Source organism: Colwellia sp. KS18-150 (genome assembly GCF_057551365.1).
The window spans coordinates 1-44748 of record NZ_BAAJMC010000028.1 but is presented as its reverse complement, the minus strand read 5'-3'; the positions used below and the strand labels follow the sequence as shown (position 1 = coordinate 44748).

General features: G+C 39.0%; 30 protein-coding genes. 19 read left to right on the top strand and 11 right to left on the bottom strand.

Features of this window, described 5'->3' with window-relative positions; genetic code table 11:
• Nucleotides 1-155: 155 nt before the first annotated feature.
• The 5 genes from AC27IF_RS18965 (at nt 156) to AC27IF_RS18945 (ending at nt 6666) form a co-directional block, all read left to right on the top strand.
• On the top strand, nt 156-1487 hold the full coding sequence (locus AC27IF_RS18965) for a GH1 family beta-glucosidase (RefSeq protein ID WP_487055922.1): 1332 nt from the start codon (nt 156-158) through the stop codon (nt 1485-1487).
• A 44-nt stretch (nt 1488-1531) separates the two neighbouring features.
• Entirely contained in the window at nt 1532-3067 is a 1536-nt protein-coding gene (locus AC27IF_RS18960; RefSeq protein ID WP_487055921.1) for an MFS transporter, read from the top strand.
• A 121-nt stretch (nt 3068-3188) separates the two neighbouring features.
• Nucleotides 3189-4193, top strand: coding sequence for a LacI family DNA-binding transcriptional regulator (locus AC27IF_RS18955; RefSeq protein WP_487055920.1), 1005 nt, complete (start codon nt 3189-3191; stop codon nt 4191-4193).
• A 183-nt stretch (nt 4194-4376) separates the two neighbouring features.
• Nucleotides 4377-5747: a molecular chaperone gene (gene yegD / locus AC27IF_RS18950; RefSeq protein WP_487055919.1), complete on the top strand. Its 1371-nt coding sequence runs from the start codon at nt 4377-4379 to the stop codon at nt 5745-5747.
• Between the two features lie 52 nt (nt 5748-5799).
• Nucleotides 5800-6666, top strand: coding sequence for a hypothetical protein (locus tag AC27IF_RS18945; RefSeq protein ID WP_487055918.1), 867 nt, complete (start codon nt 5800-5802; stop codon nt 6664-6666).
• A gap of 78 nt (nt 6667-6744) precedes the next feature.
• Here the strand turns inward: AC27IF_RS18945 and ppnP are convergent, their stop codons facing one another.
• Nucleotides 6745-7059, bottom strand: a complete 315-nt coding sequence (ppnP, locus tag AC27IF_RS18940) for a pyrimidine/purine nucleoside phosphorylase (RefSeq protein WP_487055917.1) — start codon at nt 7057-7059, stop codon at nt 6745-6747.
• 95 nt (nt 7060-7154) lie between these two features.
• On the bottom strand, nt 7155-8636 hold the full coding sequence (ilvC, locus tag AC27IF_RS18935; RefSeq protein WP_487055916.1) for a ketol-acid reductoisomerase: 1482 nt from the start codon (nt 8634-8636) through the stop codon (nt 7155-7157).
• A 159-nt stretch (nt 8637-8795) separates the two neighbouring features.
• Here ilvC and ilvY point away from each other — a divergent pair, with 159 nt between their 5' ends.
• Nucleotides 8796-9674 carry an HTH-type transcriptional activator IlvY gene (gene ilvY, locus AC27IF_RS18930; protein ID WP_487055915.1) on the top strand — a complete coding sequence of 293 codons (879 nt, stop codon included), beginning with the start codon at nt 8796-8798 and terminating at the stop codon, nt 9672-9674.
• A 41-nt stretch (nt 9675-9715) separates the two neighbouring features.
• Here ilvY and AC27IF_RS18925 read toward each other — a convergent pair whose 3' ends face one another.
• Nucleotides 9716-11239, bottom strand: a complete 1524-nt coding sequence (locus AC27IF_RS18925) for a YifB family Mg chelatase-like AAA ATPase (protein ID WP_487055914.1) — start codon at nt 11237-11239, stop codon at nt 9716-9718.
• A gap of 457 nt (nt 11240-11696) precedes the next feature.
• On the opposite strand from AC27IF_RS18925, the gene ilvG reads away from it, so the two are divergent.
• The 10 genes from ilvG (at nt 11697) to nrdD (ending at nt 23048) form a co-directional block, all read left to right on the top strand.
• Nucleotides 11697-13361, top strand: a complete 1665-nt coding sequence (ilvG, locus tag AC27IF_RS18920) for an acetolactate synthase 2 catalytic subunit (protein ID WP_487055913.1) — start codon at nt 11697-11699, stop codon at nt 13359-13361.
• A 1-nt stretch (nt 13362) separates the two neighbouring features.
• Nucleotides 13363-13635 carry an acetolactate synthase 2 small subunit gene (gene ilvM, locus AC27IF_RS18915; RefSeq protein ID WP_487055912.1) on the top strand — a complete coding sequence of 91 codons (273 nt, stop codon included), beginning with the start codon at nt 13363-13365 and terminating at the stop codon, nt 13633-13635.
• Nucleotides 13636-13725: 90 nt separating this feature from the next.
• The gene (locus AC27IF_RS18910; protein ID WP_487055911.1) at nt 13726-14652 is read left to right on the top strand and encodes a branched-chain amino acid transaminase; all 927 of its coding nucleotides are present in this window, start codon (nt 13726-13728) and stop codon (nt 14650-14652) included.
• Between the two features lie 200 nt (nt 14653-14852).
• Nucleotides 14853-16715, top strand: coding sequence for a dihydroxy-acid dehydratase (gene ilvD / locus AC27IF_RS18905; protein ID WP_487055910.1), 1863 nt, complete (start codon nt 14853-14855; stop codon nt 16713-16715).
• A gap of 104 nt (nt 16716-16819) precedes the next feature.
• Complete coding sequence (gene ilvA / locus AC27IF_RS18900) at nt 16820-18367, top strand: threonine ammonia-lyase, biosynthetic (RefSeq protein WP_487055909.1); 1548 nt, start codon at nt 16820-16822, stop codon at nt 18365-18367.
• A gap of 119 nt (nt 18368-18486) precedes the next feature.
• Nucleotides 18487-18843, top strand: a complete 357-nt coding sequence (locus AC27IF_RS18895) for a hypothetical protein (protein WP_487055908.1) — start codon at nt 18487-18489, stop codon at nt 18841-18843.
• Nucleotides 18844-18852: 9 nt separating this feature from the next.
• Nucleotides 18853-19128: a hypothetical protein gene (locus AC27IF_RS18890; RefSeq protein ID WP_487055907.1), complete on the top strand. Its 276-nt coding sequence runs from the start codon at nt 18853-18855 to the stop codon at nt 19126-19128.
• A gap of 148 nt (nt 19129-19276) precedes the next feature.
• The gene (locus tag AC27IF_RS18885) at nt 19277-20563 is read left to right on the top strand and encodes a sensor histidine kinase (protein ID WP_487055906.1); all 1287 of its coding nucleotides are present in this window, start codon (nt 19277-19279) and stop codon (nt 20561-20563) included.
• Nucleotides 20564-20788: 225 nt separating this feature from the next.
• Complete coding sequence (gene nrdG, locus AC27IF_RS18880) at nt 20789-21289, top strand: anaerobic ribonucleoside-triphosphate reductase activating protein (protein WP_487055905.1); 501 nt, start codon at nt 20789-20791, stop codon at nt 21287-21289.
• On the top strand, nt 21276-23048 hold the full coding sequence (nrdD, locus tag AC27IF_RS18875) for an anaerobic ribonucleoside-triphosphate reductase (protein ID WP_487055904.1): 1773 nt from the start codon (nt 21276-21278) through the stop codon (nt 23046-23048). Before nrdG ends, nrdD begins: the two co-directional genes overlap by 14 nt.
• A gap of 57 nt (nt 23049-23105) precedes the next feature.
• On the opposite strand, the gene AC27IF_RS18870 is transcribed toward nrdD, so the two are convergent.
• Both AC27IF_RS18870 and AC27IF_RS18865 read right to left on the bottom strand, forming a co-directional pair.
• On the bottom strand, nt 23106-24668 hold the full coding sequence (locus tag AC27IF_RS18870; protein ID WP_487055903.1) for an FG-GAP repeat domain-containing protein: 1563 nt from the start codon (nt 24666-24668) through the stop codon (nt 23106-23108).
• Nucleotides 24669-24770: 102 nt separating this feature from the next.
• Nucleotides 24771-25394 (bottom strand): helix-turn-helix transcriptional regulator, encoded by a 624-nt coding sequence (locus AC27IF_RS18865; RefSeq protein WP_487055902.1) that lies wholly within the window; start codon nt 25392-25394, stop codon nt 24771-24773.
• Nucleotides 25395-25559: 165 nt separating this feature from the next.
• On the opposite strand from AC27IF_RS18865, the gene AC27IF_RS18860 reads away from it, so the two are divergent.
• A complete protein-coding gene (locus AC27IF_RS18860) occupies nt 25560-26180 on the top strand; it encodes an NAD(P)H-dependent oxidoreductase (RefSeq protein ID WP_487055901.1) in 621 nt (206 codons plus the stop codon).
• Between the two features lie 27 nt (nt 26181-26207).
• Entirely contained in the window at nt 26208-26627 is a 420-nt protein-coding gene (locus AC27IF_RS18855) for a VOC family protein (RefSeq protein ID WP_487055900.1), read from the top strand.
• A gap of 37 nt (nt 26628-26664) precedes the next feature.
• On the opposite strand, the gene AC27IF_RS18850 is transcribed toward AC27IF_RS18855, so the two are convergent.
• Nucleotides 26665-27210, bottom strand: a complete 546-nt coding sequence (locus AC27IF_RS18850; RefSeq protein WP_487055899.1) for a hypothetical protein — start codon at nt 27208-27210, stop codon at nt 26665-26667.
• A 281-nt stretch (nt 27211-27491) separates the two neighbouring features.
• Here AC27IF_RS18850 and AC27IF_RS18845 point away from each other — a divergent pair, with 281 nt between their 5' ends.
• Nucleotides 27492-29873 (top strand): fatty acid cis/trans isomerase, encoded by a 2382-nt coding sequence (locus tag AC27IF_RS18845; RefSeq protein ID WP_487055898.1) that lies wholly within the window; start codon nt 27492-27494, stop codon nt 29871-29873.
• A gap of 364 nt (nt 29874-30237) precedes the next feature.
• On the opposite strand, the gene AC27IF_RS18840 is transcribed toward AC27IF_RS18845, so the two are convergent.
• The 5 genes from AC27IF_RS18840 to AC27IF_RS18820 all read right to left on the bottom strand — a co-directional run.
• On the bottom strand, nt 30238-30861 hold the full coding sequence (locus AC27IF_RS18840; protein ID WP_487055897.1) for an OmpA family protein: 624 nt from the start codon (nt 30859-30861) through the stop codon (nt 30238-30240).
• 2 nt (nt 30862-30863) lie between these two features.
• A complete protein-coding gene (locus tag AC27IF_RS18835) occupies nt 30864-32192 on the bottom strand; it encodes a TolC family outer membrane protein (protein ID WP_487055896.1) in 1329 nt (442 codons plus the stop codon).
• Between the two features lie 14 nt (nt 32193-32206).
• Complete coding sequence (locus AC27IF_RS18830; RefSeq protein WP_487055895.1) at nt 32207-33505, bottom strand: HlyD family type I secretion periplasmic adaptor subunit; 1299 nt, start codon at nt 33503-33505, stop codon at nt 32207-32209.
• Nucleotides 33505-35667 carry a type I secretion system permease/ATPase gene (locus AC27IF_RS18825; protein ID WP_487055894.1) on the bottom strand — a complete coding sequence of 721 codons (2163 nt, stop codon included), beginning with the start codon at nt 35665-35667 and terminating at the stop codon, nt 33505-33507. The genes AC27IF_RS18830 and AC27IF_RS18825 overlap by 1 nt, the downstream gene beginning before the upstream one ends.
• The coding region (locus AC27IF_RS18820) for a T1SS-143 repeat domain-containing protein (protein WP_487055893.1) at nt 35661-44748 on the bottom strand (9088 nt) is incomplete at its 5' end. The genes AC27IF_RS18825 and AC27IF_RS18820, both read right to left, overlap by 7 nt.

Here is a 44748-nt window from a genome sequence, read left to right as displayed (position 1 = left end):
CCTTCAGATAAGAAAGCATTAACCTAAATGTAAGCGCTTTCATTTGGATTGTTAAACACAATAGTGTTTATGTAACGATTATTTATTGAGCGTTAAATTATTTAATAATTAGATCATTTTGCATAAGCATATGACTTGCACAGGTACAATTCACAATGACAGTTAAACTTTCTCTGCCGAACAACTCTTCCATGTTATCTAAAGAGTTCATTTATGGCGTAGCTACAGCTTCTTTCCAAATTGAAGGCGGAGCAGATACACGATTACCCTGTATATGGGACACCTTTTGTAATACTCCGGGCAAGGTTATCGATGGTTCAGATGGCTTGGTTGCTTGTGATCATGCTAACCTTTGGCAACAAGATATTGAGTTGATTGACTCTCTAGGTGTCGATGCCTATCGTTTATCGATATCTTGGCCAAGAGTTATTACGGCATCAGGTGGATTGAATCCTGAAGGTGTTCAGTTTTATATCGATATTTTAGATGAATTACAACGTAGAAATATTAAAGCATTTGTCACCCTCTACCATTGGGATTTACCTCAACACTTAGAGGATAATGGTGGCTGGTTAAACAGAGAAACGGCTTATAAATTTCGAGATTATGCCGATCTAATCACAAGAGCATTTGGTGATCGCGTACATTCTTATGCCACCCTTAACGAACCATTTTGTAGCTCATTTCTAGGTTATGAAGTCGGCGTTCATGCGCCAGGCATTGTCGGTAAAGAATTTGGTAGAAAAGCGGCTCATCATTTATTACTCGCCCATGGTTTAGCCATGCAAGTACTTAGCAAAAATAGTCCTAATAGTTTAAATGGTATCGTTCTAAACTTTACTCCTTGTTATGCTGAGTCAAACAGTGATGCTGATAAAAAGGCGACAGCTTTCGCAGATGATTATTTTAATCAGTGGTATATAAAACCCATCTTTGATGCACAATACCCAGAGATCATAGAGCAACTCCCTGTTGAACATAGACCTGATATTCAACCAGGAGATATGGAGATAATTTCACAGCCAACTGACTTTTTAGGTATTAATTTTTATACTCGAGCTATTTATCGTGCCGATAGTGAAGAGCATTTCTTCCAAATTGATCCACCCGAGCCAAGAACTGACATCGGCTGGGAGATATATCCTCAAGCTTTTACCGAGCTGTTACTTTCTCTTAATGAAAAATACACGTTACCACCCATTTACATCACTGAAAATGGCGCAGCTATTGATGACAAAATTATTGATGGTAGCGTACAAGATGTAGATCGCGTAGATTATTATCAAGAACACCTTAATGCAGTGAATAATGCAATAGAACAAGGTGTTAATGTACAAGGGTATTTTGCTTGGAGTTTAATGGATAATTTTGAGTGGGCAGAAGGATACTTAAAACGTTTTGGCATTGTTTATGTTGATTATGAAACACAAGTTAGAACAATAAAATCCAGTGGTTTAGCTTACAAAGCACTTATCAGTAATAGATAAAAAATTAAGCTCAGCCCATTAACAGTAAAGTACTTGGAATAAGCATGACAACATTATCATATTCTGAAAAAATTGGTTACGCCATGGGCGATGCTGCCGCTAATTTAGTTTGGCGTGGTGCATTAGCTTATTTAGCGGTATTTTATACCGATACCTTCGGGTTAACAGCCGCTGCTGCTGCGATGCTATTTTTGGTAGTACGTTTATCCGATGGCGTTACCGATATTATTATGGGTATGATTGGCGATAGAACCAATACAAAATGGGGAAAATTTCGTCCATGGATACTATGGTCTACTCCTTTCCTTGCTCTGTTTATGGTGCTTTGTTTCACCACACCCGATTTGAGTTATACCAATAAACTAATATACGCTTACATCACTTATATTGGCTTAACCTTAGCTTACACAGTAAATAATGTTCCCTACTCTGCCCTGATGGGTGTCATGACGCCAAGCGACACTGAACGTACCAGCTTATCGGGTTTCCGCTTTGCAGGCGCATTTGCCGGTGGCTTACTGGTAATGGGGTTTTTACCAGATTTAGTGGCTTATTTTGGTGATGGCAACGACGCGATTGGCTATCAACATACCATGTACCTTTTTGCCGGATTATTAATTATATTAATGTTAATTACTTTCGGCACCACTAAAGAAAGGATTACTCCTGCAATAGATCAATCAAGTAATTTAAAATCTGAATTAAAAGATTTATTGAAAAATCTACCATTTATCATTTTACCTCTACTTGCCATGACGTTATTTTTCTATTATCGAGATATATACAGCGGCACCTTTTTCGTCATTGTTATGGTTTTGATGTGGAAAATAATAAAGCGCCTTATTGCCAACACATCAGAGGAAATTAGTGGTACACAGCGAGACATGGTTGATTTATTAACCAATAAGCCATGGTTGATATTGCTCGGTATGGGCTTTTTGACCATGATGTTTAATGGCATTAAATATGGTGTTATCGCCTACTACTTTAAATATTATGTTGGTGATGAGCTCTTAGCTGGTAAATATTTTATCGCCTTACTCATCGTTTCCATTTTAGGTGCCCTTTCAACAGGTTATTTATCTAAAATTTTTGGCAAACAAAAGCTATTTATCATTTCACTGACCTTAAGCGGAATTCTCACTGCTGGATTTTATTGGATCCCTCAAGGTGATATCACCACTATTTTTATTCTAGGGTGTAGTGCTGAATTTTTCGCCGCTATTATGCCAACATTATTTTTCACTATGCTAGGTGACTCCGCTGACTACTCAGAATGGAAAAATGGGCGTCGAGCTACCGGGTTAATATATTCTGCGGGTACTTTCGTGCAAAAAACTGGCGGTGGCTTTGCCGGGGCATTAGTTTTAGTTGTACTTGCTAATTATGGTTACGATGGAATGGATAAGAACACTATATCGGCTGCACTACCGGGCATGCAATTGTTAATGAGCTGGATTCCAGCAGCATTTGCTTTTGCTGGTGCAGCATTAATGATGTTTTACCCTCTGACAAGCAAACAAAACCAAGTAATAGGTGAAGAATTAATAGAGCGACGAGATTTATCGGCAACTATTTAGTTATACAAGATTTTATTAAGATAGGTCGCATGTACGGCTAGAGAATTCTTTCCTTAATGTGTTAGAATTTGCCCTTGGTCTGTACGCATTTTAAATAATCTTTACGCAACTTAAGGATAACATGGCGACAATTTACGAAGTATCAAAACTTGCTGGCGTTTCACTAGCAACCGTTTCACGAGTTATCAATAATAATACTCGTGTTAGTGATAAGACTCGCCAAAAAGTTGAGAGCGCCATGAGTGAATTAGGTTATCGACCTAATTCTATTGCCCAATCATTGGCCTCTAATTGTACCAATAGTGTTGGTATCATGGTATCTGAGTTACATGGCCCCTTCTTTGGACAAATGATGGCGGGTATTGAAGCTGAGCTAAGAGCTGCCGGTAAACACGTTATTATTACCACCGGCCATAGTGAAGAAGACAAAGAGAAAGCTGGTATCGAGTTTCTTATTTCTCGTAATTGTGATGCCATTATTGTCCATGTTGAAGCACTATCAGATGAATACCTTATAGAACTAACCAAGGGTAAAACCCCAATTTACTTCATGAGTAGAGTGATTGCTGGCATCGAAGAAAACTGCATTCAACTCAATAATGAACTTGGCGGTTACCTCGCCACTAAAGCAATGATAGAGCAAGGCCACCAGCAAATAGCTTACATTGCTGGACCTGAATTTAAAGCTGATTCTCAAAATAGATTAGCTGGACATCGGCGTGCATTAAAAGAATACAATATCCCCTTTGCTGATGAGTTATTTTTTGTTGGTGACTTCAAAGAAACCGGTGGTAAAGAAGGCATTAAGGCATTAATTAACCGTAAAGTTGATTTTACCGGCCTAGTTTGTGCTAATGATGAAATGGCCTCTGGGGCAATGACTTATGCACGCGAGCATAATTTTATTTTACCAAAAGATCTGTCAATCATTGGCTTTGATAATATTATCTTCTCTCGACATATTTACCCTAAATTAACCACCATAGATAACCCTGTAAATGAAATGGGTCATATGGCTGCGAAATTAGTGCTGAAGAATGTTTATCAAAAACCAAACATCTCCATTAAACACTCTTTTGAACCGACATTAATCTCTAGAGATTCCATTACTAGCATCAACTCTTAATATTTTGAGTGACATAACTACACTTTGTATAAAGATGAATCAATCAGCTCTTCAAAAGTCACCTTTTACTAAAGGCTTGGTGGTAACTAGCTAAAGAGCCTTGGTATAATCAACGCTTTTAAGTGCTATGTTTTGAATTTCAAATTCTGTGCTCAGTGCTAGTATTCTAATGGCGAAATATTAATGATAGGTTTTGATTACGGTACCTCAAATTGTAGTGTTGCTACAATGTCTGACAATCACCCCCGAATTGTCCCTTTAACAACATCGGGCAATCAACAAAGTTATACTATCCCATCAAACCTTTATGCTCCTGACCGTGATGTGATCACACACTGGCTATATCAACAATTAAATACTGAACAACAAGAAATATTCAAGCAACAGCGAGCTCCTCAGCTACAAAAAGCGCAAAGAGCACTTCGTGAGTTAAGTGATGATGGCATAAGCAGTGATTTATTTTTTGGTAAATCAGCTTTAGATAAATACTTAGAAGATCCCGAAGAGGGATATTACATCAAGTCGCCAAAGTCATTTCTAGGTGCGAGTGGCCTTGCCCCTATGCAAATCCAGTTATTTGAAGATATTGTCGCCGCAATGATGAGTAATGTTAAGCAGCTGGCAGAAGCTGAGCTAGAGCGAGAAATAACACAAACTGTGATAGGGCGACCGATAAACTTTCAAGGGCTGAACGGCGATGAAAGTAATCGACAAGCTATCGATGTCTTAACTAACGCTGCTAAAAGAGTGGGCTTTAAAGATGTTGAATTTCAATATGAGCCTGTTGCTGCCGGATTTGAATTTGAGGCAAGTTTAAAGCAAGAAACGAGAGTTTTAGTGGTAGATATTGGCGGTGGTACCAGCGACTGCTCAATGCTACTAATGGGGCCACAGTTCATTAATAGCGATAACCGAAATCAGCAATTACTTTCTCACAGTGGTGTACGCGTAGCAGGCAATGATTTTGATATTCAACTTGCTTTACAAGGAATCATGCCTAATTTTGGCATGAATAGCTTGTTAAAAACTGGCAAGCCAATTCCTACCGCCAGCTTTTATCAAGCACTCGCTATTAATAACATCAATGAGCAAACCGCGTTTTATAGTACTAAAAATAGACGGGAATTAGTGCAGCTGTCACGTGATGCTAAAGATAAACATCTACTCGAACGCTTAATTACCGTTCACGATCACAAACTCAGTTACCAATTAGTGAATGCCGCAGAACAAGCAAAGATAGCATTGTCAGCACAAGATAAAGCAATTATTGCTCTTGATTATATTGATAGTGATTTAGCATCGATAGCGACTAAAAAGACACTATCACAAGCGAATCAAAGAATTTTAGCTAGCATAGGTGAACTAATGCAGTCTGCCGTAGCTCAAGCTCAGTGCCAACCTGATGTTATATTTGTTACTGGCGGGACTGCAAAATCTCCTGTGATAAGCGAATTTATCCAACACACAATGCCAGATATACCAATCACTATTGGTGATCATTTTGGTAGTGTTACTGCTGGATTAGCGCGCTGGGCTGAGAAAATATACAAATAGTTTTGTTAGGCGCTATAATGAAATTAACCCTATTATTTTAGCTATAAATTCAATGACATTTCATTTTCTGCGCCTAATATTGCTATTGGCTAGCGTTACCATAAATATGGCTAATGCTACTGATGTCATTCGGTTTATTGAATCTAAAGAGCACCCTGACCCTAAACAAAGCTATTTCATTGATCTATTAACATTAGCTCTAGAAACCAGCAAAAAGAAATATGGTGATTATCAACTACTGCCTGTCAACATAGAAATGTCTCAGGGCCGAACATCTATGATGTTAGAGCAAAATAAATATATTGATATAACTTGGCGAATGACCTCCAAAAACTTAGAGGATAAACTACACACTATTTATATCCCCTTATTAAAAGGATTAATGGGCTATAGAATATTTATTATTTGCAAAAGCAAACAAGCGCTATTTACACCAAAGACTAGTGTCGAGGATCTAAAAGCAATTCATTTGGGACAAGGAATTAGTTGGCCAGATACAGAAATATTACGCAGTAACGGTTTTGATGTTATTGAAGGCTATGATAATTATCTAATAAGCATGTTAAAAAAAGAGCGGTTTGAATATTTCCCCCGTGCATTACATGAGCCCTGGCTTGAGATTACTGATGAGCCATCTCTCAAGGTTGAAGAACACCTTCTGCTAAAATATCCAGCCCCGATATATTTTTTCGTGAACAAGAAAAATAATAGGCTACAACAAAGGTTAGAATTTGGTTTAACTCAATTAGTAAATTCAGGGGAGTTTGAACAGTTTTATTTAAATCACCCGATCACGTCAGATATATTAGCAAAAGCACAGGTTAGCAGCCGCACTGTATTCCAACTAGACAACCCTTTACTGTCGACACAAACCAAAGCATTACTTGCTGATAAGCGCCTTTGGATTAAAGTAAAATAAAGCCTTTATATAAAAATATAAAGGCTTTAGTAGGCTAGATATAAAAACTAGGATGTTGCTTTTACAACTACCCCTTTATTAGCTTATATAATTACAGCAGTAATCAACCAAAGTTATTGCTTTGATTTCAAACTCGCTATTGGCGGGTACGTAAAAAGACTCTCCACCTTTAATCGTTTGCCATTCACTGCTGCCCGGCAATAAAATTTCACACTCACCTGAGCTAATTTCCATCAACTCTTTTTCTGCAGTGCCAAACTTATATTCACCCGGCATCATAATGCCTAATGTTTTAAATGAACCGTCAGTAAAAGTTATCTTACGGCTAGTTACCTTGCCATCAAAATACACATTTGCTGCTTTTTCTATCGTTACGCCGCTAAAGCTAGACATAGTATTTTCTCCAAAAAAATCGGGAAGTCATTAGTGAATGAAGTCCCGATGAATGTATCAAATCGATAAAGCGTGACCAGAGCCACGCCTATAAATTAAGTAGCGCTAGCTATTCTTTTCATGTCAGTCATGTAGCCACGAAGTTCTTTACCAATAACTTCTACGCCATGACTACGAATAGCTTCATTAACTTCAATTAAACGCGCATTATCTACATTAGTAGATGTATCTTTTAAGCCTTCACCTAACTGCTCTAATGTTAAGTTAGCAGCGTATTCTTCAAGCATAGGTACAGCTGCGTGAGTGAATAAGTAGTTACCGTATTCAGCAGTATCTGAAATTACTACGTTCATTTCGTATAATTTGTTACGTGCAATACAGTTAGCAATTAATGGCGTTTCATGTAACGACTCATAGTAAGCAGACTCTTCAATGATGCCTGAATCAACCATTGCATCAAACGCAAGCTCAACACCGGCTTTAATCATAGCAACAACAAAAATGCCTTTGTCGTAGTATTCTTGCTCAGTAATTTCAGTATCACAATCAGCAGCTAACTCAAATGATGTTTCAGCTGTTTCAGCGCGCCATGTTAATAAGTTAACATCATCATTTTTCCAATCTTCCATCATAGTTGCTGAGAAGCGACCTTCAATGATGTCATCCATATGCTTTTGAAATAAAGGACGTAAAATATCTTTTAATTCAATAGACATATCAAAGGCTTTAATTTTCGCCGGATTTGATAAACGGTCCATCATGTTAGTGATACCACCGTGCTTTAAGCCTTCGGTCGTTGTTTCTAAACCGTATTGTAATAACTTACGAGCGTAAGCAGCATCCATACCTTGAGCCACTAATTGCTTATGACCTAATACAGCAGCCGTTTGCAACATACCACAAAGAATTGTTTGCTCACCCATTAAGTCAGACTTAACTTCAGCAATGAAAGATGACTCAAGTACACCCGCTCTGTCACCACCGGTTGCTGATGCATAAGCTTTAGCAATTGCTAAACCGTTACCTTGAGGATCATTTTCTGGATGAACTGCAATAAGGGTTGGTACACCAAAACCACGTTTATATTCTTCACGAACCTCAGTACCAGGACACTTAGGTGCAACCATAACAACCGTGATATCTTCACGAATTTGCATACCTTCTTCAACAATGTTGAAACCATGTGAATAAGCTAGAGTAGAACCCTGCTTCATGTGAGGCATAACTGCAGTAACTGCAGAGGTATGTTGTTTATCAGGTGTTAAGTTTAATACTAAATCAGCTTGTGGAATTAGTTCTTCGTATGTTCCAACAGTAAAACCATTCTCTGTAGCCCACTGCCAAGATTGACGCTTTGAAGAGATAGCCGCTTCACGAAGTGCATAAGAAATATTTAAACCTGAGTCACGCATGTTTAAACCTTGGTTCAAACCTTGGGCACCACAACCAACAATGACAATGTTCCAATCTTTGATGAAATTACAGCCATCGCTGAATTCTTCACGCTTCATAAAACGACACTTGCCTAATTGGCCAAGTTTTTCACGTAAACTTAAGGTATTGAAATAGTTGCTCATGAGTTTTCCTACTGTAAATTTAAGAAATATCTAAAAAGATAAAATGTCAGCTCTTCTGACGATGAAGCCATCTTATCCTAGCCAGCATGTTGCAAAAAGTGATATATTCGCACCACAGTGTTGCGTTATTTGCAATGCACTTTTGAATTTGGCGGCCTTATGGATCAGAAATCACTTAGTATGTTTGTACACCTCAGCCAAACGCTACACTTTGGCAAAACAGCTCACGCTTTCCACATGAGTCCATCGACGTTGAGCAGAGCAATTCAACGTATTGAGCAAAGTGTCGGTAATGAATTATTGTTACGTGATAATCGCAGTGTGGTGTTAACTGATGCAGGCAAGAAGTTTCAACATTTTGCCCAGCAACAACTAGAACAATGGCAGGTTTTCAAGCAATCACTAGATAATAATCAACAAATACTAACGGGTAAATTAAGTATTTATTGCTCGGTTACGGCGGCTTACAGCCACCTACCCCCCTTGTTGGAGCGCTTTCGTCAACAACATCCTTTGGTAGAAATTATGTTAACCACTGGTGATGCTAGTGATGCCTTAGAGCAAGTACAAAACAAATCTGTAGACTTTGCGATCGCTGCAAACCCAGAGAGTTTACCACGCAGCGTTTATTTTCAACACTTAGCAATCATTCCTTTAGCGGTAATTTCCCCCACTATGGCGTGCAAAGTTCAGCAACAGTTACAGGCTGAAGTATTGAGCTGGTCTGATATTCCCATTATTTTGCCAGAGCATGGCCCAGCCCGTAAACGCTTTGAACTTTGGTATCGAAAAAAACAACAAGGAAAAGCCAATATTTACGCCACGGTTTCAGGTCATGAAGCATTGGTGAGCATGGTAGCGTTAGGCTGTGGCGTCGGTATTGTTCCGCAAGTCGTGGTCGAAAACAGTCCAGTGAGAGATAAAGTTCATTATTTGAATGATGTCGGTGAGATTGAGCCTTTTGAATTAGGGGTGTGCTGCTTAAATCAAAGCAAGGCTCAGCCTTTGATCAAAGCCTTTTTAGCAGCCATCTCTTAATATTCGATACCCGCCAACCTGATTAATTAATCCCTTTGATATTACACCGCCACAGATTGCGTTAAATGACGAAGCAATCTATCCATGGCTCGATATGACAGAGCTTCAACCAAATGGTTATGATGAATATCTTCAATCGCTTCCATATCAGCTAACGTGCGTGCTATTTTTAATATTTTGTGATGAGCTCGTGTAGATAGCCCTAACTTTTCCACGGCTAATTCAAGAAAATCATTGTCATCAATGGATAAACGACAATGATTTTTCAATTCACTGGTACCCAAATGTGCATTGGCTTTACCTTGTCGCTTTAATTGTATTGCTCGACATTGCTGAACACGCAGCTGCACTTGCTCACTATTCTCATTTTTTTCAGTGTTAGATGCCCAAGTTCCACGAGGTAAACGTGCCACCTCAATTTGAATGTCGATTCGATCTAAAAACGGTCCTGATAACCGGTTTAAATATCTCAATACTTGCTCTGGTGTACTGCGATTATCATTGTAGAATCCAGTCGGGCTAGGATTCATCGCGGCAATCAACTGAAATCTTGCAGGAAAACTTTGTTTATGCAAAGCCCGTGAAATAGTTACTTCTCCTGACTCCATAGGCTCTCGAAGTACATCTAGAACCTTACGTTCGAACTCTGGTAATTCATCTAAAAACAGCACGCCGTTATGCGCCAAAGATATTTCTCCTGGCTGTGGCTGACTGCCACCTCCCACCAAAGCGGCAGAAGATGCCGTATGATGAGGCGCTCTAAAAGGTCGGGTTAACCATGAATGGGCATTGATATTTTGATTACTTATTGATTGGATCGCCGCAGTTTCTAAAGCTTCCTTTTCCGTCATTTTTGGTAAAATTCCTGCTAGCCGACTGGCTAACATTGTTTTTCCTGTACCGGGCGGGCCAATGAAAAGTAAATTATGATTGCCACTAGCGGCAATCTCCAAAGCCCGCTTTGCTAATGGCTGTCCGATAACATCGCTAATATCTAAACCATTACTGCTCACAAATTCCTGCCAAGTTTTCTCCGCGACTAGCGGTAACAATGTCTGTCTTGCAAAATGAGGGAAGAGTTGACTTAAATGGCCTATAGCATGAATTTTTGCACTTTTTACCCAGCTCGCTTGTTCACTATTTTGATTCGGTAAAATCAAAGTACGCCCACATTCACTGCAGGCCATTGCCATGGGTATTTCTCCAATTATACTTCGTAACTCTCCCGACAGGGCTAGTTCTCCGGCAAATTCATATTGTGCTAAATCTACTTGAGGTAATTGCTCTGACGCCGCTAATATCCCAACTGCAATCGGTAAATCAAAACGGCCGCCTTCTTTGGGTAAGTCGGCAGGAGCAAGATTGATAGTGATGCGTTTGGCTGGAAATTCATAACCACAATTGATAATGGCACTACGAACTCTGTCTTTAGATTCTTTTACTGAGGTTTCAGGTAAGCCAACAATATTAAAAGCAGGCAAGCCATTTGCCAAATGAACTTCAACAGTGACCAAGGGAGATGCTAAGCCAACACGAGCACGGCTATAAATACAAGCAAGCGACATAATAATTCCATTTATTTTCTTCCATTTTTCCAAGTGTAGGAAAGTATCTATTATTATTCGAGTTTTTCACTGAATTAGTCACGAGTTCTCGTTTGTTATAACTTTTACTTCTTTACCAGCAAAAAAATACTCTAAACAAAAAGCTTGCTCAATACATTAGAGCTATGGTACTAATTAAAAAAGGATAAGTACTGCGCATAAAAATTCAAAAAATAATAATAAACTGTCAGTCTTGATTCGAGTATATTTTTAACAAGTGAACCAAACAACAATGCAAAACTTTAATTCAATTATTATTAACATTCTCGTCGTGGTGGTTATTAAAACATCTCGAGGGTTTTCGTTGAGCTAAAGAAAAGCAAAACAGAAATACAAACCCTCGCTTCGAAAGAACCGAGGGTTTTGTTTTTTTTGGAAAAAAATTAAATACAAGTTACACAACAATTTTGGAATGACCATGACTGACAACAAGCCGTTAACTGGCGGCGGATTATTATTTAAAGTACTTGAACAACATGGTGTTAATCATGTTTTCGGATACCCTGGCGGCGCAATTATGCCCATCTATGACGCCCTTTATGACAGCAATGTTCAACATTTCCTTTGCCGACATGAACAAGGCGCAGCATTTTCAGCCGTTGGCTACGCACGTGCTGCAGGTAAAGTAGGTGTTTGCATGGCAACATCTGGTCCTGGTGCTACCAACTTAATCACTGGACTTGCCGATGCAATGGCCGATTCTATCCCGATTGTTGCGATTACTGGTCAAGTGCCTACAGCTGCCATGGGTAGTGATGCCTTCCAAGAAGTAGATATTTTCGGATTATCGTTAGCCTGTACTAAACATTCTTTTCAAGTTAGTCATGTCGATGAATTAGAAAAAGTATTGCATCAAGCTTTTGAGATTGCACTTGAGGGTCGTCAAGGCCCTGTGTTAGTTGATATTCCGAAAGATGTGCAAATAGCTGCTGTTGAACAAACTTTTAAAGCAGCGCCACCACTTAAAAACAAAGTGAAGTTACCACTTGCAGACATCAGTAAAGCATTAGATTTATTAACCCATGCCAAGCAGCCAATTTTATATGTTGGTGGTGGCGTTGGTATGGCAAATGCTATTGACGAAGTCAGAGCTTTTGCTAAAGAAACAGGAATGCCATCAGTATCCACATTAAAAGGGCTAGGCGCATTAAACGCTGAAGATGAGAACTATTTAGGCATGCTTGGAATGCATGGTACTAAAGCCGCCAATTTAGCAGTTCATGATTGTGATTTACTCATTGCTGTTGGTGCACGTTTTGATGACCGTGTCACAGGTAAATTAGATCAATTTGCGCCTGATGCTAAAGTAATCCATTTTGATATCGATACTGCTGAGATCAATAAACGACGTGAAGCTGATGCGCCAATATTAGGTGACTTAAAAGAGAATTTGCCACTGCTTTCTATGTCTCTAAATATCAGTGACTGGCAAGCAAAAGTTCAACAAATGAGTAGTGATTGGGCTTGGCGTTATGACCACCCAGGAGAAAGTATATATGCTCCTGCTGTGTTGAAAGAAATTAGCGACTTAATGCCTGATAACACTTGTGTTACTACCGATGTAGGTCAACACCAAATGTGGGCTGCTCAACATATGAGTTTTGACGACCCAAGTAACTTTTTAACCAGTGGCAGTATGGGAACCATGGGCTTTGGTTTGCCTGCAGCGATTGGCGCACAAATTAGTCGTCCACATGACACTGTTATCACCGTTTCTGGCGATGGCTCTATCATGATGAATGTACAAGAATTAGCAACGATAAAACGTTATCAAATTCCAGTAAAAGTACTACTAATAGACAATGCTAAGTTAGGCATGGTTCGTCAGTGGCAAGATTTATTCTTTGAAGGACGATTAAGTGAAACTGACTTGGCCGACAATCCAGATTTTTGCATGCTAGCCCAATCATTCGATATAAAAGCAAAGCAAATCACTAAAAAAGGTGAAGTTACCGCCGCGATTAACGAAATGTTAGATCACGATGGTCCATATTTCTTACAAGTGAAGATAGATGCCAAAGATAATGTTTGGCCATTAGTACCGCCTAATAGCGCCAATAATGAAATGATGGAGAGTGCTTAGCATGAACAATTACACATTAATCATCATGACTGATGACAAACAAGTTGTCTTGGAAAGAATTTTACAAGTAACTCGTTATCGTGGCTTTTTGATCAATGGCATCACCGCCAAAGTAAATACCGGTAATAATGTCGCAACGATAGAGTTATTTGTCAGTAGTGATCGCCCTATTACGCTTTTAATCGATCAAATTAACAAACTGGTCGACATCAAGAGTGTCAAAGTAGACAATAGCGCGTCACAGCAATCTAATGCTAACGAGTGTAGTGCTTAATTCAGCATCTACCCGAAACAAATTTAACTATTTCGCTTAAGATTATGTACTAAAATTAATCGATAAGCGGCAACATTTTAGGAAAAGACAATGGCAAAAGTAAATGCAGATTTAATTTGGTTCAACGGTGAACTCATGCCGTGGAAAAATGCCACCGTTCATGTAATGAGCCACGCTTTACATTATGGCTCTTCGGTATTTGAAGGTATTCGTGCCTACAATACCCATAAGGGTACGTGTATTTTTCGCTTAGAAGAACACATTAAGCGCTTATTTGATTCTGCGAAAATCTACCGTATGGATATCCCTTTTTCTCAAGAAGAGGTAATTCAGGCCTGTAAAGATGCAGTAAACGAGAATAATTTAAAGTCAGCTTACTTACGTCCATTAGCCTTTTTAGGTGATATTGGTATGGGTTTACGTCCACCTATCGATGCACAAGCTGACATCATGATTGCCGCTTTTAGTTGGGAAGCTTATTTAGGCGCAGACGCTATCGAAAATGGTGTTGAAGTGGGTGTATCAAGTTGGAATAGATTAGCACCAAACACTATGCCAACTGCGGCCAAAGCGGGGGGTAACTACCTTTCTTCACAACTTATTTCTACTGAAGCGGCACGCCATGGTTATGCCGAAGGTGTTGCACTAGATGTAAATAATATGGTCAGTGAAGGAGCGGGTCAAAACTTGTTCCTTATTCGCAATGGCATTCTTTATACACCGCCAAGCACAGCTTCTATTTTGCAAGGTTTAACCCGTGATACGGTATTTTTCCTTGCTGAGCAATTAGGTTATGAAGTACGTGAAGAGCCTATTTCTCGCGAGTCATTATATCTTGCTGATGAATTCTTTATGTGTGGAACAGCGACTGAAGTTGTGCCAGTAAAATCAGTGGATGGTTTACCGGTAGGTAATGGTTCAAGAGGCCCTATTACCAAAGCTCTTCAAGAAGCGTTTTTTGGTATTTTTGATGGGACCACAAACATACCAGACAACTGGTTAGATCCAGTAAAATAGATAGCCTTTTAACATTAGTGCAGCGTTGGAAGTACTCACTGACTAAAGTCAGCTCCGTGCTTCCGCCTTGCTCTAGTGTCAAAATTCTAACCTATTTAATAACAGCAACTGATATGAAACTATAATTCTATTTTAAAAGCGCCTTAATTAAGGTGTTTTCAAAATAATATTTACCACAGAATTTCAAACGGAACACTACTATGCCTAAATTAAGATCAGCAACTTCTACTCAAGGCCGTAACATGGCTGGCGCTCGCGCTTTATGGCGTGCAACGGGCATGACTGATGGCGACTTCGGTAAGCCAATTGTTGCCGTGGTTAATTCATTCACGCAATTTGTTCCCGGTCATGTTCATTTAAAAGACATGGGCCAATTAGTGGCGGGAGCTATTGAAGAAGCTGGTGGTGTAGCCAAAGAATTTAATACCATTGCGGTTGATGACGGTATTGCTATGGGTCATAGCGGTATGCTTTATAGCTTACCTTCTCGTGACTTAATCGCTGATTCTGTAGAGTACATGGTCAATGCCCATTGTGCTGATGCTATGGTGTGTATTTCAAACTGTGACAAAATTACTCCAGGTATGTTGATGGCGGCTATGCGCCTTAATATCCCTGTAATTTTTGTATCAGGTGGCCCAATGGAAGCGGGCAAGACTAAACTTTCTGAGCAAATTATCAAACTTGATTTGGTTGATGCCATGATACAAGGCGCTGATCCGAAAGTATCTGATGAACAAAGTGACCAAGTAGAGCGCTCAGCCTGTCCTACCTGTGGGTCATGTTCAGGTATGTTTACCGCTAATTCAATGAACTGTTTAGCTGAAGCGTTAGGGTTAGCTTTACCGGGTAACGGTTCAATGTTAGCCACTCATGCTGACCGTGAAGAGCTATTCTTAAAAGCAGGCCGTGAAATTGTAAATTTAACTAAGCGTTACTATCAAGACAACGATGAATCAGCATTGCCGCGCAATATTGCTAGCAAAGAAGCATTCGCCAATGCCATGTGTTTAGATATCGCTATGGGTGGCTCTACTAACACCATATTGCATTTACTCGCCACAGCACAAGAAGCTGAAATAGATTACACCATGACTGATATGGATAAGTTATCACGCATTGTGCCACAGCTATGTAAAGTGGCGCCATCAACGCCAGATTATCATATGGAAGATGTCCATCGCGCCGGTGGTGTTATCGCAATTTTAGGTGAATTAGCCCGCGCCAATCTATTAACCACGGATGTACCTAATGTTCTAGGCACCACCTTAGCCGATGTCATCGCAAAATATGACATCAAGGTAACAGATAATGAAGACGTTAAAAAATTCTACCGTGCTGGCCCTGCAGGCATTCGTACCACTAAAGCGTTCAGTCAAGATTGTCGTTGGGATACACTAGACGATGACAGAGAAAATGGCTGTATCCGTAATATTGACAATGCCTTTTCAACAGAAGGTGGTTTAGCCGTATTAACGGGTAATATTGCTGTTGACGGTTGTGTTGTTAAAACTGCCGGTGTTTCTGACGATAATTTAGTCTTTACCGGTCCTGCCCATATTTTTGAAAGCCAAGATGACGCGGTAGCCGGTATTTTAGACGGTAAAGTCGTTGCTGGTGAAGTAGTCGTTATTCGCTACGAGGGTCCTAAAGGCGGCCCTGGCATGCAAGAAATGCTTTATCCAACAACCTATTTAAAATCAATGGGCTTAGGTAAAGCCTGTGCGCTATTAACCGATGGCCGCTTCTCTGGTGGTACATCTGGGTTATCTATTGGTCATGTGTCTCCTGAGGCGGCAAGTGGTGGTGTTATTGCGCTTGTAGAGCAAGGGGATATTATTCACATTGATATTCCAACTCGTGAAATTACCTTACAAGTTAGTGAAGATGAATTAACAGCACGTAAAGCCGCAATGGATGCAAAAGGTAAAGATGGCTGGCAACCAAAAGATCGTGTTCGCCCAGTTAGTTATGCATTAAAAAATTATGCTATGTTAGCCACCAGTGCAGATAAAGGTGCAGTGCGTAACCGTGACTTACTTGATGGCATAACTGAGAAGTAAATTATTATATTGCAGGGCTTATGTTCATGTGATTTAACCGCACATTGCATAAGCTCACTTAGCAAGTATAAGTATCAATCCTCACCTAGCAAAATAGGTACCCCGTGACCGAAACACAATTACTAACACAACAAGCAGAGCAGCTAGAGTATTTAAGACGTATATTGCTCGCCCCTGTTTACGATATTGCCGTTGAAACAGAGCTCACGCCATTAACTAAATTATCAACACGTTTACAAAATCAAATTTATTTAAAACGTGAAGATCAACAGCCGGTACATTCTTTTAAGCTTCGTGGCGCGTACAATAAGTTAGCTAACTTAAGTGAAGAAGAGTGCATACACGGTGTAATAGCCGCATCTGCTGGCAACCATGCTCAAGGCTTAGCTTTAGCTGCCAATAAGCTTGGTATTCACGCCACGATAGTCATGCCTAAAACCACACCAGATATCAAAGTGGATAATGTTCGTCGCTTCGGTGGTGAAGTACGCTTAGTTGGTAATAGTTTTAATGAAGCTCAGGCAGCTTCCATCGAGTATGCTAACGCTGAAAGTAAAACCTTAATCCACCCTTTTGATGATGACGATGTTATTGTCGGTCAAGGTACTGTAGCTAAAGAACTACTGCAACAGCAACCAAATGCGGATGTGGTTTTTATTCCTGTTGGTGGTGGTGGCTTATTAGCGGGAATGGCAGTTTACTTAAAGCAGCTTAGTCCAAATACCAAAGTGATTGGCGTTGAAGCACAAGATTCTGCTTGTTTAAAAGCCGCTCTAGATGCTGGCAAACCGGTAGATTTATCCCAAGTAGGCTTATTTGCTGACGGTGTTGCAGTAAAACGTATTGGCGAACGCACTTTTAATTTAATACAACGCTATTGTGATGAAGTGATTACCGTATCTACGGATGAAATTTGCGCTTCAATCAAAGATATTTTTGAACAAACTCGTGTTATTGCTGAGCCTGCTGGCGCGTTATCTTTAGCAGGGCTGCAAAAGTATTGTGCAAACAATAACGTACAAGAACAATCACTGGTGGCCATACTCTCTGGCGCGAATATGAATTTTCACTCATTACGCTATGTCTCAGAACGTTGTGAGTTAGGTGAGAAAAAAGAAGCGGTATTAGCGGTAACCATCCCTGAAGAAAAAGGCAGTTTCAAACGCTTTTGCCAAACAATAGGCAATAGAGCAATCACTGAGTTTAACTATCGTTATGTAGGCAAGGAAACGGCTAACATCTTCGTCGGCGTACGATTAAGTGGCAGCATTGAAGAAAGAGAACAGTTACTTATCGAGTTAGCAAGTGCTAACTATCAGGTAAATGATTTTACTGATAATGAACTAGCTAAATTGCATGTCCGTTATATGATTGGCGGTAAGAATAATACTGAAAACAAGCAGGAAAGATTATTTAGTTTTGAGTTTCCTGAACATCCTGGTGCTTTAGAGAAATTTCTTGAAGCCATGGGTGAGCTATTCAATATCACTTTATTTCACTATCGAAACCACGGTGCTGCTTTCGGACAGGTATTAGCAGGATTTGAAATAAGCCCTGATAAAGAAGCTGAATTTTTTACTCACTTAGATGCCCTAGGTTATCAATTTGAAGAGGCAACCGATAACCTCGCTTACCAAGCGTTTTTAAATTAATTATTTCAGTAATTTATATGAATAACCAAAAGCCTTTGACATATTATGTCAAAGGCTTTATTTTTACTAAAGACAAAAAGATATCGCCAACACTTAGCAATATAAAAAAGGACTTTATCATGTGGCACGATCTCACTCGTATTCAAAAGATAGTTTTTACTTTACTGATGGCGGCGCTCGTCCCCTTTATGCCTGAATTAATATTGATGGCAGAAATAGGCGGAATGGAATTTATTTTTGCTTTTTTAGTACTTTACTACAAACCAACGCTCACTTGGCTTGCAAGTAAATGGTTTGTCATTAAAACAAAGTATCGATTAGCGATATACTCGTTTAACGCAAGTGCATTTACTCAACCTAAAGTGTATTTTACCCAAGTTATATTTTATAGTTTTGCAATACTAGTTACGGGCTCAATGGTGTATTCATCAATATTCTTCTTACCGGCATTCTTTATGAATGTATACCCCGTTTAAGGTCTTAAAATGCCACTGAAATTTATAGTTATTATCATATTTTTTATTAATATTTCTGCCTGCTCCTCATCACCCACTTCACAGGTATCTACCGATACCAGGGACTGTAACGCCATCAGCTACGGAGATAAGAATATTGACACTCAATCGATTGATAGCCTTTTCGATAAATGTATGGCGGATAGAAAAAACAAAAGAGATGAAGAGCATGACGATGAAGTAAAACGGCAATGGTTTGAGTTTTTCATTACTTTATTTGATGGTGATAACACTATTAACAATTAAAATTGCTTATTCTTAATTGAAATCTTGTACTTCATAAGCTGAGAATAAGTCAAAAACATAAGTTTAAAGCAGAAAACAACGCAAATATTACATTCTATGCCATAGTTACTAGTTGGAGGGCCAATTATAATGCCAAGTAGCCGCTATCATGAATAATAATATCCGCACAATTATCGAAGCGGTATCAAATAGTTATGGTGATGAATTTTTTAATGCCATCACTCTAGCCCTAGACGATGTAATTGCCGCTGATTATACCTTTATCGCAATACTTGATACTGATAAATTGCTGTCCAAAACTATTGCTCTTGTTTCAAAAGGTAGCATATCAGATAATTTTGAATACTCATTAGAAAATACACCTTGCGCGAATGTTGCCGATAATTCAGTTTGTTATTATCGAGATAATGTTTGTGCCCTATTCCCCAAAGATCAACTGCTCGTTGATATGAAAATAGAAGCTTATCTCGGTACTCCCTTGCTAGATTCAAAACAAAACATCATGGGAATTATTGTCGCCTTATATGAACAACCTTTAGAAGATGATGAAGAGGTAGTGACATTATTTCAAGTGTTTTCAGGGCGTATTGCTGCTGAACTAGAGCGAAGAAATTATGAAGCTTCCCTTGAAGAAAAAGTGTTATCTCGTACGTTAGAACTTTCAGCAACCGTTGAACAATTACAACAAGCACAACAACAATTGGTTGAATCAGAGAAAATGGCGGCTCTAGGAGGTTTAGTCGCTGGCATTTCTCATGAAGTAAATACCCCCTTAGGTATTGCCATTACAACGCACAGTATTATTACTGATGAACATAAGCAGTTAACAAATAAAATAGCTAGCCAGCAATTAAGCATGAAAGATATGGAGCATTATTGTCATGCGGTAGACGAAGCACTATCCATGCAAGGGAGTAATTTAACACGTGCTAAAAAATTAATTGAGGACTTTAAAAAAACTGCCGCCGATCAACACCACTTAGAAATAGAGACTATCAATATAAAAGAGTACTACCTGAGAATTGTATCGACACTGAACTCAGTATTGAAAACTAAAAAAGCTTCACTAGACATAGTCGCAGATGACAATATAAATTTCGCAACATACCCCGGTGTTCATGCACAAATCCTAACCAATTTAATTACTAACAGTGTACGCCATGGCTTTAATAATATTGATGATAATCATATTGTCATAAACATTTCTCAACAAAATGATTTAATTAAAGTAGCCTATCAAGATAATGGCATTGGCTTGTCACCAGAAGTGCAAAAACACATTTTTGACCCCTTTTACACTACGGCTAAAAAAAAGGGTGGTGTTGGTTTAGGGATGTCGATTGTGTGTAACTTAATTACTCAAAAGCTCAATGGTGAAATATCAATTGATACTGATCACGCAGGTGCAAAATTTAATTACCAATTTAAAATCTAGCATTTTAGCAACCATGCCAACTGATTTGATCGGTGACAGAATCAGTACCGATTAAATCATACTCATCAAATGATTTCCTTTGCCGTAAATACATTTGCAAAAATATAAAGTAAATAACACTATTAATTGCAAACTCTATAGAACAAAGTTGATCTTAATCAACTAACAAAAACCAACAAATACTATATATTGTGTCAACAACAAAAATAAACACAACATATAGACATGAAAATTTTCAATACTCTTCCGCCAACGATTGTTTTCCAAGAAGTTCCTAACGAGATCAGTTTGTGCTTTAGCATTACTGGCTGCAAACTCGGCTGCGTAGGCTGTCATAGCACAGAGCTGTGGAATGAAAAATACGGCACTCCTCTAACAAACAAATCCTTTATTGCTTGGCTTAAAAAGTACCACGGTCTTGTCAGCTGCATCTTGTTCTTTGGCGGTGAGTGGCATCAAAGTGAACTTATTGAAAAATTACTTATTGCCCAAAATTCTGGTCTAAAAACATGCTTATATTCTGGGGAAAAACATATAGACATAAACATAACTCAACACCTTAACTTTTTGAAAACAGGTGCATGGCAAGCCAACCTGGGTGGCTTAGAAAGCACAAATACAAACCAAGTATTTCGAAATGTTATTAGCGGTGAAAAACTCAACCACCTCTTTATAAAAAATCAAAACACCAACCCCCCTAAAGGAGTCAACAATGTTACGGCTTAGTGAACAACAAATAGATAATAAAAAGAATTTCATCCATGAATACTTCTTAGCACAAAATGCTGCTGACGGTTCAAAAATGGATGCTAACGCTAATGTTAGTCATAAAAATATAGCCACATTAGAAGCTGAGCTTCTTAAAGATTGTTTTGTTCAAATTAATCGAGGTTTGGTTCAAGATAAAATTCGTGACATTTTTAACAACGATTTAGCCGATGAGTACCTAAGACAAATTGAAGATCATGAAATCTATGTGCATGATGAGACTAGCTTAAAACCTTACTGTACTTCCATTAGTATGTATCCATTCTTACTCGATGGTTTAACCAAGCTGGGTGGCGAGTCTAAAGCACCAAAACATCTAGAGTCTTTTTGTGGCTCTTTTGTTAACCTCATTTTTGCTATTTCTGCACAATTTGCAGGCGCCGTTGCGACCGTAGAGTTTTTAACTTATTTCGATTACTTTGCTCGTCTTGAATATGGCGATGAATACTTAAACTCCCATAAGTTTGCAATAGAGAATCACTTACAGCATGTAGTCTATGCAATTAACCAACCTGCTGCAGCCCGTGGCTATCAAAGTGTCTTTTGGAATATTTCATTATTTGACCAGCACTATTTTGAATCTATGTTTGGTGAGTTTGTTTTCCCAGACTTTACTAAACCAAATTGGAAAACTGTCGAATCTTTACAACAATTTTTCTTAACATGGTTAAACCAAGAGCGTGAGAAATCAGTATTAACATTTCCTGTGGTTACCGCGGCCATGTTAACTGAAAATGGTCAATGTAAAGATCAAGATTTTGCCCTACAGTTAGCCGAGCAAAAATCGGCAGGTAATTCATTTTTCATCTATTTATCCGACAGCGCCGATTCACTCGCTTCATGTTGCCGATTGCGCAATGAGATTTCCGACAACACTTTCTCATACACGCTAGGAGCGGGTGGCGTGGCAACGGGTTCAATTAATGTTATTACCTTAAACATGAATCGCTTGGTGCAAGACGGGCGTGATTTGCAAACAGAGATAGAAAAAATTCAAAAATACCAAGTAGCCTATCGTGAATTAATGGAAGAATATAAACAGCAAGGGGCATTATCTGTTTACGATGCTGGTTTTATTTCCCTCGACAAACAATTTCTGACTATTGGCATTAATGGCATGGCAGAAGCCGCTGAATTCTCAAATATTACGGTTGGTAATAATCAAGCCTATAAAGATTTTGTTAGTAGTAAACTTAAGATAATATACCAAGCAAACCAAGCTGCCAAAAAACGATATGGCTACATGTTTAACACTGAGTTTGTACCTGCTGAAAACTTAGGGATTAAAAACGCCAAATGGGATCGAAAAGATGGCTATCAAGTTAATCGAGACTGTTATAACTCTTACTTTTACTTAGTTGAAGACAATGACACCAATCATTTAGATAAATTTGTATTGCATGGCCAAGAAATAACTCGCTACCTTGATGGTGGCTCAGCCTTACACTTAAACCTTGATGAGGCACTATCAAGCCAAGCCTATTTAAAGTTATTCAATGTCGCTGCAGCCACTGGCTGCAACTATTTTTGCACCAATATTAAAATTACTATTTGCAATGCTTGTGAAGCGATTGATAAACGCACACTTGAGCAGTGTGCACATTGTGGCAGTATTGATATTGATCATGGCACTCGCGTTATCGGTTATTTAAAGCGAGTCACAGCTTTCAGCCAAGGTCGGCAAAAGGAACATGCTTTGCGTCATTACCACAGATAATCAGGATAATGACGGCAGCTAAGTTCCATTCTTAGACTAGGGTCTGTAGATCTTAATTTACTTCACCATAAGTATGGTTACTTTGTTAGCCATACTTTCATCATCTAAGCGACCATAGCGCATAATAAAGTCTTCTTTACCGTCATGATTAATATCATGGTGTTCAAATAAAGCGCCATTTTTAGGTAGTGGAAGTTCATGTTTGCTGGCTTTTCGGTTAAACAGTCTAGCGCTATTTTGACCTAGAAATATGTCAATTTTTTCTTCATCTGCAGATAGGATCAAATCCTCTAATTCATCACCATTAACGTCTGTTAATAATACTATCGGCTGACCACTTTGCCCTGAGGTTAAGCTAAAGCTTAATTCGACTTCTTTGCTAATAAAGGCTTCATCTTCATAAATATCATCTTCATTCAACGAAAATAGCAGCACATTCTGATCAATTCCTCCTGATAATAACGCACCAATAATATTACTAACGCTTAACTCAAAAGAAGAAAGTAGTACTTCAAACTTATTGTCATTATTCACATCAATAATTTTTAACCCCGTTAAAGTACCGTCCGCCTCTATAGTTGTGTCGGCGATTTTCGGGAATTCAAGTTGACCATTTTTGTTGTGAAAACCTAAGTAGAACTCATAATTGTTTGTTCTGTCTAATACCCCTGAGCTTTGCGTGAACCGAACAATAACATCAACTAAACCATCTCCATTGATATCTTTTATTTGTTCCACAACTCTGTGTACTAAATTACTTTGGTCTAAACTTTGGCCATCCGCTTCTCTGATCTGCCACCAATTCAAACCATAAATCTCATTATTTAAGGTAAGTGTTTCTGGCTCTGAAGAGTATTCACCGTGTTTAAGCTGACTGAAAAAGTTAATTGTACCTTGAGATATCCAAGCAATATCTTGTTGGGAGTCGCTATTAAGATCGGCTAGAAATAGCTTTGTCGGTTTAAAGTTAACACTTTCACGACTAAGCTCAGCTTGGCTATTTACTGGAATAGATTGATAGCTAAATGTGGATTTATCCTGAGCCGCTAACCAAATATTAGTTTGCTGAAAGTCAGCTAGAATAATGTCATCTAGGCCATCTTTATTCACATCTTGAATAAAGTCTTTTTTGATAATAAAGCTAGATTCATCAAGTAAAAATATCGAGTTAACTTGTTGTTTATGCTGTATAACAAGGCCGGATTCAACTTCGGTACTTGTATTTAAATGATTGACATAATGAAGAGTAGCCACTTCATTTTTAGCCAGAAAATATAAGCCTTGTTCATTCTCGCTAACATCAAAGGCAAAATATTTTTCTTCTAGTTGCAATTTATCTAATAATAAAAAGCGATTCGTTTTTTCATGAAAAACATACACAGCTAACCAGGTTTGTTGTTGCTCATCTTCACCGATGATCACAAGTTCATCGGCGGGGTACTGCTCAGTTGTTACAACATCAACAATCATAACCGGTAGACTGACCTTAAAAGGCGCAGTAATTTGATAATTTTCAAACGCGACTTTAGTGCCAACTAATTGGCTACTTTTTGCCAAAATTGATGAGCTAAAGATGGTTACTAAACTTAATAGTAAACACCAAGATAATCGATAGAGCATAACATTCCTTTTTATATTTTTAATCTAGCTAACTTTACCTCGATTTCACCAATAACTAACTACTTGAAATTGTAAGTAGATATTTATTATACAAAACAGAAGTTATTCAATAATAGGCGTTACTTTATAAGCACAACGCCTTGCCCCTTCAATAATATGCTCTTCTCTTGTTACTAGCGCATCATCTTGAAGTAAGCTTTGAAATAGCTGTAGTTCACTTCGACAAAAATTTACGCATTTAGTTGCAGCCGCGCAAATAGGACAGTGATTTTCTAACAGCCAAAAATGTTCGCCCTCTTTAGCGACCGTCGCCATATAGCCCTCGCTAGTTCGAACTTTTGCTAACATATTTAGCTTTTCTTCGACACCAAATCTATCTGCTAGCGCTAATCTGTATATACGCATCGACGATTCTTCTCTATTGGCAATAAGCTTATCTAAGCCATCATCACCAAAAACGGCAATAACGGAATCAATTAACTGCACGCTTAACTCATCATGACGATCGGCAAAGTGGCTATTGGTTTTATCTGTGAGTGACCAATAACGAGTCGGTCTACCTCGAGGTGCTTTTTCATCTTTATATATCACTTCACCTGACTCCTCCAAAGCCAGCATATGTTGACGAACGCCCATGGTAGTCAAGCCTAGCTCACTGGCTAGTACTTTGGCCGTCAATGGGCCATGAGTTTTTAGCAACTCAATAATTTTGTCATGAGTTTTCATTACTAATCCTGTTTAGCAGGTATTTAATGCCTCTATTATCGCCCATAACAGCATTAAGTAAACTTTTTAATTTATTTTATATGCTGCTTACTATTGACAATATTAAGTAAAGAGATTACTTTACTTAATATTAAATAAATAAAAATATTTACATAAGGCGAATTTATGAAATTAGTTATTATCAGTGGTAGCCAGCGACAACAATCCCAGAGCGCTAAAGTCGCTCAATTCATTGCTGAAACAGCAAGAGATTATCAAAGCATTGTCCATTTCGAGCTTTGTCAATTTAATCTACCTTTATGGGATGGTGAGCAAGACAGTAAATTACCCGCATCTAGCGACTGGACAATTATCAATGAACATTTACACAGTGCCGACGCCTTAATTATTATCACACCTGAGTGGGGCGGAATGGCTACCCCAATAGTAAAAAACTTTTTACTTATGTGCGCTAGTCAAGATACGGCACATAAACCTGCGCTTCTCATTTCTGTCGTTAACGGTATTAGTGGTGCCTACCCCATCGCGGAATTACGCATGAATGCTTTCAAAAATAATAAATTAGTCGCTATACCCGATCACCTAATCATTAGAAATGTTGAAGATGTTTTAAACCCTTGTGTAGAAACGACTACTTCTCGAAATAAACGTGATGTTCAAATAAGACAGCGGATCAATTACAGCCTTCATACCTTACATAAGTACAGCAAGGCACTAAAAAAATTACGAACAGAATTGATTAACCAACCTTTTGAAAACGAAGAACAATATGCCTATGGCATGTAACCCAAATACTCAATTAAGGAGAGTAAAATGATTACTTTAGAACATGTAAATTTAGTAGTTAGTGATATAGAGAAAACGTTAACTTTTTATCAAGCGGCGTTCCCCCATTGGCAGGTAAGAGGGGGTGGTCAAGGAAAGTGGTATGGTAAACCTCGAAACTGGATACATTTTGGCGATGATTATCAATATTTAGCTTTTAATGATGATGGAGTAGGTGAAAACCGTGATTTAACCGGTCATCAAATTGGTTTAGCGCATTTTGCCTTTGTGACAGCTGATATTAACAGTGTGATAGAACGTTTATTAGCGGCAGGATTCCCAATAGATAAAGCCGGCGCTGAAGATAAGTATCGTTCAAATGTTTACTTTATTGACCCCAATGGTTACGAAGTTGAGTTTGTGCAATACCACAGTGATTTACCGGCCTTAAGAAATCGATATGAGTAAGATGAATAATCAATCCTACTCATATCAAGTTGATATGCTAATTTAGGGCTAACTTTTCCGTTTCTAATGGTGCAGAAACAAAATAGTAGCCCTTTTGCACTTCTGATTTTTTACATTCGTGACTACGCTTTTTAGAGCCTAAAACCTTTGCTTTGCGACAAACTAAGTTTTGCGCTTTAACACCGTATTTGTTGATATACGTATCACCTTCTAAACGAATATTTTCTAAATGCTCAGCAGGTAATTTTTCATCTAACATCTGTAACGGTTTTTTCCATTGGTTATTTTTTTGTTCATTTGCCACTTTCAGCCAAGCATAGCTTTTAGTAAGATCTTGCTCAGTTCCTTGGCCGTTTAAGTACATAGTGCCTACTATATATTGAGCTCTTTTTTCACCATGTTTTGCCATTGCCTCTAATGCAGGCAAAGCTAATTGATAATTTTCTGATTGATAGTGTACAAAAGCATCGCGCAATTGATCTTTATAGTCATTTACTTTTATTAATTGCTCACTCTCTACGGCAAAAGTGTTTAGCGATAATGTCAACATTGCAAAACCTAACAACCCTGTAAATTTTTTCATATGTTACTCTCAGTTATACTTAACCTGCTTTAATTAAGGTAATTGTAAGTAAAAAAGCTGTTTACAGGCTTTTCTAATTGTAAATAGGTATACAAATTGTAAGTAAACTGAAACAACTCCCATTAGATAACAATTAATACACACTACATTCAATAACTTAGTTTGTTTGTTGTTTTTAAAATTATCAGAAATAAATTTACAAACTTTACAGCGCTAATTAACCGCTTTAAAATTTAACAAGTTAACAGCCTACTACTCAGCTATATTGCTAATGGATTACTATGCGCAAAATTTACCTCGTGTTACTCATACTCTTATTTTCTGGTTGTGCCACTTTAGGTGTGATGGAGTATGACAAGCTGTATGGTAAATCAAGTGTTGAAAATCGTATGCAAGCACCTACGATTACCAAACAGCAAGCTATTCACTTTACTGAGCATGTACAGCCAATTATTGAAAACCGCTGTGTTGTTTGTCACGGCTGCTTCGATGCTCCTTGTCAGTTGAAATTAGAAAGTCGTGCCGGTTTAGAGCGAGGGGCGAGCAAAGAAAAAGTATACAATGGTGAGCGATTATTAACTGCGCGTGTAAATACCAGTTTAAGTACCCAGACCAAACTCGATAGCGATGCCTTAACTGAAATGAGACAACAAGGCTTTTTCAGTGTGCTAAACGAGCGCCAACAAGAGCCCTTGGCAAATAAAAATGCCGGCTTAATGCATCAAATGTTACAACTTAAAAAGCAACATCCATTACCTGAAACGCCTTTACTTGACGACAGTTTTGATCTCGCTTTGGACAGAAACCAACAATGCCCCACCATAGAAGAATTTGAAAAATACAAAGCCAACTACCCTCTAGCAGGCATGCCTTACGCACTTCCCGCGTTAAATAATGAACAACACCAAACACTCACAACTTGGATAGAAAATGGTGCATTATTGCCTGAAGCACCAGCAACGAGTCCTGATGATGTAGTGATTATTAACCAATGGGAGGCGTGGTTAAATAGTGCAACAAAGAAACAGCAATTAGTTTCTCGCTACCTTTATGAGCACTTATATCTCGCTAATTTATATTTTCAGCAACCTACCGATAATTATTTTAAATTAGTCAGATCCTCAACTCCACCCGGAGAGCCTATTACCATAATTAATAGCCGACGACCATTTGATGCACCTTATCCTAGAGCTAAAGCAACTAAAGGGTCACCTCGCGTATTTTATCGCTTAGTTAAAAACAACAATACTATTATCGCTAAACGGTATATGCCTTACCGCTTTGATCTAGCTAAGAAAACTTATTTGCATGAATTGTTTATTGAGCCTAATTATCAAGTAACTGAATTACCCGATTACCAATTGCAAACTTCAGCAAATCCATTTATTACTTTTAGCGCAATTCCAGCTAAGTTTCGTTACCGCTTTCTATTAGAGCAAGCACAGTTCTCGATCATGAATTTCATCAAGGGACCAGTATGTCGAGGACAGGTGGCGTTGAATGTTATTGAAGATCACTTCTGGGTACTTTTCACTGATCCTAGTTATATAGATAACTACCACAGTGAAGGCTTTATTGAAGATAACTCTGAATTATTACAATTACCCGCAAGCACCAGTGACAAGACATTATCTTTACTTTATTGGCGTTCATACGCTAGCAGACAGCAGGATTATCTTAAAAACAAGCTTCATTTTATGAAAGAAATAGGCTTTAACCAAAATGATATAGATCTTGATCTAATATGGCCTGGCAACGGTAATCCAAATGCCACCTTAACGGTATTTCGCCATTTTGATAGTGCCACAGTCGAGCAAGGATTTATTGGTCAAACGCCCAAAACCGCATGGCTGATTACTTATCCATTATTAGAGCGCATTCATTATTTACTAGTTGCCGGCTTTGATGTTTATGGCAATGTTGGTCATCAATTGAAAACGCGTTTATATATGGATTTTTTACGAATGGAAGCTGAAAGTAATTTCATTGCTTTTTTACCAAAAAATAAACGTCGTAGTATCCACGAATATTGGTATAGAGATACCAGTGACACAGTCAAAGATTATATTTTTTCAGACGATTATGAACAAATTCCTGAAACAAATATCCAGTATAAAACTGAGCAACCGCAACAAGAGTTACTCAATTTAATCGCTAATCATACCCAAAATGCAGGCATCAATAATTTCAACTTGAGCAATCAAGAAATGAGTATTAATGACTATAAATTACAACGGCTAAATAATATGAAAGGATTAGGCGTTGCTGTGTTACCACAAGTAAGTTATTTGATGGTAACAGGAGATAAAGGTGATGTTGTTTATAGTCTTATCAATAACAGCGCACACAGTAATGTTGCACACTTATTTTCAGAAGATAAGCGACGTATCCCCGAAGAAGACTACTTAACAGTTACTGCAGGAATAGTCGGCACTTACCCTAATGCTTTTTTCATGGTTTCAGAAGCTGAACTTGGTGAATTTGTTAGTGCCGTAGAGTTAACTAAAACAGAAGCAGACTATCGTCAATTAAAAGATAGGTTTGCTATTCGCCGTACCCACCAAGACTTTTGGGCTTTCGCTGATAGGTTACATAGCTGGTATAAAGTAAACCAAGCAGACGCAGCTGGCTTACTGGACTTTAATCGCCTAGAAAACCGCTAGCAAGATAGCATTACATTGATAAACACTGATCCCGATCAAATACCTGAGTTATTCGCTCGGGTATTATTATCTAACCTGAGCTAGGCCTAACACATGTTTCTCTAACAGCTAGAGATTATGGATAATATTTTGTCATTCAAATTGAACGACTTAATAACCTCTTAAACCGAGTTCAGGTTAATCAAATTAATTTTAGTTTATTGGAGATGATTATGGGTTGTTGTGGTGGATGTGGTGGTGAAAACCATCAAGAGAAAAAAGAACAAGAGCAATCAGAAGAGCAAAAAGTTGAAGACAAAGAAAGCTAGCGTCTCTTTGAAAAAGTGGCCTCATTAAATGTGAGACCACTTTTATATTATTGTCACTAATTAAGTAGTTTTTTATTCTTTTCCGTAAAGATAGTCCATTCAACTTCGTAGTCTTTATAATCATCCGGCCACTGTAAAACAGCAATTAAGCGTGTTTGTCTGCCTTTTAAATAGTCCGGTAAATGATTTTTAAACGCATACACTTCTTTTTTTAATCGTGACGATTTTACTTTATGCTCAAGCAGTAAGTTATGCACACTATCGATACGACGCATCGCCAGCTTTTGATTATATTCTTCACTGCCAACATCACTCGTATCACCAATTAAATACAAGCTTGTCTCAGGGTATTTATTTAAAAATGTTGCAATTTCAATCGTACGCTTTGTTTCACTCTCACTTAACGTGCTTTTATCAAAGCCAAAATATATGACACGATATTTTACTTTTGGTCTGCCGGTGAGTTCTGGGCAACCATCGTTATTGATCACTGCATCATTTGGTGTATCTGCACATAAGTCTCGCTCATTAATGACGCCATCTAAATCAATATCGTTTAAATCGCGTGTTTGCTCGGGCTGAGGGTCTTGCTCTGTATAAAGCTCAGGATTAGTAACACAAGCGCTTAAGGAAACGACTAACAACACACCAAAAAACAATTTTTTAAAGGATAAAGTCATGACTATTTCTCCTCTTCTTGCTGGTTATTTGTGTTAATTTTTAACTGCCAAGCTTCGGGGGTATCTACTCGCAACTCTTCAATCAGTTTGCCTGTAGCATTGATTAATCGATAACTGGCAGAGCTTTCTTCAAAAGAGGCATTTAAGAAGTTTTTTCTTGCCGCAAAAAGTTCTATTTTTGAGTCCAGAACATCTAATAAAGAGCGTCTACCTAATACATATTGCTGCATATATCCCTCTTGTGCTTGCGTAGCAAAATCAACATTTTGGCGATAGAATTTCTTTTGCTCGCCAACGAATTTATAAGCATTCCAAGCCAATGTTGTTCCTTCTACGACTTGTTGATACGTATTATCACGAATAGCTTTAGCTTCTTCTTTTCGCCATGCTGCCGCTTCTGTTTTCGCCACTGTTCGACCACCAGAGTACAAGTCGTAACTTACCGACAACATGATACGACCATCATCGTCAGGCCCTTCAAAACCATCGGTATTGTCATCACTGTTGACATCAAGCTGCAAATCTACTTTTGGCCAAAAACTTCCTTCTTCTCGGCTAATTTGTTTGTCTGCAGCGTTAACATCAAAAATCGCGGCTTTAATTTCAGGATGATTTTTCTTAGCCACTTCAATAGCTTGCTCAAGTGAACTTGGCATATAGGTTTTATCTGGTCTAGGCATATGTAACTCTTCAGGATAACTACCCACTAAGTCGTAATACTTTGCTTTTAAATCAAAGTAATTATTCTTTGCTGCCAGTAAACTTGAGTGAGATGTTGCGAGTCTAGATTGAACCTGAGCTACATCAGCAGCACTGCTTAAACCTTTATCCGTTCTATTTTTAATATCAACGAGAATTTTTTTATGATCATCAACATTTTGCTCAGATAACTCGATAATGCCCTTAGTTTTGTATAACTCAATATAAACTTGTGCTATTTCTAAACTTAAATTTTCAGCTTCTGAAGCCAGTGCTTGTTTATCCGCCTTAACTTCAAAATCTAGACGAGCTACGTCTTCTACCGTTTCAAATCCGGAGAACAATGATTGTGTTACCCTCAATCCTAATTCTCGTCGATTTAATTCTGAATCAAAATCACGGCCATTATTCTGCGTGATTTTTTCATAACCTGTTGCGGCGTAGAGTGAAACTTGTGGCAAATAATCACTAAAGACAGCGCGTTTGTCTTTATGCTTGGCCTCAAATCGAGCATATTTTTGCAATAACCTAGGGTTATTTATCATTGCCTGCGCGACTGATTGCTCTAAAGTTAATGCTTCAACTCCTGTGTTACAACCAATCAGTAGTGGAATAATGAGATAATTACGCATTTGTATTTTCCTTGTTACCTTTCTTTCATTGCGTTGGCTTTCGCTCTTAATAGCGGTTTCAGCCAGTAATGTAGTACGGTTTTCTTTCCTGTTAAAATATCAACATTGGCTTGCATACCCGGAATGATCGCTCGGTTAGCTAATGTGTTTTCTTTAGTTTTCACATGCACTTCATAATAGGTAGTACCATCTTCTAGCTGTTGAGCATCAGCACCAACGTAAACAACTTCCCCTATTAATCCACCATAAATGACAAAGTCATAAGCAGTAAATTTGACCATGGCCTTCATACCTTTATGAATAAAGCCTATATCTTGTGGCACCACTTGTGTTTCAACCAGTAACTTATCGTCGAGGGGAACAATTTCCATAATGGCTTGCCCTGGCTCAATCACTTCACCCACAGAGCGAGTGATAATATTTTTAACAGTTCCTGATACTGGCGATATTATTTGCGTTTTATTGACTCTATCTTTTAACGCTTTTGCACTTTCCATCATTTTGGCTTGATTATTTGTGACCTCATCAAGCTCTGCTCTTGCCCGCACTAAATACTCATAGGCGATGGCTTTGCGCTCTTCAAAAATTTGTTGTTTGGCAGAAAGCAATTGCAAGTTAAGGGCTTTAGCTTGCTCAATTTCTCCTTCAATGGTTACTTGCTCTTTTTGTAATTTCAGTAACTCCATTTCGGCAACAGCCCCTTGAGCGACTACTTCCTCGGTCAAGTTTACTTCTCTCGTCAACAGTGCATAGCGCCTAACTAAACTATTAATATGCGCTTTTTGCTCATTAATGGCTTGCTGTTGTTGCTCTTCTGCCTGCCTATTATGAACTAGCTGACCTTTTAACTGAGTTAAACGAGACTCATAGCTATAACCTACTTGCAGCTTTTCTAGCTCTGTTAAATCAGTTTGTTGAAAACTTTGCTGAATAACGATGACCGAGTCTGATTCAATTACTAGGCTTTTAAGCTCTGCTGCCAGCCGTAACTTTTTCAATCTCAGTGATAATTGCTCTTGTGTCGACTCATTTAACGCCGCTGAAAAACGAATATCTTCCAGTAAAATTAATTTCTGACCTTGAGAAACCTGTTCACCTTCAGTCACTAATACCGCTTGTAAAATACCACCGTCTATATTTTCTACACTCTGTACGGCTTGTGCAGGAACGACTTTTCCTTGACCAACAACAGCCTCTTCCAAGGTTGCAAATGTTGCCCAGACTATGGTGATCACTATGGTAAGAAATACCAACCACACCAGCTTTTTCGCTTTATCAGCTGCAGCGACTTGATTGACATATAATTCAGCCATTACTCTTCACCCTGTTTGCTAACAGCTATATTCTTTTCAATATCTTGAGGCTTAACCGTCACAGAGCGTAATTTCTTTCTGGGCATGCCAAATAGCGTTTGCGGAGTTTTTATAGCGACAATTTCTCCTTTTTCAATCACCAGAATTCGGTCACAAATAGCTAATACCGCAGGCTTGTGACTGGCAATCACCATGGTGCTGTTCGAGATGCTCTTTAAACTGTGGATAATCCTACGCTCATTTTTCTCATCCATAGCACTAGTGGGCTCGTCTAAAAACATCAAGCTAGCATTTTTAAGTAAGGCTCTGGCGATCACGACCGCTTGGCGTTGCCCTCCAGATAGGCAACGACCGAATTCCCCCACCTGACTATCCAGTCCAGACTCTAACCTATCAACAAAATCATTAATGCCACTGTGCTTTATCGCTTGTGATAGCGCTTTAGGTGCAATATGTTCACAGCCTTGAACGATATTTTCTAATACCGAGCCATAAGACAAGCTGGGTGTTTGTGCAACCCAAGCCGTATGTTTACGTATCGAGCTGATGGGCCACTGTTTAAGCTCAATATCATCATAAAAGACTTGCCCTTTAGTCGCAGAATACTGGCCCGCCAATATAGATAAAAGTGTCGATTTTCCTGAGCCTGCGCTGCCGTATAAGCCAATTTTTTCACCCGGAATTATTTCTAAATCAATGTTCTTTAATGTTTCTAGCGTCTGATCTGGGTAATTAAATGACAACTTGGCTAAGCGAATATTGCCAGTAACTTCAACAAATTCATCAATGGCCTTTTCATTAATTTCTTGTGGTAATGCTAAGATAGACTTAACCGACTCCATAGCTTGTTCGGTTTGCTTATATTTTAATATAAGTGATGCTATTTGACTGATGGCACTACTTGAGCGACCACTGATCATAACCATGGCAATCAAGGCACCCATGGAAATATTGCCCGCTTGAATTTGATAAACACCCGCGGCAATTAAGCCAATGGTGGTAAATTGCTGCATACTCATGACAATATGCGTTAATGAAGTTGCAATAGTACGTGAACGATTTTGCCAATCAGATAATTGACCTACGGTTTCTTCCCATACTCGCTGACTTTTTCCTTCACTATTACACTGCTTAATTTCTACCATTTGATTAATATACTCAATCAAATACGCTTGCTTTTGAGTGGATAACTTTGAGGCTTCTTCAACACAAACATTGAGTTTATTTTTTAGTAATGCGCCAGCCAATAGAATAACTACCATGGCGGTAATAGGGATCAACACCATAAAACCACCTAGCCAAGCAATTAAAGTTAAAAACAATAACGTGAAGGGTAAATCAATGGCAGAAACCAAGGTTGCAGAAGTTAAAAACTCCCTTACACTATCAAACTCTTGCACTTGTTTAGCATAAGCACCACTGGACTGCGGCCTATTCTCAAGCTTCATGCCGATTACTTTAGAAAACAGTTGAGTTGACACCATAACATCAATTTTTCTGCCAGCAACATCGGCTAGTTGTGTCCGCGCTTGTTTCAGTAAAAAATCAAAAACAACGGCAGCTAAAGCACCAATGGCTAACGCCCACAAAGTATCAATTGCGGCATTAGGTACCACTCGGTCATAAACATTCATAGTAAATAATGGGATTACTAACGCCAAAATATTTACTGCGAATGAGCCTAGTAATAACGCGCCATAATACGGCTTAACTTCTTTGATTAATGGTTTAAGCCAGTGCTGCGCCTTATCGGCAACAAAGTTACCACGAGCTTGCATGAGGTTTTTATTCGACAATAACCAACAGGCTTGTATATTTTTTGCCGCTAATTGCGATAACGTCAATTCAATTTCATTGTTATCTTGTGTTAGGCCTACCACCATAAAACAGTGTGAGTGGTTCTCTTGATTAGATTTTTGTTTTATAAATAGCAATTGCCCATCTTCATCTTGCACAAGTGCAGGTAAAAGTAATTGCGATAAATTGTTTTTTTGTCGGCTAGCATTAATACCTATATTTGCTAAGCCCTGCTCAAGATGTTGTGTGTTTAATTTCCCCTCAGGCAAACCGACACATAACTGTTGCTTCGACATAGGTAAATTATAGAACTTACTAATAACCTGACTTAATTGCACAAAGTTCTGTTGCTCAATAGTTACCATGACTCTGTACCTTGTGTGGCATTGCCCATCTCGGTAAGTATTTCAGCTAAAAATTCATCTTTGACATTACTTGCCCATACATCATCTTGACTTTGACTATCAGCAATTGGCTCATTTGGTTTTGGCTCAGCATTAATACCTGCAACAACATCAACAGTAATAATATGTGTTGCACCATCTTCAGAATCATTATCTAGCGTGGAAAATGGTGTTAGTGTTAAGTCAAAATTATCACCTTCACTAGCGCCAACTACCGATAGGCTAGTAACATCCGCTAAATCCACAATCCAATCACCACCTTGCTGACTACCGTGATTTAAGCTTAACCCCGCCTCTAAACCACTCACTCTTAAATAACCTTCTTCACCAGGCGCAGGGTTTTGTAAGGCGATTTCTAAATTCAATGCAATGTTATCTGACTCTGTTACTGACACATCAGCATAACTTATCCAGCTTGGAGCATCTGCTTCTGGCGATAGTTCGACATCAAAGGCAAATGACTCTAGTGCGCTAAGATCAGAGACAGTACTACCGTTAACTATTGCCGTATCAAGCGTAGCAACATCAACCGAGATATTCAGAGTGCCCCAGGCTAAGTCCCCTAAATGCAAGTCAAAAGAAGAAATATCATTACTGGCAATGGTTAACGTTGCTACATACCCGCCTGAGCCATCAGATAGGAAGCGAGCTTTTTCACCCATCACATCAATACTGGCACGATAAAACAGGTGTACCAAGGCTGAAGCGTCAGAGCTAGCATTAATATTCACCTTGATTTGAATTTGCTCATCACCAAGGGTATCTGTACTTATGGCGCCTAAATCTATGGTAACAATTTCATTTTCATGTCCTGCATAACTCACACTTGGCTCAACAAAAACATTGGCACCATCACCAATCGGGTTCACACCAACAATAAACTCAGCGCTTGTGGTTAAATATTCACCCGGTTCTTCATCTTTAGTAATGGCTTGTAAAGTGAGTGGTATATCACCATTAAAATCTAGAGGTGGAATTAACACTAAGCTAGCCAATTGTGCAGGGGTAACCGTCCAACTGAAGGTAGGTTGACCGGCAAAGCTTCCACCATCGACACCATTATTAGGTACAGGCACGGGTAGTGCACCGCCGTGACCATCCACATCGGTAGCAATAACAGCGCCAGTAGGAACGCCCTGTATGGTAAGAAATAAAGTCTCAGAGCCATCTTGATCGATTAATTGTGCTGATAACGAGGATAAGTCAATGCCAGTATCTTCATCCCCTTCTATAGTTGAGGTCGTTAAATTGGCAGGATCTGTTACCGCATCAACATCGATACTGATGACTTGTGAAAAAGTATCACTAACCGCTAATTCACCACTTAGCATGAGTGCGGTGTCTAAGATACTTCCTGACATTTGTATTCTAAAAACAGCATCACCCGCTAAGTGCTCAATGGGCTGTAAACTCATAAACTCTAATGCTGCCGACATTTGTGTTTGTGTTGTGCCGGTAAATTGCCAGGTATCTGTAGTGCCTGATTTTAAAACAAAGAAGCCGCTTGGATCTATCAGTGTGCCGCCATCTAGTAAAGTAATGGTCAGATTATTATTTACATCCGCATCAATTAAGATACTTTCTTGCCCACCACTTGCAGGTAACACATCTAAATCTAAAAAATTCACCGTTAAATCTAACGACTCAGGCACATCTTCTTGCATTGCGGTATCATTAACCAAAGATATTCCGTCAACAACCGGCGTAATGTCCAACTGTAACAACTGTGAATCATCAATATAGGTATCACCACTTTGGCTATCCGTTGCTATGATGCGGATCGGGATATCAAGTACCCCGGCATAATCTTCGCCAGCTGAACTTAAACTTAAGTTGGCAATAGATGCCTGAGTAAATAGATATTCAAAAACTCTTGTACCACTAGCGTCATGCACAATTTGAACATCACTACCGGTTAATGTTACACCGGTAGGTAAGTCGGCAGCGAGCACTCTAAAACTAATTATGTCATTACCATCACCAGCAATATCGTTATCTAGGTGTCCAGCAAAATTCACCACCTGATCTTCGACACCATCAATAGCGCTCAACTGTAATGTTTGCACTGCGCTGGCAGTTGAATCAGCTGCCCCGACATCAAACTGAACATCAAAATCGGCATAAATAGCATCTTGGTCGGTCTGATCAAGTACATGTCCGGCGACGGTAATTGTGACTGCTCCAGCAGTAGCATCATCACTAATAATAGTAACGCCTGCTAATACATCGACATTTGTTTCCTGCACTGAGTCCGAGGTGAGGTTATTGTCAATTGGAATTAACCAACGACCATCTCCGTCAGGTATAGCGCCGTTTGGATGAGTCACTAACCAACCATCACCATCAGGTAAAATAAGTACCACGTAATCGAGTACTTCAGAGCCATCAATATCCGCATCGGTAAAGCCTACTTGGCCGGTTAGATCAATGGCACTGCCATCAGCACTAACCAAAGGAGTTAGTGGCACAACAAAGCGAGTTAATAAATCCACTTCAGCGTCAATAGTGATATCTATGGTGGTAGAAAAAGTCTCTGGCGCTGAATCCCCTTCATCGGAAGTATCGACAATAGTGTAATCTATGCCTAATTGATAAAAGCCAGAAGCATCTTCGGGTGGAAGCATTGCTAAACGATCACTGTCTAGCAGTTGTGTTAGGGTTAAATTTAGTGAAGCCGCTAAGATGCTAAGGTCCAAACTGCCAAAATATTCTGAACCATCGAGAGTTAAAATAACGCCTGCGGGTATACCAGTAATAACTGCTGCGGTAATCAACTCACTACCATCATCATCGGCGCTAAGTAAGGTTTTAAAATTAATGACTTCTGGCTTATCTTCAAGGCCTTCAGAGCTGGTATTTAATGACGCAGCATTTTCATCAACAACTGGATTTAGTACAACTTCTAATTCGATTGGGAATTCACCGCTATCGCCGTCTGGCTCAGTAGTAATCGCAGTGATTTGTAAATTTATTTTACCGCTAAAATCGGTTTCTGGCTTAACAAATAGCGTTTGCAATTGTGCTGGTGTAACACTATAAACCGGTAAACCTGATTCGATGCCTACTACCTCTAAATTGGCATCATCACCAACACCATCAACTAAGCTAACTCCCTCTGGAAAGCCGGTAATGGTTAAGCTAATAATTTCTGAGTCATCATCATCTGAAGTAATAATTTCAAAGTTTAATGGCACATTATTATCTTCAAAATGAGTAGTTGTGTTAGTAATCGTTAGATTATTCGCGTCAAACGACCAATCAGCACTCGCTGCCATGGTTGGCGCATCAATGACCCCTTGTAAAATAACCGTTAAGGTTTTACTGTCGCTACGATTTTCACCACCTTGCACAGGCACGCCATCGGTAATACTATCAACAGCAACTGCTTGCACATCAATAGTAAAATTGCCGCTGATGGAGCTGATATCCGCTAATGGAATAATCTGTACATTATCGGCAATAATATCGCTAGATAATGCCGACCAAACGCCGCCACCAAGATCCGTAACCACTGCGCCATTTAAACCATTTAATGTCCAGCCTGTAGGCAAGGTTAATTCAAAACTCAAGGTTTCTGAGCCGTCAGTATCACTTAGCTGTCCTGAAATAATCTCATTGGCATTAATAGCAACATCTTCGTCGCTATGAATATTTTTCACAGTCAATTCAGGTTTATCGGCAACGGGTTGTACATTAATTGACACCAACTGCGCGCCATGTTCAATGGTATCGCCATTATCTTGCTCTGTGGCAATGGCAACTACTTCAAATGTCATTAAGCCGGCACTATTTTCAGCGCTAGTAGCCATTAATGTTTCTAATTGCGCTTGAGTGAGAATACTACCTTCCGCTACGGTTTTTGTACCACCATCGGTATAAGTTAAAGTGAGATCTGCATCGATATTTTCAATTCTAAAAGTAAGCAACTCCGAACCGTCACTATCAAATAAGTCTGCTTTTAGCGTTAATGCTACTGAGCCGCCATCTTCTACAATAGAGCCATTAAATGCTGGGTTGTAATCAAAAACCGAGATACCGTTATCCCAAACAGGCATGTCTGCTACCGAATTTATAGAGACATTAATAGTACTAACAACCAGCGGTTTTTGAGTGGTGTCAGCCTCTTCAATTTGTGTACTAATACCAATGGTTACTTGTTGTGAGGCAATAGCATCCGAGGTATTTAGTAATGGTGTAAAGACTAAGTTCCCATTAGGTGTCGCACTACCCTCCGCTAAAATACCCAAGCCATCAGCATGAATTAATAACGCACCAGAAAGAATGTAATCAGTGCCATCATCAGGGACAGGGTTACCATTTAAGGTTAGAGTGCCCCCTTTAAGTGAGGCAATATTGATGCGAATTTCAGTGACGGATTCACCTAAATCAATATCGCCAGGATTAGCCACTAATAATAAAGTGACTGAATCATCTTCATTCATTGTCGGGTCATAGGCAATAATGGTTCCGTCATTATCACGCACATCGATATTTAAAATGTTATTGACACTATCGTTATCTTTATCAACCACCAAATAAGTAAGCTGATCTAGGTAGTGCTCATCAGGATAATCAAATTCATTACTATCAATAACCGTGCTGCCATCGGCGTTAATCGTTATTTCAGCGTATTTTTCTGCGTCTTGGTCATCGATAAGATCGAAAGTAACGCCGTTTAACGCATCAACGATATAATCAACACCTAAATAGGTGACCTGGGTAATGACTGCGCCATCAGCACCCTCATTTTCTTGTGAAAGTAAATCAAGGTTAATGACATCACCTTCTGCGAATGCTGTATCAATAACGGTACCTGTAGGTACATCATCCTGAACGGCAACCGTGACGGTTTGGCTAGCTGATTTATCACCGTCAGCATCCACAGCTTGTACATCAAAATTTAGCCCTAATATATTTTCATCATCGCCATCTGGATGCATTAAGGCCTGTGATTGCTGATAATCATAGGTTCCATCAAGATTAAAACGAATTCTAAACACTTCACTGTTATCATTATCAGCGGTTGCTTTATACCAATTATTAACATCAGGTATGGCAGATAAACTGACATTATCTCCATTGCTAGTAAAGACGCCGCTAAAATTGAAATTATCAGTTAACGTTACGGCAGTGATCTCGTCACTACCCGTCGTTAAGTCATACATACCAATAAAGCCAGTGACACTGGTGTTGTTAACTAAATCCCCTTCATCAAGATAGGCACCAGCATCAGTGAAGTTTAATTCAGGATTTAAACCATCATCAATTTGAACATGCATTTGATCAACAATATGGCTGCCGTCTTGGTCAATTAAAGCGATAGGAATATTGACGATAAGGCTATCTGATTGTGAGGCCAGATGATCAACGGCGCCAAATAAGGTAAATGTGACATTGTTTGTTGCTGGAGGTTGAGCAAAAGTATTAGGTACTTCAACAGTGAAAACTATTGTGCCATCTGCGAGCTTAGCTTCTAACGTGCCGTTGCCAATATTTAGCCAACTAATTACTTGACCATTTTGAGTAAGAGCATCGCCATTACTATCAAGTACTGGTGCGCCATTGACGACATCATAATCAAGGTCAACAATGGTGTCAGTACCTGACTGACTAATAATATCCCCTAAATCAATATTGGTAGCATGACTAAAATCAACAGGGATTTCTGACACTAATAAATCTGGAGTCGCTAGACTAGCACTCTCATCATCAATAATGGTGATATCTAGTGTGGCTTTTGTACTGTCGCCATCGTAATCTTTTACAATAACTTGTAGCGGAATATCACTGCTGATGTTTTGATCTAACGTTTGATATAAAGTGAAACTATAGTTTTCATCAAAGGTGTCATTTTTAGGATTAAAGTTGGTGCCTATTTGCGCGACAAAAATGGGGTTATTAATATCAGAGGTATACCCTGTTAACATGCTGCCATCAGCACTTACTTGATATAGAATGACGTCACCATTGGTAGTCAACTCGGGCTGCTTACCGCTATTAGCGAAGATTACCTCAGTAATGTTGTCTGAGCCAACTAAGGTTGAAATTTCAGCGCTACCAAATTGCGGCCCCGCAACTAGCCGCTCTTCTTCTAAAGTAATATTGCCAATCGTTGCAAACTGCGGGTCATTTCCATCTTGAATGGTAAAGGTAATATCGCCAGAATTTATTACCGTGCCGTCAAGATCTTCACCTGTAACCGCTAAGGTTAAGATAATATTGTCGTCTAAAATATGATCTAGCGGGCGTACTTGTGAGAAATCAATGGTAGCCGTTAAGTCATCGCCATTGTTAACCGCTGAAAGCGCTAGTGAAAAGACATGCACTCCCTGAGATTGAGCATTAATTATTTTGCCATCTGAGCTGGTATACGTTAACTCAATACCATTACTGGTTAATCCCAAACTGGTTAATTGATCAATGACTTGAGTATCAAAAGCAATGGTTTCTGGCATTAACGTATCTGAGCCAGCAATAATATCAAAATCAAAACTCGCGACAGTTGACTCATCGGTATCATGTTCAGCCGTGGTAAAGTCAACATCGTCCATATTGCCGGCTTGGCCATCGTTTATGGTAAAGAAGGCTTTAGCTCGACCAGTACTACCGTCATGATCCAAAATATGATAAACCAAATCAAACGCTTGATGTAGGTTGTTATCTAAGTTATCTGTGGCGACGAATTGCCAGAAGCCATCAGAACTTACGGTTAATTCACCATAACTTAAATTGATTATGCTACTGCCGCCGTCTGGAATGGCATAGTCGTGCCCTTCAACAGTAATTGAGGTGACTTTAAGGGGCCCTTCCGCCGTAAAATCATTACTGGTTAAACTCCCGGTGGATGTTTCATCTTCAATAACGGTGTAATAATCTCTAAAGGCTAATGGCGGAGCATCATAAATATCAATGTAAGCCGGTAAAGTAACGGTTTCACTGGTTCCGTCATCATCAATTTGTGTCGCTTCGATTAAGGCACTAACTTCTAAAAGGTTACCATTATTGGGTTGGTCAACCGCTTCATACACTTTAACTTTCACTTGTGAAAGCAAAATTTCCACCGTCATCACAAGAGCACTATCACCATCACGAGTCACAGATAATGATTGACCATCTGCAGCGAGCGTTACCGTGACAGTTTGACCATCAGAGGTAAGGCTCGCTAAAACGCTTTGATCTGAGCTAAAAGCAACATCGGCATTATCTATGTCTAACGTTTTAGAATCAGTATGAGAGCCTAATAGTGCGACGATTACTTCATAGATAGTACTGGTGCGTAAAACATCAATACTTGGCATATCATCAATGGCGCTATTTCCCGCTAAATCTGTCACCGAGGCCGTTATTTGCCAGTTTTCATCATCTGCTAACCCTGCAATATCAACACCCGTTACTAGCCAGTGACCAGCAACATCAACAACGCCAACAATCTCTTTACTAGTAGTACCGTCTGAAATAGTTAGTATAACTTCTTGACCAACCTCAGCATCCGTTGTGCCTTCAAATTGACTGATATTGTTGGCACGTAATTCAGCGATATTGATACCATTTCCGCCAGTATCTATGTCAATAAACACTGTAGTATCTATGGTGGCAGTATCTGAATTGGTGGCGATATTGCCAGCAATATCAGTAACACTCACCTCTGCGGTAAGTAGACCATCTGCATAGCCACTCACATCGACCGTGGTTGAGTAGGTAAAGTCTGCTTGTACCTCGGCAGTTACTGTATCAGTATCACCATTGGCGTTACTCAGCGTTATTGAGATAATGCGCCCCACTTCAACATGACTTACGGTACCGGTAATTGACACAGGATTAATTTCTGCAGCCAATAAAAATTCATCATCACCTGAATCGATGACTACCGTAACAGCAGCTTGAGTATCTTTTTCTAAGCTGGTACTCGCGGTTGCTGGGTTGCCTGCAACATCGTCAGTACTGACATGATAGGTTATTGTGCCGTCTGCTAAAGAAGAGATATCAATATCCGTCAGACTCCAAGCACCTGCCACCACTTGCGTTGTCAATGTCAGCGTATCAACATCATCCGAAATCGTTAGCGTTACCGTTTGTCCATCTTCTATGTGAGTAACAATGCCTGAAGCATCCACCTGAAGTGACTCAAGATTATTTATAATGTTATCTGTGGTGTCTTGATTACTATCAACAACGATTGTAACTGTTGCTTGGGTATCTTTTTCTTTGACCGTGGTATCGGTGGCGACATTACCAGCAACATCGGTTACGGTAGCCGTAAATTGCAACGAGCCATCTTGTAAGCTAGTTAAATCTTGTTCGCCCACAGTCCAAGTAGAACCTACTACTACTGTTTCAAATACTAAAAGATTAACCCCGTCACTAGCCGAAACAGTTATAACTTGACCATCTTCAACATTACCCACCAAACCAGAGATTAAAACACTCTGCACTTCTAAAGCATTAATAATATCATCAACTTGATCAGCAAAAGTATTAACAAATATGCTTATATCAGCACTTGTATCAATAACTACCTCATCAATGTTCGCTGCGATATTGCCAGCCACATCGGCCACAGTTGCCTCAGCACTTAAAATACCATCTTGATAGCTACTCATATCAATTGTTGCTGACCAGGATAAGTCGTCTTCCACAACAGTGCTAATTGTATTAGTTTCGCCAATACTGTTTAATAAGACTACAGTGACAATTTGACCTGCTTCTACGTTAGATACTGTGCCAGAAATAATAACTGAGCCTAATTCCTCACTAGTGAGAAAGTCATCTACTCCAGAGCCAATATTAATGTCCAAGCTCGCTACAGTATCTTTAACTTTAACCACACTATCACTAGTCACATTTCCTGCTAGATCAGTTACCGTTGCAAAGTAAGTTAAAGGTCCATCATTTAGACTAGTTAAATCATTATCCGTAATACTCCAAATATAACCTTCAACAGATGTTGTAAATTCAAGTGTTGAAATACCGTCACTGACAGTGACTATGACGATTTGTCCATCTTCAACATTATTCGCAATACCTAAAATATCAACATGACTG

Excerpts from the sequence above, each read along its gene's own strand:
- AC27IF_RS18965 (WP_487055922.1), top strand. The coding sequence starts at position 156 with ATGACAGTTAAACTTTCTCTGCCGAACAACTCTTCCATGTTATCTAAA.
- AC27IF_RS18960 (WP_487055921.1), top strand. The coding sequence starts at position 1,532 with ATGACAACATTATCATATTCTGAAAAAATTGGTTACGCCATGGGCGAT.
- AC27IF_RS18955 (WP_487055920.1), top strand. The coding sequence starts at position 3,189 with ATGGCGACAATTTACGAAGTATCAAAACTTGCTGGCGTTTCACTAGCA.
- yegD (WP_487055919.1), top strand. The coding sequence starts at position 4,377 with ATGATAGGTTTTGATTACGGTACCTCAAATTGTAGTGTTGCTACAATG.
- AC27IF_RS18945 (WP_487055918.1), top strand. The coding sequence starts at position 5,800 with ATGACATTTCATTTTCTGCGCCTAATATTGCTATTGGCTAGCGTTACC.
- ppnP (WP_487055917.1), bottom strand. The coding sequence starts at position 7,059 with ATGTCTAGCTTTAGCGGCGTAACGATAGAAAAAGCAGCAAATGTGTAT.
- ilvC (WP_487055916.1), bottom strand. The coding sequence starts at position 8,636 with ATGAGCAACTATTTCAATACCTTAAGTTTACGTGAAAAACTTGGCCAA.
- ilvY (WP_487055915.1), top strand. The coding sequence starts at position 8,796 with ATGGATCAGAAATCACTTAGTATGTTTGTACACCTCAGCCAAACGCTA.
- AC27IF_RS18925 (WP_487055914.1), bottom strand. The coding sequence starts at position 11,239 with ATGTCGCTTGCTTGTATTTATAGCCGTGCTCGTGTTGGCTTAGCATCT.
- ilvG (WP_487055913.1), top strand. The coding sequence starts at position 11,697 with ATGACTGACAACAAGCCGTTAACTGGCGGCGGATTATTATTTAAAGTA.
- ilvM (WP_487055912.1), top strand. The coding sequence starts at position 13,363 with ATGAACAATTACACATTAATCATCATGACTGATGACAAACAAGTTGTC.
- AC27IF_RS18910 (WP_487055911.1), top strand. The coding sequence starts at position 13,726 with ATGGCAAAAGTAAATGCAGATTTAATTTGGTTCAACGGTGAACTCATG.
- ilvD (WP_487055910.1), top strand. The coding sequence starts at position 14,853 with ATGCCTAAATTAAGATCAGCAACTTCTACTCAAGGCCGTAACATGGCT.
- AC27IF_RS18895 (WP_487055908.1), top strand. The coding sequence starts at position 18,487 with ATGTGGCACGATCTCACTCGTATTCAAAAGATAGTTTTTACTTTACTG.
- AC27IF_RS18890 (WP_487055907.1), top strand. The coding sequence starts at position 18,853 with ATGCCACTGAAATTTATAGTTATTATCATATTTTTTATTAATATTTCT.
- AC27IF_RS18885 (WP_487055906.1), top strand. The coding sequence starts at position 19,277 with ATGAATAATAATATCCGCACAATTATCGAAGCGGTATCAAATAGTTAT.
- nrdG (WP_487055905.1), top strand. The coding sequence starts at position 20,789 with ATGAAAATTTTCAATACTCTTCCGCCAACGATTGTTTTCCAAGAAGTT.
- nrdD (WP_487055904.1), top strand. The coding sequence starts at position 21,276 with ATGTTACGGCTTAGTGAACAACAAATAGATAATAAAAAGAATTTCATC.
- AC27IF_RS18870 (WP_487055903.1), bottom strand. The coding sequence starts at position 24,668 with ATGCTCTATCGATTATCTTGGTGTTTACTATTAAGTTTAGTAACCATC.
- AC27IF_RS18865 (WP_487055902.1), bottom strand. The coding sequence starts at position 25,394 with ATGAAAACTCATGACAAAATTATTGAGTTGCTAAAAACTCATGGCCCA.
- AC27IF_RS18860 (WP_487055901.1), top strand. The coding sequence starts at position 25,560 with ATGAAATTAGTTATTATCAGTGGTAGCCAGCGACAACAATCCCAGAGC.
- AC27IF_RS18855 (WP_487055900.1), top strand. The coding sequence starts at position 26,208 with ATGATTACTTTAGAACATGTAAATTTAGTAGTTAGTGATATAGAGAAA.
- AC27IF_RS18850 (WP_487055899.1), bottom strand. The coding sequence starts at position 27,210 with ATGAAAAAATTTACAGGGTTGTTAGGTTTTGCAATGTTGACATTATCG.
- AC27IF_RS18845 (WP_487055898.1), top strand. The coding sequence starts at position 27,492 with ATGCGCAAAATTTACCTCGTGTTACTCATACTCTTATTTTCTGGTTGT.
- AC27IF_RS18840 (WP_487055897.1), bottom strand. The coding sequence starts at position 30,861 with ATGACTTTATCCTTTAAAAAATTGTTTTTTGGTGTGTTGTTAGTCGTT.
- AC27IF_RS18835 (WP_487055896.1), bottom strand. The coding sequence starts at position 32,192 with ATGCGTAATTATCTCATTATTCCACTACTGATTGGTTGTAACACAGGA.
- AC27IF_RS18830 (WP_487055895.1), bottom strand. The coding sequence starts at position 33,505 with ATGGCTGAATTATATGTCAATCAAGTCGCTGCAGCTGATAAAGCGAAA.
- AC27IF_RS18825 (WP_487055894.1), bottom strand. The coding sequence starts at position 35,667 with ATGGTAACTATTGAGCAACAGAACTTTGTGCAATTAAGTCAGGTTATT.